We start from the raw sequence: 57408 nt of genomic DNA on the forward strand, positions 1-57408 counted from the left end.
CGCTCGAGGGGATCGGGGTGGATCCTGTGCGGATCGCCTCCGACAGCCAGGGGTTCACGGTATCGATGACGGACGAGGCGGATGCGGCTGCCGTGCTTTCAGCCCTCGTGGCGGGCGGCACGCGGGTGAGCTGGTTCGCGCCGGCCTCCGGCGAGCTCGAACGCACCCTGCAGGGCCTCGCGGGCTCGGGCGGAGGCATCCGATGAGCGGGGTGACGGCGGTGAAGACGCCTTCCGACGGCGGATTCGCGGGGGTCGGCGGGTTCTGGCGGGGTGTGGGGCTCATCCTGGGGCTCGAACTGCGGCAGCGGGTGCGCGGGGTGGCGTGGTACGTCATCCTGGGTGTGTTCTTCGCGCTCGTGGCCGTCGTGACGATCGGCGTGTGGGTGGTCACGGGCAGCTGGGGAACCTCCGGAGGCCCGCTGTTCTCCTCCGTCGTGTACTTCGTGCTGCTGCTCGCGAGCCTCATCTCACCCGCCCTCTCAGGCAACGCCATCAACGGCGAGCGCGAGAGCGGCACCCTCGCGACGCTCCAGGTCACCTCGGTGAGCACGGGGCAGATCGTGGTGGGCAAGTGGCTCGCGGCCTGGATCGCGTCGCTCGCCCTGCTCGTGGTGACCGTGCCGTTCCTGGCGATCGCCGTGGCGATCGGGGAGGTGTCGGCGCTCACCGTGGTGTCGTCGCTCGCCATCCTCACCGCCGAGCTCGGTGTGCTGGCGGCGCTCGGGGTGGGGTTCTCCGGGATCATCCGCAAGCCGCTGTTCTCGGTGGTCGTGACGTACCTCACGGTCGCCGCGCTCAGCCTCGGCACACTCATCGCCTTCGGGCTCGCCGGATCGGTGACGCAGGTCACCGTGACGCAGACCACCGTGAGCCCCGCCTACGACGAGGATGGCGACGGGCCCTCCGGCTGCGAGCCGCCGGAGACCACCACCTTCACGATCCCGCGCTTCGACCCGTACTGGGGGCTGCTCGCGGTGAATCCGTACGTGGTCGTGGCGGATGCCTCGTACGGCGACTTCGACGACTCCGGATACCCCGAGAACCTGTTCGGGTACGTGGCGCTGGGGGTGCGGCAGGTGCAGATCGCGCCCGAGACCGAGGTGTTCAACGACTTCTGCCGCGGGGACGCCGCGGGCTACCAGGGCACCGGCCCCACCCCGGAGGAGCTGCTGCGCTCGGGAGTGCCGAGCTGGTTCATCGGCCTGGCGCTGCAGTCGGGGCTCGGAGCCCTGGCGCTCCTGGGTGCGTGGCGTGCCACCCGAACTCCGGCGGGTTCCCTCGCCGCGGGTAGCCGGATCGCTTAGGTGCTTATTTGCTGCGCCGGTCCCTGCCCGGCGCAGGCGACATGTTCGCGTGCGGTCGCTGGCGCGGCCGCGCGCTCACCTTGGGTCGTCGGGTACGGCCTGTTGCGTGGTTGGGGCTTCTGGGGTTTCGGCATCCGTGATGGTCGTTCGGAGGGTGCGGAGGGCGCCTCTTAGAGCGCGTTCTGCGTCTAGGCCGTTGGACTTGGCTGCTGCGACTATCGAAAGGAGCTGGGTACCCAGTTCGGCTTCGTTCTGAGCGGGCTCGAGGGGCTGAGTGGGCATCGCCGGCACCTCCACTCCCACCTTGCGGGCTCGGCCCAGGAGCTTGTCGGCGAGGGCGAGGGACGGCATGCCGAGCGGGATGCCGTCGAGCACGCTCGTGCGGGTGGGCTTCTCGGCGGCCTTGAAGGCGTCCCAGGCGTTCTCCACGTCGCCGGCGGTCTCGAGATCGAGGTCGCCGAACACGTGCGGATGGCGGCCCACCATCTTGGCCGTCATGTGCGCGGCCACATCCTCGATCGTGAACTCCTCGCCGGGCGTGTGAGCGGCCAGGTCGGCATGGAAGATCACCTGGTAGAGCACGTCGCCGAGCTCCTCGATCATCTCCTCGCGCGACCCGGACTCGATCGCCTCGATGAGCTCGTGCGTCTCCTCGGTGAGGTACTGCACGAGGCTCGCATGCGTCTGCTCGGCATCCCACGGACACCCGCCGGGCGCCCGCAGCACAGCCGTCACCGCCACGAGCCGCTCGAGCTCACTCCCCGCCTCCGGAACCTCAGCCATGCCGCCAGTGTATTTCGCGGCGCGTCACCCGCCGCACGGGATGGACTCCTCCACCGCCGATGACAGCGAGGCCCGCCCGCCGAGCAGCGTCATCCGCTTGACTCCCTGAGTGCGGAGCGCATCACTCACCACGCCGGGGAGGCAGTCGGGGCGGGACACGTAGAGCGGAGCACCGAGGCGACCGGCCCACGCAGCTCCGGCCAGCGCATCCGGGAAGTTGTAGCCCGTCACGACGAAGGCCCGTTCGCTCGACCCGTACGCATCGAGGTTGATCGCGGCCGCAGCGCTGATGCGATCGGCTCCCCAGAGTCGCGTGGTCGGAGCGATCTGCGCCAGCGCCTGCTCGATCCCGGTCGACACGGAGGCGGGCCCGCCGGCGATCTTGATCTGCGTGGCACCCAACTTCTGGAGCTGCTGGACGGTTGCCGCGTCGAGGGTGGGGGCTGATCCTTGGACGAGGAGGACAGGGGCACCCGCGTGCCCAGCGGCACCCCCGGCTGCCAGCGCGTCGGGGAAGTTGGCTCCCGTGGCGATGTAGACCAGGCCGGATCCGCCGTTCTCGCTCGAGAACGTGTCGACGGCGAGGGCACGGGAGACCGCATAGCGGTCAGCTCCCCCGATCCGATGCACGCTCGCGCCCAGGGCAGAGATCTGGGCCGCGACGCTCTCCGAGACCGAGTCGACTCCGCCGACGATGTAGACGTCATCCGGACTGAGCCGCGCGATCTCCTCCGCGACCCCGCGAGGAAGCGTGTCGCGCTGCGTCAGGAGGAGCGGACCATCCCGGTGGACAGCCGCCGGTGCTGCGGACAGCGCGTCCGGATAGTTCGCGCCCGTCACGACGAACGCTGTGTCGGCCCCGTCGGGGAATGCGCGGTACGAGATGGAGGCCGACACGGAGTATCGATCCGGACCCTCTACACGATCGACGGTCGGCGAGGTCGACGGGACGAGCGTGAGGTACGCCTGCACCGAGTGGGTTCCGCCGGGTCTCCCCGTGCCCGATGAGGGCAGATTGACCTGGAGGGTGAGGGGCCGGGACGTCATGCCGTCCGGGAAGTACGGGCTCAACGGGGCCGAGGGGATGCGGACCGTCACCGTCGAACCATCGGGCGACGCGGTACCCGGCGAAGTGCCGAAGAAGGCGGACCCGCCGGGCGCGAAGAGGCTCGCGGAGATCGGCCCGGGAGCGGTCCAGTCGCCATCCGGCCCTCGTGTCCAGGTGCCTGGGGGCGAGGAGATCGTGACGGTCCGGCCGGGAGCCACGGGGACGTTCTCCGGGGTCGAGCCGAACATGGTCGAGCGCCCGTAGACGCTCGCGGTGGATTTGGTGAGGGGGATGGCGGCCGAGGTGCCGGTCAGGTCGTCACGGATGCGGAGGATCGCGTTCAAGGTCACGGGCACGGAGACGGAGGCTCCGGTCGAGTACCCGTTGGTCACGCTCAGTTCGACTTCGCTGAAACCCCGCAACGATTGCGGCACGGATGCGGTGAAGCTGCCTCCGGTGACATCCACGGACCCGGTCGTCAGGATCTGAGCGGAATCGCGGGTGCGGAGGGAGTAGTCCCACGAGCTGCTGTAGAAGCTGCTGAGTTCCGTGGGGAGGGTCACCTGGAGGGTCGACGTGTCGTCGGCCACGACGAAGCCGCCGACATTCGGCTCCATGAACGATCCCCACGACCCCCCGATCGAATCCAGCATGGGTGTGGATCCCTGGGTCACGCTCGCCGAGGGATCGGCGGCAGCCGACGCTTCGGGGAGTGCGGAACCGGCTGATGCCGCCACCGCACCCATGCTCTGGGCTCCGACCACGGCCAGCAGGCCGGCCACCATCGCGGTGGCCGCCCGGAGGCCCCTCCGCGCGCTCGATCGACGGGCTGGGTTCGACATGCGGTCTCCGATGGGTCAAGGAGCGCCTCGGTACCCTGATCGACACCCGTTGCTCAGGAGATTTATACCACGGGCGATCAACGGCTCACTGCCGGACTCGAGATCGACGCCGGTCGGCTCAGACCGCGGGGGCGGGGGTCGCGGTCGGGAGGGGGACTATGGCGTCGAGGAAGGAGGCTACCCAGGCGATGAGGGCGGCGTCGGCGAGGGGGGTGCCGTCGACGACCGGCAGGGGCACCGAGATGGCCGAGGTCTGGGCGAAGTGCTTGGCCCCCGGGTAGAGGCGCTTGAGGCGCACCTGGATCGAGTCGGGCAGGTCGGCCGGCGCCACACGCAGGTTCGACCCCATGGTGACGACCTCGCTGAGCGACGACTTCTGGGCGCGACGCCGCAGCCGGGAGACGGCCACAAGGGTGGAGACCTCGGCCGGTGGCTGCCCGTACCGGTCGGTGAGCTCCTCGATGACCCGGTCGATCGCGTCGTCCGAGGCCGCCGGTGCCGCTGCGGCCGAGAGCTTCTGGTAGGCCTCGAGGCGCAGTCGCTCGCTGTCGACGTAGTCCTCCGGGATGTGCGCATCCACCGGCAGCTCGAGCCGCAGTTCGGTCTGGCCCTCCGCCACGTCTCCGCGGAACGTCGACACCGCCTCGCCGATCATCCGCAGATACAGGTCGAAGCCCACACCCGCGATGTGACCGGCCTGCTCGCCGCCGAGCAGGTTGCCGGCACCACGGATCTCGAGGTCCTTCAGGGCCACCTGGATGCCCGAGCCGAGCTCGTTGTTGGCCGCGAGCGTCGACAAGCGATCGTTGGCGGTCTCCGAGAGCGGCTTGTGCTCGTCGAACAGCAGGTACGCGTACGCCCGCTCGCGCCCACGCCCCACGCGCCCGCGCAACTGGTGCAGCTGCGAGAGCCCGTACTTGTCGGCCCGATCCACGATGAGCGTGTTCGCGTTGGCGATATCGATACCGGTCTCGATGATGGTCGTCGAGACGAGCACGTCGAACTTGCGCTCCCAGAAGTCCACGATCACCTGTTCGAGCGCCGTCTCGCTCATCTGCCCGTGCGCCACAGCGATGCGCGCCTCGGGAACGAGCTCGGCAAGCTGCGCGGCCACGCGGTTGATCGACGAGACGCGGTTGTGCACGAAGAACACCTGGCCCTCGCGCAGCAGCTCGCGCCGAATGGCGGCCCCCACCTGCTTGTCGGAGTACGGCCCCACGAAGGTGAGGATGGGGTGCCTGTCCTCCGGCGGCGTCGCGAGCGTCGACATCTCGCGGATGCCGGTGACCGCCATCTCGAGCGTGCGCGGGATGGGGGTGGCGCTCATGGCGAGGATGTCGACGTTGGTCTTGAGCTTCTTCAGCTGATCTTTGTGCTCCACACCGAAGCGCTGCTCCTCGTCGATGATGAGCAGCCCGAGATCCTTGAACGCGATGTTGTCGCTCAGGATGCGGTGCGTGGCGATCACGACATCCACGGTGCCGTCGAGCAGCCCCGCGATCGTCTCCTTGATCTCCTTGTCGGTCTGGAACCGGCTGAGCGCCTTGAGGTGCACGGGGAACCCGGCGAAGCGCTCCTGGAACGTCTCAATGTGCTGACGCACGAGCAGCGTGGTCGGCACGAGCATGGCCACCTGCTTGCCGTCCTGAACCGCCTTGAACGCGGCACGGATGGCGATCTCGGTCTTGCCGAAGCCCACATCCCCGCTCAGCAGGCGGTCCATGGGGATGGGCCGCTCCATGTCGGCCTTCACCTCGTCGATGACGGTGAGCTGGTCGGGCGTCTCCTGGAACGGGAACGCCTCCTCGAGCTCGTGCTGCCACGGGGTGTCGGGGCCGAAGGCGTGGCCCTTCGACGCCATGCGGGCGGAGTAGAGCTTGACGAGCTCCACGGCGATGTCGCGCACGGCCTTGCGGGCCTTGCTCTTGGCACCGGCCCAATCGCTGCCGCCCATCTTGCTGAGCGCGGGGGCCTCGCCGCCGACGTAGCGGGAGAGCAGGTCGAGCTGATCGGTGGGCACGTAGAGCTTGTCGCCCGGGTAGCCGCGCTTGCTCGGCGCGTACTCGATCACGAGGTACTCGCGTGTGGTCTTGATGGCGTTGCGACCGCCGCTCGACACCTCGCGCTGGGTGAGCTCGAGGAACTTGCCGATGCCGTGGGTCTGGTGCACCACGAAGTCGCCGGTCTTGAGCTGCAGCGGGTCGACCACATTCTTGCGGCGGCTCGCGAGCTTCTTGACCTGGCGGGTGTCGTAGCCCACGGTGCGGCCGAAGAACTCGGTCTCGCCGATGAGGGCGAGCTTGAGCTCGGGCAGTTCGAAGCCGTGCTCCACGGCGGCGCGCATGACGTACGCGATGCGGGGCTCGGCATCCTCCGGGAAGTCGTCGACCTGGCGGGCGGGGATCTCGAGCTCGCCGAGCACGTCGGCGGCGCGCTCCACGAGTCCCTGGCCCTTCGCGGCGACCACCAGGGTCCAGTCGTCGGCGAGGCGCTCGGCCACGTGGGCGAGCGCGCCGTCGGCGTTGCCGGAGAAGCTCGGCACCGCGTCGGCCTTGAGGCGCAGCGTGAGGTGCTCCTCGAGCTCGCGGTGCTCGGGCAGCACCTCGTCGTCGTCGGGGCCCTGCTGGAACTCGCTGAGGGTCCACCAGGCTCGGTCGACTCCGGATGCCGCCCGCAGGTCGTTGAGGGTGATGAACTCGCCCGCGGCGAGGTCGATGGGGGCGGCAGCGCCGGCCGTGGCCGCGACCCAGGCGGCCGAGAGGAACTCGCGGTTGGTCTCGGCGAGGTTGATGGCTCGCGTGGCGACGCGCTCGGGAGAGACGACGGCCACGGCGGATGCGCGGGGCAGGTAGTGCGCCACGGTCACGAGCCGGTCGACGAGCGCGGGGGCGAGCGATTCCATGCCCTCCACGGGGATGCCGGCGGCGATCTTCTCGAGCATCTGCGTGAGACCGGGGAACTCGTGCAGCATCTCGCGCGCGCGCTGGCGCACGGCGTCGCCGAGGAGGAGCTCGCGGCTCGGCGGGAGGGTGACCACGCCGATCTCGCCGGATCCGCCCTCGTCGTCGGGCAGGGAGCGCTGGTCGGCCACCGAGAAGGCGCGGATCTCCTCTACCTCGTCGCCGAAGAAGTCAATGCGGTAGGGGTGCTCGGCGATGGGCGGGAAGACGTCGAGGATGCCGCCGCGGAGGGCGTACTCGCCGCGGCGGGTCACCATGTCGACGCGGGAGTAGGCGAGCTCGACGAGCTGCAGCGAGAGCTTCGAGAGGTCGAAGCCGCGGGCGCCGCGGGAGAGGCGGATGGGCTCGAGGTCGGCGAGGTTGTCGGCGAGCGGCTGCAGGGCGGCGCGCACGGAGGCGACGACGATCATGGGCTCGGGGGTCTCGCCGGCGTCGGTGGCGCGCTGCCACTCCACGAGGCGGCGGAGGGCGTCGATGCGCTTGCCCACGATCTCGGCGCTCGGGCTGAGGCGCTCGTGCGGCAGGGTCTCCCAGGCGGGGAACTCCACGATCTCGGCGCCCGGAAGGAAGCTGGCGAGCGACTCGCGCAGCTTCTCGGACTCGCGGCCCGTAGCGGTGACCACGAGCATCGACGCGGGCAGGCCGCGCTCGACCCGCCGCGCCATCATGGCCGCGAGGAACGGCGCCCGCAGCCCCTCGGGCAGCGAGAAATCGCCATCGCGCCCGGCGTTGCCCAGGGCTCTCTCGACGGTGGAGGCGCGCGAAAGCGCAGTAACAAGGCCCTGAAGCATCACTGAGCTAGTTTACGCCGCGGGCTGTGCTGGTTGCCCCGCGGCCCGTGGCCTTCGGCCGCGTGCTGCGGGGTGCGCGCCGGTCCCTGCCCGGCGCGCGGCGACATGTTCGCGTGCGGTCGCTTCGCGGCCGCGCGCTCACCCTGGGTCATCGAGTACGGCCCGTCGCGTTCGCGTCCGGCCCCACCCAGTGGTGAAGGAGGACAGCAGAAACTCCCACCCCGCAGAAGATCTGCTGCCGAGGAGACCACGCAACGGGCCGTACTCGACGACCCGAGGCGATACGGGTGCCGCGGGACGCCGCGAAGCGACGGCACGCGACACCCGCATCGCATGTCGCCCGCGCCGCAGAGGCGGCGGCGCGGCAACAAACACAGCTAGGAGTTCGTGTGAACCTTGAGCTGAGCCGCGGTCAAACCGTCGGTCGCAATGAGTTCCACCGCATCCGCTGCATCCACGATCAGGTTCGGCAGCGTCTCGCGCTCGGCCGACGTGAAGTTCTGCAGCACGTAGTCGGCGGCCTGCATGCGGCCTGGGGGGCGGCCGATGCCGGCGCGCACGCGCACGAAGTCGGCGCTGCCGGTGGCGGCGATGATGTCGCGCAGACCGTTGTGGCCGCCGTGCCCGCCGCCCTGCTTGAGCTTGAGGGTGTCGAACGGGATGTCGAGCTCGTCGTGCACCACGATGAGCTGCTCGGGCGGAAGCCCGTAGAACTTCAGCAGCCCGTTCACGGGCCCGCCGGACACGTTCATGTACGTGTTGGGGTTCGCCACGATGAAACGCGGACCGCCGGGCGCGGTGCGACCCTCGGCGATCCGCGCGTTGGCCTTGTGCGCCTTGAAACCGGCGCGCATCCGGTCGGCCAGCTCGGCCGTGACCATCTGGCCGATGTTGTGACGGTTGCCCGCGTAGGTGGGCCCGGGATTGCCGAGGCCCACCACGAGCCAGAGATCCGACGCGCTCATGTCGTTGCTGTCTCTCTCCGTCAGGTCATCCGCTCGGCCCCCCGGTGCGCTGGAGCGCCCGAGGAGCCGGCGGAGGATGCCCAAGGGGCTGTACTACTCGGCGTTCTCGTCGGAGGACTCGTCGGACGACGCACCCTCGGCGCTCTCGGTGGCCTCGCCCTCCTCGGGCTCCTCCTCCGGGACGGTGATGCCCACGATGAGCATCTCCGGGTCGCTGATGAGCGAGGCGCCGTCGGGCAGCGTGAGCTCGGAGGCGTGCACGAGCGTGCCCTCTTCGAAGCCCTCGATGGAGTGCGTGACGCGCTCGGGGATGTTCGTGGCCTCGACCTCGAGCAGCACCGTGTTGGAGTCCTGCGTGGCGATGGTGCCGGGGTACGACTCGCCCTCGAGGTGCACGGGGACCTCGACCTGGACCTTCTCACCCTTGCGGATGACGATGAGGTCGATGTGCTCGATGATCTGGAGCACGGGGTCCTTCTGCACGTCCTTCACGAGCGCGAGCGCCTCGGTGCCCTCGATGTCGAGCTCGAGCACCTGGTTGGCCTTGCGCAGGATGAGTGCGGTCTGGTGGCCGGGCAGCGTGATGTGCACGGGCTCGGTGCCGTGGCCGTAGATGACGGCGGGGATCTTGTTGGCGGCACGGATGCGGCGGGCGAAGCCCTTGCCGAACTGGGTGCGGGTCTCGGCGGAGACCTTGTTGCTGTCGTTGGCCATGGTGAAGCTCTCAATCTGTCGGATGCTCGGTGTGCGTGATGCACTGCGAGCCGCTGGGCCCGCCTCGTGATGTGTTTTCAACTCGACCGCGTGAAGCGAGAGGAAAGACGTGTTAAGGCCCAGTCCACCGCGTCGATAACGGATGCTCGCTGGCGCGTGCGCATCCCTCGCCGAAGTTCAGTCACCTACTGTACCCCATCCGCTCATCTGCGCCGGGTGGGCTCTACTACGCTGGGGAGGTCCACGTCTACAAGGAGCATCGCGTATGTCAGAAGCGTCGGGAACCGCCAACATCGGAGTCGTCGGGATGGCGGTGATGGGCTCGAACCTCGCCCGCAACCTCGCCAGTCGTGAGGGCAACACGGTGGCGGTGTACAACCGCTCGCCCGAACGCACGCGCAAGCTCGTGGGCGAGCACCCCGAGGCCGGTTTCGTGGCCTCCGAGTCGGTCGACGACTTCGTGGCCTCGCTCGCCAAGCCGCGCACCGCGATCATCATGGTGCAGGCAGGCGCCGGCACCGATGCCGTCATCTCCGAGCTGGCCGCTCGCTTCGAGCCGGGCGACATCATCGTCGACGGCGGCAACGCCAACTTCCACGACACCATCCGCCGGGAGAAGGACATCGCATCCACGGGCATCCACTTCGTGGGCGCCGGCATCTCGGGCGGCGAAGAGGGCGCGCTCAACGGCCCGTCCATCATGCCCGGCGGCACCGCGGAGGCGTACGAGACCCTCGGCCCGATCCTCTCCTCCATCGCCGCGGTCGCCGAGGGCGAACCGTGCGTCACCCACATCGGCACGGATGGCGCGGGCCACTTCGTGAAGATGGTGCACAACGGCATCGAGTACGCCGACATGCAGCTCATCGCCGAGGCCTACGACCTGCTGCGCACCGTGACCGGCCGCTCCCCCGCCGAGATCGCCTCGGTGTTCGAGACCTGGAACTCGGGCGACCTCGAGTCGTACCTGATCGAGATCACCGCCGAGGTGCTGCGCCAGGTCGACGCCTCCACCGGCAAGCCGTTCATCGACGTCGTGCTCGACCAGGCAGGTGCCAAGGGCACCGGATCCTGGACCGTGCAGAACGCGCTCGACCTGGGTGTGCCCGTCGGCGGCATCGCCGAGGCCGTGTTCGCGCGCTCGCTGTCGTCGAAGCCCGAGCAGCGCGCCGCGGTGCAGGCGACGATCACCTCGCGGCCGTCGGTCGTGGAGGTGGACGTCGACTCGTTCGCCGACGACATCCGCGCCGCCCTGTACGCCTCGAAGGTCGTCGCCTACGCGCAGGGCTTCGACGAGATCATCGCCGGGGCCGCCCAGTACGGCTGGAACGTGGACAAGGGGGCCGTGGCCAAGATCTGGCGCGCGGGCTGCATCATCCGCGCCCAGTTCCTCAACCGGATCGTGGAGGCGTACGAGAAGAACCCGTCGCTCTCGACCCTGCTCGAGGACCCGTACTTCGCCTCGGCCGTGGCCTCCGGCGAGGAGGCCTGGCGGCGTGTGGTCTCGACTGCTGCGCTCTCGGGCGTGCCCGTTCCCGGCTTCGGCGCGGCGCTGTCGTACTACGACTCGCTCGCCTCGGTGCGACTGCCGGCCGCCCTCGTGCAGGGCCAGCGCGACTTCTTCGGAGCGCACACCTACAAGCGTGTCGACCGCGAGGGCACGTTCCACACGCTGTGGTCGGGCGACCGCACGGAGATCGAGAGCGCACCCAGCACCCACTAGTTGGGCGCGCCGCCGCTTCTGCGGCGCGCCGCGACATGCGGTGCCGCTGTCGGGTCACGTCGCTTCGCGGCGCGCCCCGGCAGCGGTACCGCCGCGGGTCATCGAGTACGGCCTGTTGCGTTGGTGACACTGCCGGAGTCAGGGGCTGGTGAGGGGTTTCCAGAAGTAGGAGAAGTCGTCTGTGGGGGATGACAGGAGGCGTTGGGTGTAGACGACTCCTATGAGGTCGCGGGTGGGGTCGACGTAGGCGCTCGTGCCTGTGCCGCCTGACCAGCCCCAGCGGCCTCGGGAGCGCCAAGGCTCGGACGTGCGAGCTTCGGCTGCGGCCACCGGTGTCAACTGGCCGATGAGATCGACTCCGGTGTGGCGGCCCCAGCCGTAGCCGTCGTCTCCCATGGCGGTGAGGCCCTCGCGCTGGGTGGGGGTGAGGTGGTCGGTGGTGAGGTCGTCGCGTTGGGCGGCCGTGAGCAGTTCGGCGTCGGCGATCGACGCGAGGAAGCGGAGCGTGTCGGGGACGGTGGAGATCAGGCCACCGGCGAAGGAGGCGAAGGGCTGCGGGCGCTCGAAGGCTTCCACCAGGGGTCGGAATTCGGAGAGCGCTCCCCCGTCGTCGGTGACGTACGGGGTGGGGAGAGCTGTCGGGTCGGTGTGGAACGCGGTGCCGGCCAGGTCTAGCGGGGCCGCGATGCGGTTGCTGAGGAGCTCGTCGACGGTCTGGCCTGTTGCACGGGCGAGCAGGATCGACAGTACGTTCGCGGCGGTGTCGTAGCTGAAGCGGGAGCCCGGTTGCGTGGCGAGCGGGAGGACGGCGAGTCGGGCGGCGAACTCGTCGGGCGTGAGCTGGGGCGGGACCGGACCGGAGGCGACGCCCGCCTCCGCCATCGCCGCAACGAGCGGGGTGTCGTCGAACGGGGTGGCGAAGCCCGCCGTCAGGCTCACGAGGTCGCCGACGGTGATGGGGCCTTCGCTGGCGACCGTGTCGTCGAGTGCCCCATCCGGAGCTCTCAGCACCCGCGGATCGGCGAGCTCGGGCAGCCATCGCGCGATCGGATCGCCGAGCGCGAACACCCCCTCCTCGAGCAGCAGCTCGACGAGCGCTCCGGAGAACATCTTGCCCACCGACGCGATGCGGAACGGTGTCTCGGCGCGCATGGGTGCCGCTCCCTGCTCGAACGACACCCGCCCGACGGCCATGACCTCCGTGCGCCCCCGCAGCCGGAACCCCGCCACCACCCCGGGCACATACCCCTCCGCCACGACACGCTCGAGCGACCGCCGAACCTCGTCCACCTCGTGCATGGCCCCACCCTCTCGCTGCTGGTTGCCCGCTACCCGCTCGTCGTCACGCGTTGGCCCACGACCGCGGAGACGCCGTCCTGGCGCATGGAGACGCCGTAGAGGGCATCCGCTATCTCCATGGTGCGCTTCTGGTGGGTGATGACGATGAGCTGGCTCGTGGTCCGCAGGTCCTCGAAGATGGTGAGGAGGCGGCCGAGGTTGGCGTCGTCGAGGGCGGCCTCGACCTCGTCCATGATGTAGAACGGGCTGGGGCGGGCCTTGAAGATCGCGATCAGCAGGGCGACCGCCGCGAGCGAGCGCTCACCGCCCGAGAGCAGCGACAGGCGCTCGATCTTCTTGCCCGCGGGCTTGACGCTCACCTCGATGCCGGTCGTGAGCAGGTTCGTGGGGTCCGTCAGCTGGATCGACCCCGTGCCGCCCGGGAACAGCACCGGGAAGACCTGCGCGAAGGCCTCCTGCGTGTCGAGGAAGGCGCTTTCGAAGATGGTCTGCATGCGCTCGTCGATCTCGTCGATGATCGTGAGCAGATCCTTGCGCGTGTTCGTGAGGTCGGTGAGCTGCTCGCTGAGGAAGCGGTGGCGCTGCTCGAGCGCGTCGAACTCCTCGAGGGCGAGGGGGTTCACGCGGCCGAGCTCGGCCAGCTTGCGCTCGGCGCGGGCGAGACGCTGCTTCTGCTCGGCGCGCACGAAGGGGCGGCCGGTGGGGGCGGGCGGAGCCGCCGGATCGCGGGATGCGCCGGCTGGATCGGGATCGGTCGTGTCGCGGTCGGCTGTGGCGGGCTCTGCATCCCCACCGCGCGGGTCGGGGTCGGCGGATGCCGCGGCGAGGTCGGCGGTCGCGGCCTCCACGGCCTCGGCGCTCGTGTCGATGAGGGGCACGGCGTCGTCATCCGGGATGAGCTGCTCGGGGCCGTACTCCGCCACGAGCACGTCCTCCACGAGGCCGAGCTCCGAGGCGGCGCGCTCGAGCAGGCTCGAGAGGTGCAGCTTCTTCTCGTAGATCTGCAGCTCGAGCCCGTGCACGTTCTCGGTGATCGCCTGCAGCCGCTCGCGCAGCGCGGCCTCGTCGCGGCGGAGCGCCACGAGCTCCTCGTTCTGCTCGGCGCGCTCGGCCTCGCGCTGGGCGAGTCTCTGCTTCGCCTCGGCCACCGAGCGGTCGACCGAGTCGAGCACGGGAGGCAGCGACTCGGTCACGTCGGTCGCCGCCGCGATCTGACGGCGACGGATGACGGCCCGTCGCGCCGCCGCATCGGCCGCGGCCCGGTCGGCCTCTAGCTGCTTCTCGAGCGCCACCGTGCGGGCCTGCTCGGCGCGCACCCGCTCGCGGGCCGTCTCGACGCCGAGTCGCGTCTCGACCTCGCGATCCCGAGCCGCCTCGAGCTCGACGAGCAGCCCCTCACGCGAACTCACATCGAGGATCGGCCGGGGCCGCTCGCGCACGGCTTCGAGCTCGGCCCTCGCCTTCTCGGCGGCCTGCTCGGCGAGCTGCACCGCATCCTGAGCCAGCTGGGCGGCCTTCTGCAGGCGGTCGAGCTCGCCGGATCCGGCCTCCACCTGGGCCTTGAGGCGACTGAGCCGCTCGGTGCGGGCGGCGAGCACGGCGTCGAACTCGCGGAGGGCCGTGAGGGCGGCCTGCGACTGCTCCTTGGCGACCTGCACGATGCCACGCTGCTCGGCGAGGGCGAAACGGGCGCTCGCGATGGCGGTGTTGCGTTCTTCGAGGGCGACGGCGGCGGTGTCGCGCTCGGCCACGAGCTCGATGCGCGAACGCGTGGCCCCCGAGCCGCCGCGCAGCACGAACCGCGTGAGCACCTCACCCGCCCGCGTCACGATCGTGAGCGAGCTGGACGCGACCTGCCCGCGCGGGCCCGCGGAGTCGGAGGTGGACGGGCCACCTGTCGCGGGCGATGCGTCAGAGGCGAGGCCGGATGCTTCGGTTGCCGAGGGGCGGGAATCGATCGACGCCCAGGCGGCACGGGCAGCCTCCAGGTCGTCGGCGATCGCGATCGAGGCGAGGAGGCCGAGCACGCCGCGGGGGCCGGAGACGACCGTCGTGGCACCGACGACACCGGGAATGCCCTCGAAGGGCGACGCCGCGGCACCACCGGCAGCGCCCGGCGCACCAGCGTGGTCGGAGGGCCCGGCATCGGCGATCACGAGTTCGACTCGGCCCATGTCGTCGGCCGCTGCGGCCGAGGCGGCGGCCACGGCGGAGTCGAGGTCGTCGGCGAGCACCGCATCCGCGAGGGTGCCGAGGGCCGCCGCCACCGCGGCCTCGAAACCCGGTGAGACGCGCACGTGATCGGCCACGAGCCCCCGCACCCCGGGCAGGCGGGCGGCCACAAGGTCGGCCGATCCGTCTTTCTGGTCGAGGGCCATGGTGAGGGCGCTCGTGCGGGCGGCCAGCGCATCCCGCTCGCGTTCGTGGGCGTGCAGCTCGTCGCGGAGACGCTCGATCTCGGCCTCGGCCTCGAACACCTGGGCCTGCGCGAACTCGTAGCCCTCGTCGAGATCGGTGGCGTCGAGGTGCTCGACCTCCTCGGCCTCGGCGAGCGCGAGCTCCTGCTCGGCGCTCTCGCGCCGGCCGGCCGCGGCGTCGAGTGCGTTCTGCTGCCGCAGCACCTCGCCGCGCACCGTGGCGAGCCGCGTGTTGGCCGACTCGAGCTGACCCGTGAGCTTCGACAGCTCGAGGTCGTGCTTGGAGACGAGAGACGACTGGTAGGCGATCTGCTCGTCGAGGGCGTCGAGCGATCCGCGGGCCTTCCTGGTGCCCTGCTGCGCGGCCTCCCACGCCGCCTGCGCCCCCGTGACCTCGGCGAGCAGCCGCTGCACCTCATCGCGCGAGTCGGCGACCATGCCGGGCGTCACGCTGGGGCCCGCATCCGGAACCCCCTCCTCGCTGCCGAGCAGCGCGAGCCGCTGGTGCGCGAGGTTGTTGAGGTTGCGCAGGCGCTCCTGCACCGACTCGAGGGCGAAGCTCGTGCGGCGCGCGAGATCGACGGCGTCGCCCACCTGCGCCTGCTCGATGCGGGCGACCCGCAGCTGGTTCTGCTCCAAGCGCTCCTGCAGCACAAGGCGCTCGGTGTGCCGCTCGCTCTCGCTGCGCGCCGCGGCATCGAGGGCGGTGCGGAGCTCGACCACCTCGTCGGCGAGCAGCCGCGCCTTCGCGTCGCGCACGATCGCGGCGATCGACTGCGCCTCCTTGGCGATCTCGGCCTGGCGCCCGAGCGGCTTCAACTGCCGGCGGATCTCGCCCGCGAGGTCGCTCAGCCGCGTGAGGTTGGCCTGCATGGCCTCGAGCTTGCGCGCCGTCTTCTCCTTGCGGCGACGGTGCTTGAGGATGCCGGCCGCCTCCTCGATGAAGCCGCGACGGCCCTCGGGGGTCGCGTGCAGCACCGCATCCAGCTGCCCCTGGCCCACGATCACGTGCATCTCTCGCCCGAGGCCGGAGTCGGAGAGCAGCTCCTGCACGTCGAGCAGGCGGCAGCTGTCGCCGTTGATGGCGTACTCGCTGCCGCCGTTGCGGAACAGCGTGCGGCGGATCGTGACCTCGGAGTACTCGATGGGCAGCGCGCCGTCGGTGTTGTCGATCGTGAGGGTGACCTCGGCGCGACCGAGCGGGCCCTTGGTGGAGGTGCCGGCGAAGATGACGTCCTCCATCTTGCCGCCGCGGAGCGTCTTGGCGCCCTGCTCCCCCATCACCCAGGCGAGCGCATCGACCACGTTCGACTTGCCGGAGCCGTTCGGCCCGACCACACACGTGACCCCCGTCTCGAAGGCGAAGGTGGTGGGGTTGGCGAAGCTCTTGAATCCCTTCAGGGTCAAGCTCTTCAGGTACACGGGGGCCCTTCGTCTGCGCGCCACCACCGCGCGCTCGCGGGGTTCTGACAACGGTACCGGTATGCCCGGGCAAGTACGCTGGAACGATGAGCCTGCCCGCACTCGTGTCGCCCGGTCCGGAACTGACGCGAGAGGAGCTGCAGCGCTACGCCCGCCAGATCGCCCTGCCGCAGATCGGGGTGGAGGGGCAGCGGCGGCTCAAGGAGTCGCGTGTGCTCGTGCTCGGCGCGGGTGGCCTCGGATCGCCTGTGCTGCAGTACCTCGCCGGTGCTGGCGTGGGGGTCATTGGCATCGTGGACCACGACGAGGTGGAGGTGTCGAACCTGCATCGCCAGGTCGTGCATCCGCTGGCCTCGGCCCGCGGCTCGGTGCGGAAGGTCGCGTCGGCGGCCGCGGCGCTGCGGGCGCTCAACCCGCTCGTGGAGATCGTGGAGCACGACGAGGAGATCACGCCCTCGAACGTGCTCGAGCTGGTGTCGGAGTACGACGTGGTGATCGACGGCACCGACACCTTCGAGGTCGGGCACATCGTGGATGCGGCGTGCGCGCTCGTGGGGAAGCCGATCGTGTGGGGGTCTGTGCTGCGGTTCGACGGGCAGGTGACGGTGTTCTGGGCGACGGCACCCGACGGGTTGGGGCGGACGCTGTCGGATCTGTTCCCGCCCTCTGCATCGTCGGTGCCGGATGAGACGTGTGCTCTCGCGGGTGTGGTGGGGCCGGCGTGCGGGGCCGTGGGGTCGCTCATGGCGATCGAGGCGCTGAAGCTGCTCGTGGGGTTCGGCTCGCCGCTCCTCGGGCGGCTGCTGGTGCTGGATGCGCTGGATTCGACGTGGAGCGAGGTGCCGTTCTCGCACGTGGAGCGGCGGCCGGGGCGGTCGTCGGCCGCTCGGGGGGCGTCGAACATCGGGGAGCCGTACAGCTACTCGAAGCAGGGGGCCGGCGGGGCGGGCGGGCCGGCGACGCGGTCGTTCGGGGCGTCGGCGTCGTCCGCGTCCGCGGCTCCTGAGGAGGCTGCGACGGAGCAGTCCGTCTCGGTGACGGAGCTCAAGGAGCTGCTCGAGGCACGTTCGCGCGACGAGGCCGACTTCGTGCTCGTGGATGTGCGGGAGATCTACGAGCACCAGGTGGCGGCCATCGAGGGGGCCGAGCTGGTGCCGCTCGGGCAGATCCTGAGCGATGCGGCGCGGGAGATCCTGCCGCCGCAGGAGCGCGTGATCGTGCACTGCCACCACGACGGGCGGTCGCGGCACGCGGCCGAGCTGCTGCGGGCGAACGGGTGGGAGGACGTGGTGTTCGTGCGCGGGGGCATCGACGCGTGGTCGACCGAGGTCGACCCGTCGGTCACGCGCTACTGACGCGCATCCCCACTCGCACCGCGCTTCCACCCGCCTCGCCGCGCCCCCACGCGCGTAGGCCTGCGCCCACCCGCGCACGCCTGCGCCCACCCGCGCACGCACCCACTCGCGCCACCGCCGCCGCGCACGTGAGTCGCGCCGAAGTGTCGCTAAACGGGCGCTGAAGGGGCTTTTGGGGACACTTGGGCGCGACTCACCGGGGCGTGAAGGTGGGCGGGGGCACCCGGGGGCGCTCAGCCGCCGGCGAAGGGCGGGAGGAGGTCGAGGGTGTCGCCGTCGGCGAGCACGATGGTGCGGTCGTCGGTGGAGGTGCGGTTGTGGATGAACGTGCAGCGGGAGAGGATGCGCTCTGTCGTCGCTGCGTCGGGGCTCTCGGCGGCGAGGGTGCGCAGGAGGTCGGCGATCGTGGTGCCGGCGGGGCGCTCGTCGTCGGCGCGGCCGAGAGCGGCCTTGGCGGCGGCGAAGTAGCGGAGGTGAACGCTCATCAGCCGCCGATCGCGCTCATGGTGCGTTCGGGCTGGGCGAAGCCGACGGCGTTCATCTCGTGGCCGGCGGGCTTGCCCCACATGGCGGTGCGCCAGAGGTCGGCGACCACCTGATCCGAGGCGCCGGCGCGCATCGGGCCGAGCAGGTCGGTCTCGTCGTGGGAGAAGAGGCAGCTGCGCACACCGCCCTCGGCGGTGAGGCGGGTGCGGCGGCAGTCGGAGCAGAACGGCTCGCTCACGGAGGCGATGATGCCGACGAGGCCGAGCATCCGGCCGTCCGTGGTGGTGGCGAGGTCTGCGATGGCGGCGGGACCGTCGCTGGTGGCGGTGGGACCGTCGCTGGTGGCGGTGGGCCCGTCGGTGGCGGTGGCGGTGGGGTCTGCGGCGGCGGTGGCGGCTGTGCGGTCGCGCACCTGGAAGAGTTCGGCGGGGGCGCCATCGCGCGGGGCGTCGTGGGGGGTGAGCACGTAGCGGGTGCTGAGGCGCTCGCGGATCTGGGCGGCCGTGATCATGGTGTCGCGCTCCCAGGTGCGATCCGCATCCAGAGCCATCTGCTCGATGAAGCGCAGCTGATGGCCGCCGGCCAGCGCCCACTCGAGGAGCTCGACCGCCTGGTCGTCGTTGACTCCAGGCATGAGCACGGTGTTGATCTTGGTCTGCACGAGGCCGGCGGCGCTCACGGCGTCGATGCCGGCGAGCACGCGGCTCAGGAAGGGGCGGCGGGTGATGGCGGCGAAGGTCTCGGGGTGCACGGAGTCGAGGGAGACGTTGATGCGGTCGAGGCCGGCGTCGGCGAGCGCCTGGGCGCGGGAGGCGAGGCCGATGGCGTTGGTGGTGAGCGAGATCTCGGGGCGGGGGTCGAGGGCGGCGACGTCGCGCACGATGTCGACGAGGTCCTTGCGCAGAAGGGGCTCGCCGCCGGTGAAGCGGATCTGCCGCACACCGAACTCGGTGACGGCGATGCGGGCGAGGCGGGTGATCTCGTCGCGGGTGAGGAGGGCGGGGGGCGGCAGGAACGGGAGGCCCTCGGCGGGCATGCAGTAGGTGCAGCGGAGGTTGCAGCGGTCGGTGAGCGAGATGCGGAGGTCGGTGGCGGTGCGGCCGAAGCGGTCGAGGAGGGCCGAGGCCGCGGGGCCCGAGGGGCGGTCGGCGGGGAGGGCGGCGTGGCGGCCGACGTGGGTCTCTGCGTGGGTGGTGCCGGGCGCTGCACCTGGCTCGGCGCCGGGGGTGAGGCCGGTGGTGCCGCCGGGCGCGGCGGTGCGCGCGGTCGGGATGCCGAGGGCGACGCTCATGCCGAAAGCCTACGCGTCTTTCCGGGGCGGCCTGCCGTGGCGGGGCGCGATGAGTTTCGGCAGATCTCAGCGACACCGACCCCGTAGAGGCCGTCGCTGCCTCGCATATCCACCGTTGCTCTGGGTTCCCGGCCGCGTTCTGGGGTGCTCGGCGGGGGTACGACCCGAGTAAGTACTGAAATGCGAGGGACCGACCCGATATACGGGGTCGGTCCCTCGCATTTCTGTACTTACCGAACAGCTCTCTCCCATTGGGGCCGCCGAGGGCCCGCGGATGGCCGGCCACGCCCGCCATGCGGCAGCGCGCCCGCGATGCGGCAGACTGGGACGATGCGCACGATCGACGATCATCGACGCGAGATCACCGCGCTGCTCGCGCCCCTCGCGGGCGGCCTCGGGAGCGAGACGCTGCCGGTGTCGGGCGAAGCGCTCGCCGCCGATCCGGCGCGGTACCGGCATCGGGTGCTCGCGCACGACGTGGTCTCGCCGTCGAGCCTGCCCTCGTTCGACAACTCGCAGATGGACGGGTACGCCGTGCGCTCCGCCGACCTCGCCTCGGCTTCGCCGGACGCCCCGGTGTCGCTGCCGGTGGCCGCGCGGGTGGCGGCGGGCGATGCGTTCGGTGTGCACTCCCCCGGCACCGCGACGCCGATCATGACGGGCGCGGCCGTGCCTGCCGGTGCGGATGCGGTGGTGCAGATCGAGCGCGCCGTGCCCCCGACCTTCCCGCCCGCCGTCTCGGCATCCCTGGCCGGTCCGACCGACCCCACCGGCGAGGCGGACGGATCCGCGGGTGGCGGTCCAGTCGGCGAGTCGGACGGATTCGCGGGTGGTGGGGCGACCTCGGGGGCGGCCGGCGGCCGGGTGGTGGTGCGGGTGGCGTTCGTGGCGCCTGTGGAGGCCGGGACGTTCGTGCGGGCTGCCGGGAGCGACATCCGCGCGGGCGAGGTGCTGCTGCGGGCGGGCACGGTGCTGGGGCCGCCGCAGTTCGGGGTGATCGCGGGCACGGGGGCGACCGAGGTGCAGGTGCGGCGTCGCGTGCGGGTGCTGCTGGTGTCGACGGGGCATGAGATCCGCGAGGCGGGCACCGAGCTCGCTCCCGGTCAGATCTTCGATGCGAACACGGTGGCGCTGACCGCCGCGCTGCTCGAGATCGGGTGCACGGTCCTGCCCCGCCCGTGCCGTTCCGATGACGCGGCCGACCTGCTCGACCTCCTCCGCCGCGAGGCCGGCGGTGTCGACCTAGTCGTGACGGTGGGCGGTGTGAGCGCCGGTGCGCGCGAGGTGGTGCGGGATGCACTCGGTCCGCTCGGCGTGGAGTTCATGAAGGTGGCGATGCAGCCGGGAGGCCCCCAGGGCTTCGGCCGCATCCAGCTCGCGGCCGGCACCGCGAGCGATGCCGCCACTGCGAGCAACGCCAGCACCGCTGGCACCGACAACGACGCGAGCATCTCGAGCGATACCGGCACCGCGAGTGAACTCGGCTCCGCGAACAACGCCGGCACAACGAGCGACACCGGCACCGGCACGACGGGCGATGCCGACAGCGCGAGCGATGCCGGGGGCGCGGGGGTGGCCCGTGGGCTGCCGGTCGTGTGTCTGCCGGGCAATCCTGTGAGTGCGCTCGTGTCGTTCGAGGCGTTCCTGCGGCCCGCGCTGCTCGCGACCCTCGGCGCGGCGCCCCTGCGGGAGACGCGGCGAGCGCCCTCCGCCGAGGCCTTCGACTCGCCGCCCCGGCAGCATCAGCTGCGCCGCGGCATCCTCGACGCCGACGGTCGTCTCAGCCTGCGCGGCGGGCCCTCCAGCCACCTCCTCCACTCCTATGCCGAATCGACCGTGCTCGTGCACGTCCCGGTCGGCACCACCCATGTCGCCGACGGCGACGACCTCGACTTCTGGAGGATCGATGGCTGACGGCCGCGAACTCACCCACGTCACCCCCGACGGCGCCGCCCACATGGTCGACGTCTCGGACAAGGCGGTCACCCGACGCGTCGCCTCCGCGCAAGCCGTGGTGCACACGCGGCCCGACGTGATCGCGCTCCTCGTGGCCGGCGAGCTCCCGAAGGGCGAGCCCCTCGCCGTGGCCCGCGTCGCCGGGATCATGGCGGCCAAGCAGACCTCCAACCTCATTCCGCTGTGCCATCCGCTGCCCATCGCCGGCGTCAGCATCGACTTCACGACCGATGAGTCGAGCGTGCGTGTGGTCGCCACCGTCAAGACCACGGGAGTGACGGGTGTCGAGATGGAGGCGCTGACCGCCGCCTCGGTGAGCGCGCTCACGGTCTACGACATGATCAAGGCGGTCGATCGGGGCGCCAGGATCACCGACATCGAGGTGCTCTCCAAGTCGGGCGGCGCGAGCGGCGACTGGAGCCGGGAGTGAGCGGCGAGCCTGAGGTGGGGCCAGGGGTGGGGCCGGGTGCATCGGCAGCGAATGGCGCCACGGATCCGTCGGCTGCCACTGCGAGCGGATCCCCGGGCGCGAACGGGCGTTCGGGCGCCTCCGCTCGCACCGCCCGCGTGATCGTGGCCTCGAACCGGGCCGCCGCGGGTGTCTACGACGACACCACGGGGCCCCTCATCGAGACGTGGTTCCGCGAGCGGGGGTGGCAGGCGCAGGTGGAGGTGGTTCCGGATGGCGAGCCGGTGGGCGCTGCCCTCCGAGCGGCCGTCGCGTCGGGCGCCACGGCGATCGTGACCACGGGAGGCACCGGCGTCTCCCCCACCGACCGCACGCCTGAGGAGACGCGGGCGGTGCTCGACGTGGAGATCCCGGGTGTGGCGGAGGAGATCCGTCGGGTGGGGCGGGCGCACACCCCTCTGGCCGTGCTCTCGCGCGGGCTCGCCGGGGTCGCGGGCGGGAGCGTCGTGGTGAACCTGCCCGGGTCGACCGGGGGCGTGCGTGATGGGTTGGGTGTGCTCGAGGGGTTGCTCGAGCACCTGGTGGATCAGATTCGAGGAGGCGACCATGTCCGCAACGACTGAGCCGGTGGGCGGGGAGTCGACCGACGGCTCGGTGGGCGGGGGGCCGACCGACGGCTCGGTGGGCGCGGAGTCGGCCGACGGCTCGGTGGTGCGGCTCGCCGTGGTGAGTTCGGAGGCGATCTCGGTGGAGGAGTGCATCGCGGCGGTGTCGCGCGCGCACGCCGGTGCGGTCGTGAGCTTCGCCGGAGTGGTGCGCAACCACGACGAGGGGAAGGGCGTCGAGGCGCTCTCGTACACCGCGCATCCGTCGGCGGGTGACGCCATCGAGGAGGCGGCCAGGCGCATCGCGGCGGCGCATCCGCAGACCGTCGTGGCGGTGGCACACCGGGTCGGCGATCTCGTGGTGGGCGACATCGCGCTCGCCTGCGCGGTCTCGAGTGCGCACCGGAGCGAGGCGTTCGCGGCGTGCTCCGCGCTCGTCGACCTGGTGAAGCAGACGGTGCCGATCTGGAAGGAGCAGAGCTTCGACGACGGGAGCACCGAGTGGGTGGCGTCGCTCGGCTGAGCGTTCCGCGACCTCTCGCCCGACCTCTCCTGCACAATCACGGTCGGCGGGCGGATTACCCCCAAAACGGGTCGTCGTTACATCTCGGACACATAGCTGCGGTCTACTGATACAGCAACTCGACCTCGAACGGAGATCGTCGTGGATCTGAACACCATTACCGCCATCCTGCCGGCCCGCCGGCGCGACGACCTCGCCGCTCTCGGAGCGACCGCGGCTCCCCTGGCGGGCGGCTCGTGGCTGTTCTCCGAGCCGCAGAACCACCTCACCACGCTCGTCGACCTCATGGCGTTCCGGTGGCCTTCGCTCACGATCCTCGGGGCCGAGGCGGGGGCGGATGAAGGGGCCCTCGAGGTGGCGTCGACCTGTCTGATCGCTGAGCTCGCTGGGCTTCCGGATGCGTACGGGTGGGCGGCGCATCCGCTGTTCAGGCAGTGCTGCGAGGCATTGCTCGGATCGTTCAAGGTGTGGAACGTGGCCACGGTGGGCGGCAACATCTGCGCGTCGCTGCCCGCAGGCCCCATGACGTCGCTGTTCTCCGGGCTCGATGCCGACGCCGTCATCTGGAGGGCCGACGGGAGCGATGAGCGCATGCCGGTGGCGAGCTTCGTGACAGGCAACATGACCAACATGCTGCAGCCGGGAGATGTGCTGCGGTCGCTCATCGTGCCGCGCTCGTCGCTCGCCGCCGTGACGGGGTACCGCAAGATCGCTCTGTCGCCGCTCGGGCGGTCGGGGGCCGTGATCATCGGGCGGCATGATCCGGATGGGTCGTTCACGCTGACGGTGTCGGGGGCCACTGTTCGTCCCGAGCAGGTGCGGTACGGGTCGCTGCCCTCGGCGTCGGCGCTGGCGGCGGATGTGGAGGCGATCGAGTCGTGGTTCACCGATCCGCACGGGGCGGCCGACTGGCGGAAGGCCGTGTCGACGCTGCTGGCGGTGGAGGTGCTGGACGAGGTGGCCGGAGCGGGTGCGGGGTCTGGTGCGGGTGCCGGTGCCGGTGCGGGCGCTGATTCCGGTGCTGGCACTGATTCTGGTGCGGGCGCTGATTCTGGTGCGGGTGCCGGCGATGGTGCGGGGGCTGGTTCTGGTGCTGGCGCTGGTGCTGATGATTCGGGTTCTGGCATGGGAGGGGTGCAGCGATGAGGTTCGTCATGAACGGAGAGCAGCTCGAGGCCGATCCGGCGCCCGGGCAGTGCTTGCGCACCTTCATCCGCGATCAGGGGCACTTCGAGGTCAAGAAGGGCTGTGACGCGGGCGATTGTGGCGCATGCTCGGTGATCGTCGACGGCATGGCCGTGCACTCGTGCGTGGTGCCGGCGTACCGGGTGGAGGACTCGGTGGTCACCACGGTGGCGGGGCTCGGCGAGCCCGGTGACCTGAGTGCGGTGCAGCAGAGCTTCGTGGAGAACGCGGGGTTCCAGTGCGGGTTCTGCACGGCGGGCATGGTCGTCACGGCCACCACGCTCAAGCCCGCAGATCTCGACGATCTGCCGCGGGCCATGAAGGGCAACCTGTGCCGGTGCACGGGGTACCGGTCGATCGAGGCGTCAATCCGTCAGGGCGTGTGCGCCTCGGCGGCGGGTTCCGCTGCGGGCTCCGGCGGCTGTGCAGAGCTCTGCGGATCGGCGCGCCACGGAGCCGCGCAGGCCTCCCCCGCGACGGTCGCGCCGGTCGCGCCGGTCGAGGCGGAGGCACCGGTCGAGGCGGAGGCAGCGGTTGCGCCGGTGGAGGCTCCGGCGAGCATCAGTGCGCCGAAGTCGGTGGGCACGTCGGTGGGGGCGCCCGCTGGGCCGCGGATCGTGAGCGGGCGGGAGCCGTACACGCTCGATGTGGCCATTCCTGGCGTCACGCACCTCAAGCTGCTGCAGAGCCCGCACGCGCACGCGCGCATCCTCGCCATGCGCACCGAGGCTGCCGCGGCGCTCCCCGGAGTGCACGCCGTGCTCACGGCGGCCGACTCCCCCGAGCGGCTCTACTCCACCGGGCGGCACCAGTTCCGCACCGACGACCCCGACGACACGCGACTGTTCGACACCGTCGTGCGCTTCCGCGGTCAGCGCATCGCTGCGGTCGTGGCCGACACGGTCGCCCTCGCCGAGGCCGCGTGCCGCCTCATCGAGGTCGACTACGAGGTGCTCCCCGCGGTCTTCGACCCTGAGGAGGCCCGCTCCCCGGGCGCGCCTCTGCTGCACGCCGACAAGACTCCGGGCGAATCCCGAGTGGCCGAGCCGGAGCGCAACGTCATCGCCACGGTGCACACCGAGATCGGGTCGGTCGAGCAGGGGTTCGCGGCCGCTGCGGCGAGGGTCTCGGGCACGTACGAGACCCACCGGGTGTCGCACGCCTCGCTCGAGACGCATGGCTCGGTGGGGTGGATCGACGAGGAGCAGCGCCTCGTCATCCGCACGAGTTCGCAGGTGCCGTTCCTGGTGCGCGACGAGATCGCGCACATCTTCGAGCTCGACCCGGCGGCGGTGCGGGTCTTCACGGCCCGGGTGGGCGGCGGCTTCGGCGGCAAGCAGGAGATCCTCACCGAGGATGTCGTGGCCGCGGCCGTGCTCGCCACGGGCCGGCCCGTGCAGTTCGAGTTCACGCGCACCGACCAGTTCACGCTGGCCCCCTGCCGCCACCCCATGCGGGTCTCGGTCGAGGTGGCGGCCGACGCCGAGGGCAGGCTCACCGCTCTCGCCGTCGACGTGCTGAGCGACACGGGCGCCTACGGCAACCACGGCCCCGGCGTCATGTTCCACAGCGTGGGCGAGACCGTGAGCCTCTACAACGCACCGAACAAGAAGGTGGATGCGGAGGTCGTCTACACGAACAACATCCCCTCGGGCGCCTTCCGCGGGTACGGCCTCGGGCAGGTGGTGTTCGGCGTGGAGCAGGCGATGGACGAGCTCGCGCGGGAGCTGGGCATCGATCCGTTCGAGTTCCGGCGCATCAACATGGTGCGGCCGGGCGATCAACTGGTCGCAGCGCACGTCGAGGGCGACGACCTGGTCTTCGGCAGCTACGGTCTCGACCAGTGCCTCGACCTCACCGAGCAGGCCCTCGCCCGCGGCAACGGAGTCGAGACGCCCACGGGCCCCGGGTGGTCGATCGGCACGGGCATGGCCTCCACCATGATCGCCACGATGCCTCCCCGCGGCCACTTCTCCGAGGTGAGCATCACACTTGACGCCGACGGCGGGTACTCGGCGGGCATCGGCACCTCCGAGTTCGGCAACGGCACCACCACGGTGCACACGCAGATCGCCTCGAGCGCCCTGGCCACGACCCCCGACCGCATCCGTCTGCGCCAGTCGGACACGGATGCGGCGGTGTTCGACACCGGCGCGTTCGGCTCCGCCGGCACGGTGGTGGCGGGCAAGGCGCTGCACGCGGCGTGCGAGGCGCTCAAGGGCGCCATCCTGCGCACGGCCTCGGAGATCGCCGGCGAGTGGAGTCAGGGGCACCTCGAGGCCGATGGTGTGCGGATCGGCGACACCTTCGTGCCGCTGGCTGCGATCGCGGAGGCGGCCGGCGGATCGCTCACCGGCACGGGCAGCGAAGACGGCTCGAAGCGGTCGTTGGCGTTCAATGTGCACGCGTTCCGGGTGGGCGTGAACCGGGAGACCGGGGAGGTGCGCATCCTGCAGTCGGTGCACGCTGCAGACGCGGGGTTCGTGATCAACCCCGAGCAGCTGCGGGGGCAAGTGGAGGGCGGGGTGGCGCAGGCCATCGGATCGGCGCTGTACGAGGAGATGATCCTCGACGAGGGCCTCGTGAAGACGCAGGTCTTCCGCAGCTACCACGTGCCGCAGATGGTCGACGTGCCCGAGACCGAGGTGATGTTCGCGGCGACGGATGACTCGGTGGGCCCCTACGGCGCCAAGTCGATGAGCGAGGCCCCCTACAACCCCGTGGCCGCGGCCCTCGCGAACGCGGTGCGCGACGCTACGGGCACCCGCCCGCACGAGCTCCCCCTCTCTCGAGACCGCATCTGGAGGATGCTCCGCGCCTGACGCCTCGCCCCCGCCCTAGCCCCACCCGCTCCGGCTGTTCGGTGGCAGGTGCGCGATCGCGGGGTGATATTCCGGGGGTGCCGCGGCTCCGATCAGCGGATGGGCGCGCGGAGGGCCGCGCGGGCGGCCGTGGCCACCGTGGCGGCGACGAGGTCGAGGGTGGGCGTGCGGAGCTGCCACTGCTGCCAGAAGAGGGGCACGTCGAGGTGCGCCGTCGGGTCGAGGTCGACGAGGTCCAGGCCGGGGGCGTCGCGCTGGGCATCGGGAACCATCCCCCAGCCGTACCCGGCCGCCACCGCCCGCACGAAGTCGACCGAGGCAGGCACGAAGTGCCGCGGCGGAGTGAGCGGGGCTGTGCGCTCGGCGCCAGCGGCGGTCGCGGCGCCCACGTCGGCCGCGGCGCCAGCGGCGGTTGCGGCCTCCTCTGCGGTCGCGGCGTCGGCGGCGGTCGCGCGGAGTCGCAGGTAGTCGTCCTGCAGTTCGTCCCGCCGATCGAACACCACCACGGGAGCCCACCGCAGCGATTCCACCGCCACCCGTCGCGCGCCCCCGCCGCGGCCAGCAGCGCCGTCACCCTCACCATCGATCGCACGGCGTCCACCGGCCACACCCCCACCACCGGGCGCACCGCGTCCACTGGCAGCACTCCCACCACCGGGCGCACCCCCACCACCGCTCACAGCGTCGCCGTGGGCTGAGGGTCCGGCAAGCGCTAGTTCGGGGAACCAGCGGGCGGCGAAGGCGCGTGAGGCGACCGGGCGGTAGCGCATGACTCCGAGGGGCGTCGAGGTGCAGCCCTGCACGGGCTCGGCGACTGCCGAGACCGCCGCCATCACCGTGCCGTCGCGGAGGAGGGAGGTGGTGTGGCTCTCGTCCTCGCGGTGGAACTCGAAGTCGATCGTGCCCGCCAGGCCCGCCAGCGCGGGCAGCAGCCAGGTGGCTAACGAGTCCGCGTTGACCGCGAGCGGAACCCGCACGCGCGGCCGGGCACGGCCGGATCCCGCATCCGCCGCGGACTCATCTGGGCGGCCTCCCGAGACCTCGAGCTCGCGCGCGACATCGCCCGTGAGGGTGTCGAGCTGCCTCGCCAGGCGCAGCAGCACCTGGCCCGACTCCGTGGCTCGGATCGGCTTGCTGCGCGTGAGCAGCACCCGCCCGACCGAGCTCTCGAGCGCCCGGATGCGCTGACTGACCGCCGACGGCGTGATCCGCAGCCGCCTCGCCGCCGCCTCGAACGTGCCCTCGCCGACGGCGGCATTGAGTGCCGCGAGCTGTGCGTGATCCAGTTCCATGAAGCCACGCTAATGGATGCGTAGAAACATTAGCTGGACTGGTTTCCTACCTCGGCTTACGTTGCAAGGGTGATCCTCTCTGCCGCGCAGCTCGCCCCGCTCGATCCCCTGGCCGCCCTCGCCGGTCTCGGGTTCGGCCTCTCGCTCATCGTCGCCATCGGCGCCCAGAACGCCTTCGTGCTGCGCCAGGGGCTGCTGCGCCGCCACGTGCTGGCGGTCGTCGCGGTGTGCGCGATCTCCGACGTCATCCTCATCGCCCTCGGCATCGGTGGCATCGGCGTGCTCGTCGAGCGCGCGCCCGCCCTGCTCATCGCCGCCCGCATCGGCGGCGCCGCCTTCCTCGTCGTCTACGGCCTCCTCGCCGCCCGCCGCGCCTTCCGCCCCACCGCCGTCCTCACCCCCGACGCCCCCGCCCCCGCACATGCCGGCACCCCCGCCGACGCCGGCACTCCCGCCGACGCCGACGCCCCCGCACGGGCCGGCACCCCCGCCGCTACCGCCCCCACCGCCGACGCTTCCATTGCCACCGTTCCAACCGCGGCCCCCACTACGTACGCAAGAGATCTGCACGGTGCTCAGCCCCATGCCACCGCCACCGGAGCCAAAGGCCTGCGGGCCCGGCTGCAGGCGGGCGGTCTCGCGGCCGCCATCCTCACCGCGCTCGCCCTCACCTGGCTCAACCCGCACGTGTACCTCGACACCGTGGTGCTCCTCGGGTCGGTCGCGAGCACCCACGGCGACTCCCGCTGGATCTTCGGCATCGGCGCCGCCGTGGCGAGCGTGCTGTGGTTCACCGCCCTCGGCTACGGCGCGCGCCTGCTTCGCCCGGTCTTCGCCAAGCCCATCGCCTGGCGCATCCTCGACGGCATCATCGCCCTCATGATGCTCGGGATCGCCGCCTCGCTCCTCCTGGGCCTCTGAGGGAAGGCCTGTCTCCGGCATCGGGCAGCCCGCGGCTCGCACTCGATCCCTCGCTGCCGGGCATCGGCGAGTGCCACGACTCCTCGTCGCGCCCCGCGCAACTCCGCGGTGGCTTCACCCTCCGCGCGGCTCCGGGCCGGGCCCGAGTCCACCTCACGCCTCGCGCAGCACCCCGACGGCCGCGGCCACTCCCCGCGCCACCGAATCCGCATCCACCCGCACCAGTGCGCCGTCGCGCACCACAGCCGCCCCACCCACGAGCAGCAGCGCCAACGGCGGCGGCGCCCCCAGCGTGAGCGCGGCCACGGGGTCGGCGATCCCGGCGTGCTCCACGCCATCCACCTTCCACAGCGCCACATCCGCGAGCTTGCCCACCTCGAGCGACCCCAGCTCGGCCGACCGCCCGAGCACCCGCGCGCCGCCCATCGTCGCCATGCGCAGAGCATCCCGCCCGCTCACCGCACCGGCCCCTCCCCGCAGCCGACCCGCGAGCACCGCCATCCGCACCTCGGCATCGAGCCGGCCCGACTCGTTCGACGCCGATCCGTCGACGCCGAGCCCCACCGGCACCCCCGCCGCGAGCAGCTGCGGCACGGGCGCGATGCCCGCCGCCAGTCGCGCGTTCGAGGAGGGGCAGTGCGCAACCCCCGTTCCCGTGGCGGCGAACCGCCCGATCGCGTCGTCGTCGAGGTGCACGCAGTGCGCCATCCACACGTCGTCGCCGAGCCAGCCGAGGTCGTCGAGGTACTGAGTGGGGGTGCGGCCGAAGCGCTCGAGGCAGAACGCATCCTCCTCCACCGTCTCCGAACCGTGCGTGTGCAAACGCACCGCACCCGGCAGCGAACGGGCGAGCACCGCGGATTCGCGCAGCAGATCGGCGGTCACCGAGAACGGCGAGCACGGCGCGAGGGCGATCTTGACCGTGGCGGCGCGCGACGGATCGTGGAACCGCTCCACCGCCTCCGCACTCGCCGCGAGAGCCGCGGCCGTCGTCTCGACCGCGAAGTCGGGCGGGAGGCCGCCCTGGGAGCGCCCGAGATCCATCGACCCGCGCGTGGCGTGCAGGCGCACCCCCACCTGGGACGCCGCGTCGACGATCGACCCGAGGATGTCGCCCGAGCCGCGCGGGAACACGTAGTGGTGGTCACCCATGGTCGTGCACCCCGAGAGCGCCCCCACGGCGAGCCCACCGAGAGCTCCCGGGCCCACGGTGTCGGCGGTGATGCGCGCCCACGTGGGGTAGAGCGCTGTGAGCCAGTCGAACAGGATCGCGTCCTGCGCGACACCGCGCGTGAGCCACTGGTAGAGGTGGTGATGGGTGTTGATGAGCCCGGGTGTGAGCAGGTGCCCGGTGCCGTCGATGCGGGTGACGGATGCGCTCGGCTCGAGAGACCACGACGGCGCCGCCCCGGGGCCCACTGCTACGATCGCGTCGCCCTCGATCACCACGTGTCCGGACTCGTATTCCGTTCCGGCTCTGTCCACCGTCGCGATGTACGCGTTCTCGATGACGGTGCGGGAGGTGTCGGGTGTCACGCAGGCGATCCTTTCGATTCATGAGTTGTCGGAACCGGAGCGGACGGGCGGTGGATCGGGCCCTCGGTGTCACGCAGCGGAGACCCGGCGGCACCGTTCCGCACGGCGATGACCTCGGCCAGGATGGCGATCGCCGTCTCCTCGGGGGTCGACCCGCCGAGGTCGAGGCCGATGGGCGAGTGCAGGGAGGCGAGGGCGGCGTCGTCGAGGCCCCTCTCGCGGAGGGCGGCGAGGCGGCGTTCGTGGGTGGTGCGCGACCCCATGGCGCCCACGAAGGCCACCGGCAGCGCGAGGGCTGCTTCGATGAGCGGGATGTCGAACTTGTCGTCGTGGGTGAGGATGCAGATGACCGTGCGCTCGTCGACCTCGGTGGCCGCGAGGTAGTCGGTGGGCCAGCGGGTGACGACCTGAGCGTTCGGGAAGCGATCGGGCGTGGCGAACACCGGACGCGCGTCGCACACCGTCACTCGGTAGCCGAGAAGGGCGGCCGCGTTCGAGAGCGCCACCGAGAAGTCGACGGCCCCGAACACGATCATCCGCGGAGGCGCCGCCGCCACGACCAGCGCGGCCTCCCGCAGCACGCCCTCGCACTCGACGTCCCGCCGCTCGGTGCGCCCGCGATGCAGCGCCGCCCGGAGCTCGCCGAGCACCCGCCGATCCCCCTCGGGCACACCCTCGGCCCGATCGGTCTCCCCGTGCGCCACCACCACCCGCATCCCGCCCTGCGCCACCCCGGGCGAAGTGGCGGAAGTCGAGGTGGGGGTGGGGACGTCGGATGCGGCGGGGGTGGCTTCGGGCGCGGCGCCGGTGGGGAGGAGGATCGCGAGGGCGGCCGGGAGGGTGTCGCGGGCACGGGCCAGCTCCGCGAGGAGCGCAGGGGGTGCGGCGTTGCGGGCTCCGGGGAGGCCGAGCTCCTGCACGGCGACCGTGATGCGACCGCCGCAGGTCAGGCCCACCGCGAACGCATCGGCATCCGTGAACCCGAACGCGCAGATCTCGCCATCCCCCGTCGACAGCACGCGTTCGCACGCCTCGTAGACGGCGCCTTCGACGCATCCGCCCGAGATGCTGCCGATCACGCGCCCGGTGTCGTCGACCGCCATCGAGGTGCCGAGGGCACGGGGCGCACTGCCGTCGACCGAGACCACCGTGGCCACGGCCAGCCGGCGCCCGGCCGCGAGCGACTCCAGCAGTGCGGCTGCGAGTTCGAGCATCGGGCCCTCCGTTCGACATCAGCCTGACACATGAGCGTGTTAGAAATTCCGCATGCTCATCATCCAGGACGCTCTGCGGATCGTGATCGACTCCACCACCGAACGAGGCCCGGGCGACTTCACCGTGGGCACGACGGTACCCGCTCCCGGTTCCCCCGCGGTGCCCGACGCGGCGAGCGCGACCAGCACGGCCAGCGGGACCGGCGGGACAAGCGCCGCCAGCGGGACCAGCGCGACCGGCGCAGCCAGCGCAGATGCACCCGAGTACCTCGACGCCTCCGGATGCATCGTGACCCCCGGCCTCGTCAACGCCCACCACCACCTGCTGCAGACCGCCTTCCGCACCCTGCCCGGCACGCGCGGTGTGCCGATGCACGTGTGGCTGCCCACCATGGCCGCCGCCTACGCCGCCGTGGGCATCGACCCCGAACTCGCCGCCGCTGCAGCACGAGCGGGCGTGGCCGAGGGGCTGCTGAGCGGAGTCACCACCGTGGCCGACCACCACCTCACCTGGCCGTCGAGCACCGGCCCCGAGCTCTCCGTCGCCATCGCGCGCGCCACCGCCGCGGCCGCCCGCGAGCTCGGCGGCCGCCTCGCCTTCGTGCGCGGATCCGCCCGCGACGACCCCGAGGCCGCCGCCCTCTCGGCCGACGCCATCGCCCAGGCCCTCCTCGGTGACACCCCCAGTGGTGACACCTCCAGCGGCGGCACCCCCAGCGGAGTCTCGGCCGACGGCCTCGTCCAGCTCGCGGTGGGCCCCGCCGGGGTGCACAGCGACAGCGAGGAGACCTTCCGCCTGCTCGGCGAGGTAGCGGCGAGACGCGGACTGCGCCGCCGCACCCAGGCCAACGAGCAGGTCGACGTGGCCATCGCCCTCGAGAAGTACGGCCGCCGCCCCATCGACCTCCTCGACGAGTGGGGCTGGCTCGCCGACGACGTGACCCTCGCCCACCTCTGCGCCGTGACCCCCGACGAGATCGCGCTGCTCGCCTCCCGCGGCGTCACCGCCACGCACGCCCCCGGCTGCGACCTGCCGATGGGCTGGGGCATCGCGCCGGTCGCCGCTCTCCGCGAGGCCGGCATCGCGGTGGGACTCGGCACGAGCGGCGGCGGCAGCAACGATGCGGGGCACCTGCTGGCGGATGCCCGGCTGGCCCTGCAGGTCGCGCCGCTCGTGGGGCCCGCGATCCCGGCCCGAGAGGTGCTCGCGATGGCCATGGAGGGATCGGCCACGGGCCTCGGCCGCCCCGAACTCGGCCACCTGCGACCGGGGGCTGCCGCCGACCTCTGCGTGTGGGATGTCTCGGGCGTGGCGGATGCGGGCGTCGCCGATCCGGTCGCCGGCCTGCTCTGGGCGTCGCCAGGCCGCCGCCCGAAGCACGTGGTGGTGGCAGGCCGCGTGGTGGTGCGCGACTACCAGCTCGTGGAGCACGACGAACGCACCCTCGCGGCCGACCTCACCACCCTCCTCGCCACCCGCCGAGCCCGCTGACCCGCGCGCCGGCACACGGGAACCGGCTCAGAGCTCTAGGACGAGGCGGGGGCAGGCGGCGCGCGAGACGCAGATCATCATCGTCTCGTTCGCGTCCTGCTCCTCGGGCGTGAGCACCGAGTCCCGGTGATCGACCTCGCCCGACACCACGGGCGTCTCGCACGTGCCGCACGTGCCCTCGCGACACGACGAGAGCACGAGCACCCCGGCCTCCTCCACCACGTCGAGGATGCTGCGATCGGGCGGCACCGTCACGGTCGTTCCGGTGAGCTCGAGCTCCACCTCGAACGACTCGTGCCGCACGGGCTCGGCCACCTCCCGCGCCTCGAAGCGCTCGAGGTGCAGCGTGCCTGCAGGCCACTCCACCGAGGCGGCGAGCGCCTCGAGCTCCGTGAGCATGCGCGCCGGCCCGCAGCAGTAGACGAGCGTTCCGGGCGGCACGTCGAGCGCCGAGAGGTCGATCCGTCGCCCCTCCTGGCCGGTGTGCACAGACACGCGCTCACCGAACTCGGCCACGAGCTCGTCGACGAACGGCATGCGCTCGAGCGCGCGCCCCGCGTACTCCAACCGGAACGGCGCACCGGCCTGAGCCACCGCGCGCATCATCGACAGGAGCGGCGTGATGCCGATGCCACCGGCCACGAACAGGTACGACGCGCCAGGCGCGGGCGGCACGAGCTCGAAGTGGTTCTGGGGCGCGCGCACCCGCAGCACGGTGCCCGGCGAGACGTGCGTGTGCACGTGCTCCGATCCGCCGCGCCCGTCGGGCTCGCGCAGCACAGCCACGAGGTACCGCGACGGATCCGCGGGGTCACCGCACAGCGAGTACTGCCGCGACACCCCCGGCTGCACCTGCACGTCGAGGTGGGCACCGGGCGACCAGGCCGGCAGCGCCGACCCGTCGGGCGCCCTCAGGTCGAGCAGCAGCACGTCGATCGCCACGACCCGCGCGTCGTGCACGACAACATCAAACTCCCCGAGCAGAGCGCCGGCACCACCCGCAGCACCCCCGCTCACGACCCGGCCCTCCGCTCCTTCACGATCAGCAGGTGGTACTCCTCCGCGTCGAGCGACCACCACCGGTGCAGCGTGCCCCCCGCGTAGTGGATCGAGTCGCCCCGCTCGAGCTCGAACTCCCCCTCGTCGGCCAGGTCCACGAGCACCGATCCGCTCACCACATGAAGGAACTCGTCCTCCTCGTGCGTGTAGAACTCCCCGGGCTCGCGATTCGACCCCCGGAACTCCATCGGCACGAACCCCACATCCCCGTGCACGAGGATGCGCGCCTCCCCACCGCCGAACGGCCCCTGCGGCCCCTCCAGCCGCCGCACCATCGACACCCGCCCGGTGCCCGAGGGCGGCACGAGGTCGTCGGTCGCCGCGGCGATGAGCTCGATCTGGCTCGAGCCGAGCGCTCGCGCGATGCGCTCGAGCGACACCATGCTCGGCCGCGCCTGCCCCCGTTCGAGCTGGCTGAGGAACGGATGCGAGAGCCCGGCGAGCCGCGCGAGCTCCACGAGCGTGAGCCCGCGCGCTTGCCGGAACGAGCGGATGCGCGCACCGAGGCGCTCGGTCTGCTCGTCGAGGGCGAGGCTTCCGGATGGGATGGTGCGCCCCTTTCGGGCGGGTCGCGCACAGCGGGGTGCGGATCGGCGGTGGTCGAGACGGCAACGGTCAAGACAGACAGTAACCACGAAGAGGGCTCGGTGCGAAATCGGCTCGGCACGCAATTTACATGGCGAAATCTTTGCGTTACGCGATGGAAACGAGCCGTCCGTAGCGTGGCCCGTGTTGAAGCCATCAACATCCGAGCCACCACACTCCGAGCCATCACGCTTCGAGCCATCACCACCCGACCGAGCAGGGAGCCCCACCTCGATGACGTCGCTCCCCCGCCCCCTCCGCACCCTCACAGGTGCGACGCTCGCCGATGGCCGCCGTGTCGACGTCGAGATCACGGGCGACACGGTCACCGCGGTCTCGCCGGCAGGAACGGCCGGGCAGCACGGCCCCGACTCCCTCGACCTCGACGGCTTCCTCCTCCTCCCGGCCCCGGCCGACCCCCACGCCCACCTCGACAAAGCCCTCTCGTGGGATCCGATCCAGCCCCCGCTCGGCGACCTCGGCCTCGCCATCGAGTCGTGGAAGCGCTACGCCGCCACCATGACCACCGAGGAGATCGCCGACCGCGCCCGCCGCCAGGCCCTCGCGATGCTGCAGAACGGCACCACGGCCATCCGCTGCCACGTCGACCTGCTGCAGGGCGACGACCCGATGCGCGGCGTGCGCGCCCTCAGCCGGGTGCGGGATGAGCTGAGCGGGCTCCTCGACCTCGAGCTCGTGGCCCTCGCCGGCCCCACCATGCCCGACGAGCAGGTGCTCGAGGCGCTCGACCTCGGCGTGGACCTCGTGGGCGGCGCCCCCCACCTCGCCGATGACCCCGATGGAGACCTGCGCCGCCTCCTCGCCCTCGCCGAGCAGCGCGGAGTGGGTGTCGACCTGCACACCGACGAGAGCCTGCACGGCCCGGACACCCTGCTCACCCTCGCCGGGCTCGTGCGCGACTGGCCGCGGAGCCGCCCCGTCACCGCGGGGCACTGCGTGCGCCTCGGCATGCTCGCCCCGGCCGACCGCGACGAGGTCATCCGCGAGATCGTGCGGAGCGACATCGGCATCGTGGCCCTCCCCATCACCAACCTCTACCTGCAGGGCTGGGGAGACCCCGTGGGCACCCCGCGCGGCCTCACCGCCGTGCGCGAGCTGCTCGACGCCGGCGCCCGACTCGGCGCGGGCGCCGACAACGTGCGCGATCCCTTCAACCCCGTGGGCCGCAGCGACGCCCTCGAGACCGTCTCGCTGCTCGTGACCGCCGGCCACCTCACGCTCCACGAGGCGTACTCGGCCGTGAGCACCGGGGCCCGCGATGTGATGGGCCTCCCCGAGGCCGGCGTCGCCGTCGGTGCCAAGGCCGAACTCCTCGCCGTGCGCGGCTCCGACCTCGCCGAGGTGGTGGCGAATGCCTCCGCCGACCGCTTCGTGGTGCACGCCGGCCGCCTCGTGGCCGAGAGCCGCGTGGTCAAGAGCATCGCCGCCCCCACCCTGTCCCCCACCCGAACCCTCCACGAAACGAGGTGAGAAGCTCCGTGTCCATCGCAGCTCCCCCCGTCGCCCCAGCGACGACCACCGACCAGCTGTTGCACTTCGAGGACGTCGCGATGACGTTCCCGAACGGCACCACCGCGCTCTCCGGCGTCTCGCTCACCGTGAACCGCGGCGAGTTCGTGACCGTCGTCGGCCCCTCCGGCTGCGGCAAGTCCACGCTCCTCCGCATCGCCTCCGGCCTGACGCCCGCCACCGAGGGCGTCACCCAGGTCGACACCTCGCGCATCGGCTACGTGTTCCAGGATGCGACCCTGCTGCCCTGGCGAGACGTGCAGTCGAACGTGGAGCTGCTCGCCGAGCTCAACGGTGTGCCGAAGGCCAAGCGCCGCTCGACCGCCAAGGAGGCCATCGACCTCGTGGGCCTCACCGGATTCGAGAAGCACCTGCCGCGCACCCTCTCTGGCGGCATGAAGATGCGCACGAGCCTCGCCAGGAGCCTCACCCTCGACCCCGAGCTGTTCCTCTTCGACGAGCCGTTCGGCGCCCTCGACGAGATCACCCGCGAGCGCCTCAACGACGAGCTCATCAAGCTCTTCACCGAGCAGCAGTTCGCCGGGCTCTTCATCACGCACTCCGTCTCGGAGGCCGTCTACCTCTCCACGAAGGTCGTGGTCATGTCGGGACGTCCGGGAAAGATCGTCGACACCTTCCCCGTGGAGTTCCCCTTCCCCCGCGACCCCGAGATCCGCTTCACCGCCGAGTTCGCCGAGCTCTGCGGTCAGGTATCGCACGCCCTCCGCGAAGGCCACCACTAGGAGCATGACCGTGACCACCTCCACTCCCCCCGCGCCGGCGAAGGCCCGCACACCTCTGCAGCCCGCCACCGTGCGCACGGCCAGCAGGAAGAGCACCGTATGGGTGCCGCCGCTCCTCGTGGCCCTCGGCATCATCGCGCTCTGGTACCTCGTCTCGTACGTCTTCCTCGACGAGCAGCGCCGCTTCCTGCTGCCTCCCCCGCACGAGATCTTCACCGAGGCCTTCTTCCAGCCCGATGTCTTCAGCGACATCATGGTCGCCCTCGGGCGCACCGCCGTGGTGGCGCTCGTGGGGCTCGCCATCGCCATCGTGATCGGCGTGGTGTGGGCCGTCGCCATGTCGCAGGCGCGCTGGATCGAGCGCTCCCTGTTCCCCTACGCCGTCATCCTGCAGTGCATCCCGATCCTCGCCCTAGTGCCTCTCATCGGCTTCTGGTTCGGCTTCGACTACCCCGCCCGCATCATCGTGTGCATCATGATCGCGCTGTTCCCCATGGTGTCGAACACGCTGTTCGGGCTGCAGTCGGTCGACAAGGGCCAGCGCGAGCTGTTCCAGCTGCAGAAGGCCGGCCGCTGGACCGTGCTCACCAAGCTCGAGTTCCCCGCAGCGCTCCCGGCGATCTTCGCGGGCATGCGCATCTCGGCGGGCCTCGCGGTGGTGGGCGCCATCGTGGGCGACTACTTCTTCCGCCGCGGTGAGCCCGGCCTCGGATCGCTCATCTCGAACTACCAGTCGCGCGTGCAGTCGGCCGAGCTCTTCGCGGCCATCATCACGGCCTCGCTCTTCGGCGTCGTGATCTTCGCGCTCTTCGGCTGGCTCGGCAAGCGCGTCGTCGGCAAGTGGTACGACTTCAGCGCCAACTGACCAGCAGCCCCCGACCGTCCCACAGCACCACAGCACCCGCACCGCATCCCTGCACCACCTCACCCCTCCCCAAGGAGTAGACATGCGCACATCCCGCACCCGGCTCGTCCTGGCCGCAGGCCTCGTGGCCACCACCGCCGTCGCCCTGAGCGCCTGCAGCACCGGCTCAGGAGCCACAGAGTCCACCGCCTCCGCCGACCTCGAGGTCGGTTCCATCGACCTGGCCGCGGCCGGCTGCCCCGCCACGGTCGTCATCCAGACCGACTGGAACCCCGAGGCCGAGCACGGCCACCTCTACCAGATGCTCGGCGAGGACTACACGATCGACGCCGACAACAAGCTCGTCTCCGGCCCCCTCATGGCCTCGGGCGAGTACACCGGCGTCGACGTCGAGATCCGCTCCGGCGGCCCCGCCATCGGCTTCCAGACGGTCTCGAGCCAGATGTACACCGACCCCGACATCATGCTCGGCTACGTCTCCACCGACGAGTCGGTGCAGCTCTCGGCCGACATGCCCACCACCTCGGTGTTCGCGCCCCTCGACATCAGCCCGCTCATGATCATGTGGGACCCGGAGACCTACCCCGAGGCCGAGACGGTGGAGGACATCGTGGCCGGTGGCGCCGTGATCCGCTACTTCGGCGGGTCGGCGTACATGGAGTACCTCCTCTCGGCCGGCATCGTGCCGACCGAGCAGGCCGACGGATCCTACGACGGCACCCCCGCGAGCTTCGTGGCCTCGGGCGGCAAGGACGCCCAGCAGGGCTTCGCCTCCGCCGAGCCCTACATCTACGAGAACGAGGTGACCGAGTGGGAGAAGCCGGTGGCCTACCAGCTCATCAACGACACGGGCTACCCCTTCTACATGTCGTCGATGGCCGTGCGCACCGATGACCTCGAGGCGAACAGCGAGTGCCTCGCGGCCCTCGTGCCCGTGCTGCAGCAGGCCGAGGTCGACTACTTCGCCGACCCCGCCACCACGAACTCGCTCATCCTCGACCTGGTCGAGCAGTTCGACACCGGATGGGTCTACTCGCAGGGCGTCGCCGACTACTCGGTGAAGACCATGATCGACGAGGGGATCGTGGGCAACGGCCCGAACGACACCATCGGCGACTTCGAGGACGCCCGTGTGGCCGAGCTGTTCGACAAGATCGTGCCGGTCTTCGAGGATCTCGGCACCGCACCCGCCGAGGGACTCACCGCGGAGGACATCTACACGAACGAGTTCATCGACACCTCGATCGGCCTCGAGTAGCAGCATCCGCAGCACCAGCACCAGAACCAGCGGTCGCCGCACCGCATCGGAACCGAAGGATCCACGCATGACCGCTTCACCCGAACAGATCATCGCCCTGGCCGAGGAGCTCACCGGGCTCCTCGGCCCCCGGGGGGTCACCACCGAGCTGCGCGGGCGCGAGAAGGCGTCGGTCGACGGGGCCAGGATGTCACCCATCCTCGCCGAGCAGCTGCCCCTCGGGCTCGCCGACCTCGTCGCCTTCCCCGCCAGCGCGGAGCAGATCGCCGAGACGGTCGCCGCGGCCGTGCGCCACGGCGTGGGGATCACCCCGAGGGGCAAGGGCACCGGCAACTACGGCCAGGCCATCCCGCTCGAGGGCGGGCTGGTGCTCGACATGTCGAAGGCCAGGGCCGTGGTGGAGGTCGGTGACGGCTGGCTCACGGCCGAGGCCGGCACCCCCATGGTCATCATCGAGCAGGCCGCGCGCGACGCCGGTCAGCAGATCCTCATGTACCCCTCCACGGCGCAGTCCTCGCTCGGCGGGTTCCTCTCGGGCGGATCGGGAGGCACCGGCTCCATCAGGCACGGCTCGAACATGAGCGGCGACTACGTGAAGGCGCTCGATGTGGTGCACGCCTCGCCCACGGCCGAGCTCGTGCACGTGGAGGGGGATGCTGCGCAGCCGTACGTGCACACCTACGGCACGGCGGGCATCATCGCGCGCGCCACGATCGCCCTCGAGCCCATGCAGGACTGGGTGGGCTTCTACGCGAGCTTCCCCACCTTCGAGCAGGCGACCGGAGTCATCCGCCAGATCGGCTGGCTCGAGCCCACACCGCGGCTCGTGTCGGCCGACCTGCCGACCATCGCCGATGCCCTGCCCGACGACCCCGCCATCCCCAAGGGGCGCGCGTCGCTCCGCGGGATCCTCGACCGCTCCACCCTCGAGGCCGCCACCGTGCTCGTGGAGGGCGCGGGCGGCACCGTGGAGGAGCTGCGCGAGGGGCCGCAGGCCACCGTGAAGATCTCGATGCTCTCGTACAACCACCCCATCGAGTGGCTGCAGAAGTCGAGCGACGAGCCGTACTTCCACGTGGAGGTCTCCGGCGCCGCCCTCGTGGAGCGCCTCGACGAGGTGCACCAGGTGTACCCCGGCGCGATGCTGCACATCGAGGCCCAGCGCGACCACCCCATCGGCATGCTCGCCGCCCCCTACGTGAGCCCCGAGGCCGTGTACCTCGGCTACGAACGGCTCGAGGCCATCGGCGTGGGCTACCACAGCCCGCACCAGTGGTTCGTGGACCACGAGGTCGAGCGCACCCGCTCGCTCGCCGCGCAGACCGACCCCGAGGGGCTGCTCAACCCGGGCAAGCTGCCGGCGCGCGAGACCGTGCCCCCGGTGCCCACCGGGGTGAAGCCCGTATGAGCCGCAAGCTCGCCGAGCTCTCGGGCACCGCGGCCGGCCTCGCGCTCTCGGCCGACTCGATCGTGGTGCTGCCCCTCGGCGCCATCGAGCACCACGGGCCGCACCTGCCGCTCATGACCGACCACCTCATCGCCGACAGCGTGGCCAACGCCTCCGTCGAGGCGGCCGCCACCGCGGGTCTCGACATCTGGATCCTGCCCACGATCGCCTACACCAAGTCGGATGAGCACCACTGGGCGGCCGGCACGATGTGGATCAGCTGGGACACCCTCATGCGCACCATCGTGGAGCTCGGCTCGGCGATCGCGGCGACGGGGGCCACGAAGCTCGTGTTCTTCAACGGGCACGGCGGCAACCTCGCCCTGCTGCAGGTGGCCAGCCGCGAACTGCGGCGGCGCTTCGGGCTGCAGACCTTCCTCATGGGGGCCACCGTGCCCGCAGGGGCCCACGACGGCCCCGAGGAGCTCGGTCTCGGCATCCACGCCGGCCACGCCGAGACCTCGCTCGTGCTGCACCTGCGGCCCGACCTCGTGGATCTCTCGCTCGCCGAGCGCAGCGTGCCGGAGCACCTCGACGGCTACGAGCACATCGGCTTCAAGAAGCGCGTGACCTTCGGCTGGCTCTCGAACGACTTCGGCACCAACGGCACGCTCGGCGACCCCACCGGCGCGAGCGCCGAGTACGGCCGCGAGCTGTTCGACCTGTCGGTGGCCGAGGCGGTGGCGGCCTTCGCGGAGGTCGCACGCTTCGACGCCGCGGGAGGGTCGGCGTGAGCGGGGTCGTCAGCGGCGCGGCCGGGGTGCTGCCCGGTGCGGGCGCTCCGCATCCGGTGACCCTCAGCCCGTCGGGCCTCGCCGAGGCCGCCGAGCTGCCCGCCGATCCATTCGCCCTCCTCACCGACTGGCTGCCCGCGAACGACGATCCGGCCAGACCGCTCATGACACTCGGCACGGTGGCTCCCGATGGGTTCCCGGATGCGCGCACCGTGCTGCTCAGCGAGTTCGACGAGCGCGGCTTCTACCTGCACACCGACTCGCGCTCGCGCAAGGTGGGCGACCTCGCCACGACGCCGCGGGCCTCGCTCACACTCGTGTGGCCGGGGCGGCAGCTCGTGGTGCAAGGAGTGGTGGCGCAGGCACCGGCCGACGAGGAGCGGGCCGCGTACGCGCGCCGCTCCCGCTACCTGCAGCTGCTCGCCTGGCTCAACACCGACGAGTTCGCGGCGCTGCCGCTCGAGGAGCGGCTCGCGAGCTGGGCCGCCTTTGACGCGGCGCACCCCTCAGGCGGCCTGGAGGCGCCGAGCACGTGGATGGGGTTCGTGGTGCAGCCCGTGCGACTGACGTTCTGGGAGGGGCGGCCCGAGACGGCCGGCATCCGCACCGAGTTCCGGCGGGAGTCGCTCGGCGCTGCCTGGAGCAGCAGCACCCTGGCGGGTTGAGCTGCTCCCGCCCTTCTAGGCCTTTGCGGCGGCGGCCGCGGCTGCCGCGGCCGCTATCGCCTCGGTGAGCACCGTGAGGAGTCGCGGCGAGTCCATCGCCGGCAGCACCACCTCGATGAGCACGGCCTTGTCGGTGGCCGAGCGGGCCAGCGCCAGGGCGTCGAGCAGCTCGTCCTCGGTGGAGACCTTGGCGGTCAGCACCCGGTCGCCCGCCCCGAAGGCCGCGGGGATGAGGGTCCAGTCCCAGGGCGCGATGTCCTGGTAGACCGCCTCGGGGCTCTGGATCCGGCGCTCCACGGTGTAGCCGTCGTTGTTGAGCAGGAACATCACCGGGGTGTAGCCGCGATGCAGCACGGTCGAGAGCTCCTGCACGGTGAGCTGCGCCGCTCCGTCGCCCACGAAGAGCACAGCGCGGTGCGAGGGCGCCGCCACGCACGCGCCGAGGGTGGCGGGCACGGTGTAGCCGATCGACGACCACACGGGCTGGCCGAGCAGCGCCGAGTCATCGGGCAGCACGAGGTCGAGGGCGCCGTAGAAGGAGGTGCCGGCGTCGGCGATCACGGTGGTGCCCGGCTCGAGCCAGTCCTGCACGGCGGCCCAGAAGTACTCCTGGCCGAGCGCCTTGCCCGGGGTCGGTGCGGCGGCACTCGCGAGGTCGGGGTGTCCGACGGGCCGCACGGGGGCACGGCCCGAACCCGCAGGGTTCGCATCCGCTGTGCTGCCGAGCACCTCGTGCAGCACCCGCAGCGAGTCCTCGAGCCGCACGCCGTAGAACGTCGTGTCGGCGATGCGGGCCGAGGTGAGGCCGAGCTCGACCGCTCTCTCCTCGTCGAAGCGCTGGGTGAAGAAGCCCGTGAGGAAGTCGCTCATCACGGTGCCGGCGAGCACGAGTAGGGGGGCGTCGTCGACGGCGGCGCGCGCCTCGTCGATGCGGGTGAACGCGCCCATGTAGGTGCCGAGGGAGGCGGGGTGCGATTCGTCGAGCACGGCCTTCGACATGTTCTGCGAGGCGACGTACACCCCGTCGTGGTCGGCGATCTCGCGCACGAGCGGTTCGAGCGAGCGGCGGTGCACCTGGGGGCCCACGAGCAACGTCACCTGCGGTTCGGCCGCCACCACCTCGGCGAGCGTCGTGGCGAACCGGGCGAGCTCGCCCGCGTCGGAACGGGCCGGGGAGAGGGCGGTGCGCAGGTTGGCGGCGTGCACGGGGGCGATCGCCACGTCGGCGGGGATGCCGAGGTACACGGGCTTCGACTCGCGGAGGGCCGTCATGAGGGCGGCGTCGATGTCCCGGGTGGCGGTGGCGGTGCGCACGATCGTGGCCGAGGCGGTGACCTCGCGGTAGGCGCGGTAGAAGTGCTCGTAGTCGCCGTCGATGAGGGTGTGGTGCAGGTGCAGGCCCGCGGCCTTGGCGGCAGTGGAGGGCATGCCGGTGATCTGCACCACGGGCACGTCTTCGGAGAAGCTGCCCGCCACCCCGTTGATGGCCGAGAGCTCGCCCACGCCGAAGGTGGTGACGAGGGCGCCGATGCCGCGGCGGAGCCTCGCGTAGCCGTCGGCGGCGTAGGCCGCGTTGAGCTCGTTGGTGGAGCCGACCCAGGTGAAGCCCTCGACCGTCGTCATCTGATCGAGAAGACTGAGGTTGAAGTCGCCGGGCAGTCCGAAGACGTGATCGGCGCCGAGCTGCACGAGGCGGGTGGCGAGGTACTGGCCGACGGTGACGGTGGTCACGGGAGTCTGGTCGCTCATCCCCCCAGCATCCCAGACCCTCCCCCGCCGGCGCTCCCCTTGCCGCCCGCGCCGCCTGTGCGGGCGAGCACGGCCTGCTGCCAGCCGGCCTCCCGAGCGGGTGCCTTCGCCCCTGCGACGACAGAGGCGGAGTCGGATGCGGAGGAGGGATCGTCGCTGAGGGCGTCGCGCACGATCTGGCGGGGGTCGTACTGCCTCGGATCGAGCTTCTTCCAGTCGACATCGTCGAACTCGGGGCCCACCTCCTCCGCCACGCGTGCCTTGGCCGACTCGGTGAAGCCGCGCACCGCCCTCACGAGGTCGCGCAGCTTCTCCGCGTAGTGCGGCAGCCGCTCGGGGCCGATCAGGAACGCCGCCAGCACGGCGATCACGACGAGCTTCTCGGCAGTCAGGCCGAACACAGGATCCTCCTCTCTTCGAGACGCCCCACGGCGGCGGAGCGTCGGGCGACTGCACGGTCGTGCAGCACGGCGATCAGGGCTGCTGCGGCGAAGAGCAGCGTCATGGGGAGGGCGAGCAGGAACATCGAGGCCACGTCGGCGGCCGGTGTGGCGAGCGCGCTGAAGAGCACGATGCCGAGGATGACGATGCGCCAGCTCGCCACCACCCGAGATCCCGGCAGCACTCCCGCGAGGTTGAGCAGCACCACGAAGACGGGCAGCACGAAGGCCACGCCCACCGCGAGCACGAGCTTCAGCACGAAGTCCACGTAGTACGAGGCCACGAGCACCGTGCTGTCCTCCTCCGGTGCGAAGCCGGCGAGCAGCTCCACCACGTGCGGGAACATCAGGAAGCCGGCCACGCATCCGGCCGCGAAGAGCGGCACCGCCGCGGCGAGGAAGCCGAGCGTGAAGCGGCGCTCCCGGCGGGTGAGGGCGGGCACCAGGAAGGCGAAGAGCTGGTGGAGCCACACCGGGCTGGAGAGCACGATGCCGGCGGCGAACGCGATGCGCAGCTTGAGCTCGAACGCGGCGCTCACGCTGTCGTAGTTGAGGCTCGCGGTGCGGCTCTCGGCGAGCGCCTCGATCGGGGCGCGCAGCAGCTCGAGCAGCTGGTCGGAGACGAGGTAGCCCACCACCACGCCGAGCGCGAGACCCAGGGCGACCCTGAAGAGCCTCCGCCGGGCCTCGCGCAGGTGGTCGGCGATGGTCATCCGGCTCTCGCAGCGTCAGCGGGGTGGGCGGGGTCGGGGTGGGTATGGGCGGGGTCGACGGTCTCCTCCTGCCGGTCGGAGGCGTCGGGGTCCTTCGCCTCGGACTTGAGGATCCTGGCGGACTGGCCGAGGCTCCGCGCGAGGGCGGGGAGCTTGGCGGCGCCGAAGAAGAGGAGCACGACGGCGAGGAGGATGAGCGCGTGCCATCCGGTGAGGTTCTGGAGCATTCCCATGGGAGGGTGCCTGCTTTCTGAGGTGTGGTCGGAGGGGGATGCGGGCTACTGGCCGGGAGCGCCGTCGGGGGGCGTGCCGCCGCCGCCGGAGGGCGGGGTGCCGCCACCGCCACTGCCGCCGGAGGGGGCCGCCCCCGCGGTGGGGGTGGTCGTGGTGTCGACGCTCACGGTGAGGGAGACCTGGTAGCCCGAGGTGGCGTCTCCTGTGACGGTCGCGAGCTGCAGGGCTCCGCCGTCGTCGCCGAAGACGTTGTCGGAGTCGAGGCTCACCTGGGCGAGGTTCGCACTCGATCCGTCGTACTCGGCGAGGGCGTAGACGGTCTCGCTCGTCTCCTGCGGCAGCGCCACCTGCGAGGTCGCGATGGCGTTGGCCGAGTCGCTGATGTCGGCCACCGAGGGGTACACCTCGAAGTGGATGTGCGGCCAGCGGCCGGTGTAGCACGCGGGGTAGATCGAGCTGAACGACACCGTGCCGCTGCTGTCGGCCACCTGCACACCGCGCAGGTAGGTCTCGTTCTCGATGCCGTCGGAGTACATCGAGTACCCGCCGGCGGCATCGCAGTGCCAGACGTAGACGGCGACGTCCTGGAAGGGGGCGTCACCGTTCGCCCGGTCGAGGATCGTGAGCGAGAGCGCCATGGGCACTCCGGCGGCCGTGGTGCCTCCGCCGATCGACGAGCGGATGTCGCTGCGCACGATGCCCGAATCCGCGAGCGCGTCGGGGCCGTTCGATCCGTCGCCCGGGTAGGGCCCGGCGGTCTCATCGGGGATCTCGCCGCTCGCGGTCGCGGTGCCCGTCGAGCCGGAGCCGGGGGTCGCCGTGGCCATCGCCGTCGCGCCGGTGCCGGTGCCTGCGGAGGTGCCGCTGGTGCAGGCCGCGAGCGCCACGGCCCCCACGCCGAGGCCGAACACGCTCAGCACGGTGCGCCGGCTCACGAGCGTGCGGATGTCGAAGGCGACGCCCTGGTCCACCACCTCCTCGTCGGCGCGATCGAGCAGCCGGCCTTCGTAGGCCGGGCCGTCCGGGGTGGTCTGGGGTTCGGGGATCCTGCTCATGGCGTCCTCACTGGGGTCTCGGTGGCCATCGGGTCGTCGATGGGATGACCCCAGCGTGAACGTCCTGCCAGGCAGGCTCCGATGAGGTGCCTATGAGCCCTCTATGACCCCGTCACCCCGCACGGAGGAGCCCAGACGCCGGCACCGAGGAGCCCCGGTGGTTCTACCGACCCAGCCCGAGCCGGTCTGCCACCTCTCCCGCCCCCTCGGCGAAGGCGACCTCCGCGCCGTCGGCGGGGCCGCCCGAGAGGTTCACGCCAGCGACACCGTCGAGCGCGAGCAGTCGCTCGCTCAGCTCGGTCGCCGCGTCGATGCCGGCCTGCCGCGAGTCTGCGGCGTCGAGGATGCGGTCGAGGTACCCCTCCGGCAGCACGAGCGTGGTGAACGACCGCAGCAGCTCGGCGCTCCCGCGGTCGAGCACGAGCGGCACGCACGCGATGAACGCCGGCGACACCCCCGCGGCCAGGCTTTCGCGGATGAACCGGGCCACCGGCTCCACCCCTCCGGCGTGGTTGACGAAGCACACCTCCGCGCCCGCCCGCACCTTCTCGGCAAGCCGCGCCGCCCGGCGATCGACGGGAGGCGTGCAGGGCGACTCCCCCACCGAGACGAGGTGTCCAGCGCGCCTCGCGAGCGCGGCGAGCTCGGTGGAGTCGAGGTCGAAGACCGGCAGGGCGTCCGGCCGGGATCCCGTGAGCGTGTGGTCGCCCGTCACGCAGTGCACGGCCGAGGCGCCCGCCTCGGCGAGGCCGGCGAGCTCGCCCTCGAGGGCCACGCGGTTGCGGTCGCGGCAGTTGAGCCCTGTCCAGACGGCGAGCCCCGCGGAGCGCAGGAGGTGGGCGCGGTAGGCGGGCGGATGCTGCACCCGGCTGGGCCCGGAATCGCCCGCGAGCACGGCGTCGACCCGCCCGGCGAGCACGACGGCGCACTCCTCGAGCGAGCGCCGGTCGAGCGCCCGCGCCGGGAAGTCGGCCACCACGATCTGCCGCGAGGCGAGCAGGCCGCGCATCCGCTCGCCCTCGGTAGCCTCCGGCGCGTTCGAGACCGCAGAGCCCTCCCACCGCACCGTCGGCGTGCCGAGGAAGACGCACGCGAACTCCCCCACCTCGCACCGCCCGTCGAACTCCACGCCACCGCACGGCCCGTGCACCATGTGCTTCGGGCAGGCGACGGCCGGCGCGCTCATGCGGCCATGGTAGCCACGGCGTGTGTCGGCCGCGTTTCGGATCCGTGACCCCGGCAGGTCGTTTAGGCTCGCTGCATGTCGACCACCTACGACCTCGTCATCCGTGCCGATTCCGTGCTCCTCGATGGCGAATGGCGCCCCGCCGTCGTCGCCGTGCGCGACGGGCTCGTGGCCGCCCTCGCCGAGCTCGACGAGGAGGTGCCGGGCAACACCGTCGTGACCCTGCCGGCCGGGCAGGTGCTCGTGCCGGGCATCGTCGACACGCACGTGCACGTCAACGAGCCGGGCCGCACCGAGTGGGAGGGCTTCGCGACCGCCACGAGGGCTGCGTCCGCCGGAGGGGTCACCACCCTGGTCGACATGCCGCTCAACAGCATCCCGCCCACCACCACGGTGGAGGGCCTCGACGCCAAGCGGGCCGCCGCCGGCCCCCAGGTGGCGGTCGACGTGGGCTTCTGGGGCGGGGCTGTGCCGAGCAACCTCGGCACCCTCGAACAGCTCTGGAACGCGGGCGTCTTCGGCTTCAAGGCCTTCCTCTCGCCGTCAGGCGTCGACGAGTTCCCGCACCTCTCCGGCTCCGAGCTGCGCGCCGCCCTCGAGGAGATCGCCGGCTTCGGCGGCCTCCTCATCGTGCACGCCGAGGATCCCGACGTGCTCGAGCGCTCGGCCCCGGCCCCCGCCTCGAGCTCCGCCGAAGCCCCGACGCCCGCGGCCGGCCCCGCCACCGCGCACGCCACCGACGAGCACGACCCCCGCGACTACCTCGCGTTCGTGGCCTCCCGCCCCGACCTCGCCGAGGAGGATGCGATCGCGCACGTCATCGCGGGCGTCAGGGCCACGGGCGCGCGCGCCCACATCCTGCACCTCTCGAGCGCACGCGCCCTCGACCAGATCCGCGCCGCCAAGGCCGAGGGTCTTCCCCTCACGGTCGAGACGTGCCCGCACTACCTCGCCTTCGCCGCCGAGCACATCCCGGCCGGCGCCACGCAGTTCAAGTGCTGCCCGCCCATCCGCGACGAGGGCAACCGCGACCTGCTGTGGGAGGCGCTGCTCGACGGCACGATCGACCTCATCGCCTCGGACCACTCGCCCTCCACGGCCGAGCTCAAGTTCGCCGGCGACGGCTCGTTCCAGGAGGCCTGGGGCGGCATCTCGGGCCTGCAGCTGAGCTTCCCCGCCGTCTGGACCGCCGCTCGCGAGCGCGGCATCGCGCTCGAGCGAGTGCTGGGCTGGATGAGCGGGGCCACGGCCGCGCTCGTGGGGCTCACCGACCGCGGCGGCATCGCGGTGGGCTCGCGCGCCGACCTCGTGGCCTTCGCCCCCGAGGAGTCGTTCACCGTGCACGCCGACGCCCTGGAGCACCGCAACAAGGTCTCCGCCTACGACGAGCGCACGCTCCACGGGGTCGTGCACACCACGTGGCTCGCGGGCGAGGTGGCGCACCGGTTGGGCGCCGACGCCCCCACGGCTCCCGCCGGGCACCTGCTCACGCGGCCGCAGCGCGAGCCCGATGCGGATGCGGTGAGTTCCAGCCGCTGAGCCCCCACGTAAATTGGGCGTAAATTCCGGCGCCGGGGCACCGCATCCGCCGTTCTCACCCTGACACCGCCGTCAGACTGGGAGTGCGCGCCCCACGCCGCGCAGTGAGCAGGGAACCATGTCGATCGTCCTCGGACCGAACCAGTACGGCAAAGCGGAGAACCACATCGTGCGCGTCTGCCGCGACAGCCCGCGGCACGAGATCTACGACATCAACGTCTCCACGGCCCTCCGCGGTGCCTTCGATGGCGCGCACCTCGTGGGCGACCAGAGCGCCGTGCTCCCCACCGACACGCAGAAGCAGACCGCGTACTCCTACGCCAAGGAGAAGGTGCTCAGCTCGATCGAGCGCTACGGCCTCGAGCTCGCCACGCACTTCGTCGACGACGTGCAGCCCGTCACGGGCGCGCGCATCGAGATCGAGCAGTTCGCCTGGGACCGGGTGCAGGTCGACGGCTCCGAGCACGACTTCACCTTCGTGCGCCGCGGCCAGGAGGTGCGCACGGCGGCCATCACGGTCGAGGGCACCGGCGAGTCGCAGCGCACCTGGGTGATCGGCGGGTTCAAGGATCTGGTGCTCTTGAAGACCACCGGATCCGAGTTCCACCACTTCCTCGAAGACGAGTACACCGTGCTCGAGCCCACGAGCGACCGCATCATGGCCACCTCGCTCGTGGCCAGGTGGCGCTTCGACGAGACCGTGGTCGGCGACATCGCCGTGTTCGACTGGGAGGGCGTGTACCTCGGTATCAAGCAGACGATGGTGGAGGTCTTCGCCACGCTGCACTCGCTCGCTCTGCAGCAGACGCTCTACGAGATGGGGCGGGCCGTGCTCGAGCGGTTCCCGTTCCTCGTCGAGATCCGCATGACGGCGCCCAACAAGCACCACTTCCTCTACGACCTGTCGCCGTTCGGGCAGACGAACGAGAACGAGGTGTTCTTCGCGGCCGACAAGCCGTACGGGCTCATCCAGGCCTCGGTGCTGCGCGATGACGCTCCCCCGGCGGGGTCGGCGTGGGAGGCCGCGGGCGGCTTCGCGTAGGGGTCAGCTGCCGCGGTAGGTGGAGTACGCGAACGGGCTGAGCAGCAGCGGCACGTGGTAGTGCGCCGCGGTGTCGGTGAGCTCGAAGACGATGTGCACCTCGGGGTAGAACGCCTTCACCTCCTGCTCGTGGAAGTACGTGGCGGTGTCGAAGGTCACGCGGTAGCGGCCGGCCGCGAGCGCGGTGGGGCCGAACTGCTCCACCCGGCCGTCGGCGTCGGTCTCGGCATGAGCGATCATGACCCAGTTGCCGACCTCGTCGTGCTCGAGGATGACGGGCACCCCGGCGGCCGGACGGCCGATGGTGGCGTCGAGCACGTGGGTGGTGACGTGGCTGCGCGCGGCGCTCATGCCGTCTCCTCTGGGGTGGGGCCTGGCGTGGCGGCGGATGCGGCAGAGCCGGGTGGCGTGCCGGGCGTGGGCGGGTAGAGCGCTGCGAGGCGGAGCATCGTGATGTCGTGCAGCTCGGAGGCGACCGTGGCGAGCTCGGTGACGTCGTCGAGCTCGAGCCGACGCGTGAGCTCGGCCAGGATCTCGGCGCGGCCACGACCGGCGGCCCGGATGAGGAAGACGCGGTCGAATCGCGCCTCGTAGGCACGGTTGCCGTCGGCGATGGCCGCGGCGAGCGACTCGTCAGAGGAGTCGGCGGCCGACTGCTCCGACCGGCTGAACGCCTGCGCGCGACCCTCGCCCTGCATCCGCTCGCCGATGCGCGGGTGGTGGGCGAGCGCCGCCTCCACCTCGGCAGGCGTGAGCGACGCGGCGACCCCGTCGGCCACGGCCAGCAGCTGCTCGTTCGAGGCGAAGGGTGCGGCGGCGGCCACCTCGTCGACGAAGCGCTCCACGCCGAGGCACGAGCGCAGCGCCTCGCGAAGATCGTCGTCGCCCACCTGCCGCACGTCGCCCGCATCCGTCATGCGCCCAGCTTACGATGGCGGCATGGCGCCCTCCCTCTCCCCCGTCGTGGGTGTTCTGCTGGCCGCGGGGGCGGGCACGCGGATGGGCCGACCGAAGGCGCTCGTGCGGGCGGCGGATGGCGAGCCGTGGCTGCTCCGCGGCGTGCGCACCCTGGCGGCGGGGGGCTGCATCACCGTGATCGTGGTGCTCGGCGCCGAGGCGGAAGCCGCCCAGCGCCTCCTCGAAGCACCCGCCTCCCCCACAGACCTCCCCGCTGCACCCGAAGGCACCACCGCCGAGCCCTCCACCCCACCCGCAGGCCTCACCACCGAGCCCTCCACCCCACCCGCAGGCCTCACCACCGCCGCGCCCACCCCACCCGCCGGACTCACCACCGCCGCGCCCACCCCACCCGCGGGCGTCACCACCGCGGCCTCCACCGCAGCCGCGGGCAGCGCCGCCGCGGGGGCCGCGGGCGTCGTCTGTGTCGTGGCTGAGGGGTGGGAGGAGGGGATCGCGGCGTCGCTGCGGGCCGGGCTCGGTGCCGCCCGGTCGGTGATCGCGGGCGATTACCGCGGCGGGGGCGCTGCTCTTGCGCCCTCCGCCGTGGTCATCACGCTCGTGGACCTGCCTGGGCTCGAGGCGGCGGCGGTGCGGCGGCTCGTGGAGGGAGCCGGGCCCACCACCTTGCGCCAGGCGTTCTATGGCGGGCGGCCCGGGCATCCGGTGGTCGTGGGCGTCGACCACCTCGACGCGCTGGCCGCCGCCGTCTCGGGCGACACCGGTGCCCGCCCCTATCTCATGGCCCACGGCGCCGAGCACGTCGACTGCACCGACCTCGGCGGCGGCGACGACGTAGACACCCCACCCCCGGCCTGAGCGTCCTCGACCGGCGCGCGGGCGGCCGTCACCGGGCCGCGCGGGCCGACCAGTCCTCGCCGAGGTCGACGCCGCGCCGGGGGGCGGGACGGCGCGGGGCAGGGCGGGGCTGGGCGGGGCAGCGCGGGGCTGGGCGGGGCGAGGCGGCGGCTGGGTATCCGCTCCGAGCGGGAAGGGCTCGCGGGCGGCTCCGGTTGGATCCCCCATGACCAGCACAGGACTCACCACCATCGGATTCATCGGCGCCGGCAACATCGGCGGCCAGCTCGCTCGCCTCGCGGTGGCCCACGGCTATCGCGTGGTCGTGAGCAACTCGCGCGGCCCCGAGACCCTCGCGGAGCTCGTCGACGAGCTCGGCCCCTCGGCGAGCGCAGGCACCTCGGCAGAGGCCGCCGCCGCCGGCGACCTCGTGGTGGTGACCGTGCCGCTCAAGAACTACCGGCAGGTGCCCGTCGAGCCGCTCGCCGGCAAGACCGTGATCGACACGAACAACTACTACTGGGAGCGCGACGGCCGCATTCCCGAGCTCGACGCGGGCGAGACCACCGTGAGCGGCATGCTGCAGGCGCACCTGTCCGAGTCGCACGTGGTGAAGGCGTTCAACAACATCACCGCCGCCGACCTCACCACCACGGGATCGCCCGCCGGCACCCCCGACCGCCGCGCTCTGACCCTCGCGGGAGACGACGCCGCCGCGAAGACCACGGTGGCCGCGCTGATCGAGGAGTTCGGCTTCGAGGCCGTCGACGCCGGATCGCTCGCCGACAGCTGGCGCTCCGAGCGCGACCGCCCCGCCTACGGCGTGCGCATGACGGCCGCCGAGGCCCGCGCCAAGCTCGCCGAAGCCACCCGCTGACCCCAGCTCGATCGCTGAACGGGGCCCGCACCCGACGCTGACCCTCCCGCCGCCCCACCGAGGTCGGCGGCGGCCGGGCACGGCTCGAGGGCAAAACAGCGCGGATTGAGGGCGGAGCAGCGCGGATTCAGGGGCGGAGCAGCGCGGATTCAGGGGCGGAGCAGCGCGGCTCGAGCGGGGCAGTGCGGCTCGAGGCAGATCAGTGCGGCTCGAGGCGGATCAGTGCGGCTCGGGGCGGATCAGTGCGGCTCGGATCGGATCAGTGCGGCTCGGATCGGAGCGGCTCCGCTCAGGGGGTCGACTCGAGCTCGCCCAGGGCGTCGTAGAGCGTGGTGATGGTGGCGATGCGCGTGCGGGTCTCGCGCGTGCGGGCCGCGAGCGCGTTGGCCGCGAGCACGTTGATGAGGCTCATGGCGCTCGCGTAGCTGTCGAGCGGTGAGACGCTGTCGATGGGGCACTCCACCCACACCGCCGCGAACTCCGCGTACCTCCTGGCCGAGACGTCGCCGATGAGCACAACGTGCACCCCCCGGGCCGCGATCCCCGCAATCATGCGCGCGAACCCCGCCGGCCGCCGCCGGAACCCGAACACCACGGCCACGTCGCGCGCATCCCGCTCGGCGAACTCCTCCGCGATCGTCTGCCCCGGCTGCGGCACGAGCAGCACGCCGTCGCGACCCTGCGTGAGCTGCTCGCGCAGGTGCAGCGCGAGCGCGTAGCCGTTCCGCAGCCCCACCACCGAGACCGTGCGCGAGCGCACGAGCAGCGACGTCACCTGCTCGAGCCGCTCCGGGCCCAGCGCGTCGAGGCAGCGGCGCAGGTTCTCGACCTCGCGCACGAGATGGGCCGACAGGTCGGCGGATGCTCCGGGCGTCACGCCCCCGACGGGCGCCCCCGAGGAGCGCAGCGAGCGCGCGTGCTCGCGCACCTCCTGCGCGTTCTCGAAGCCGAGCCGCCGGAACAGCCTCGACACGGTGGCCTTCGAGACGCCGCTCCGCTGGGCGAGCTCGGTGCCGGAGTACACCGCGAGGTCGCTCAGGTGATCCAGGATGAAGTCGGCCGCGCGCTGCTCCTGCGGCGACAGCTCGCCGTAGCTGCGGTCGATGCGCTGCCCGATGTTCATGGGCGCCGTGTCGGTCACGACGCGCCCCCGCCCGATCCGTCGCCGAGACCCGTATCCGGAAGCGCGCCCCGACTCGAATCCGCATCCGCATCCGCATCCGCATCCGCAGCGGCATCCGCATCCATCCCCGCGGCCAGCGCCAGCACCGCCGCCTCGAACGCGTCGATCGTGGCGGCCACGTCGGCCTCGGTCACGAACTCCTCCGGGTGGTGCGACACCCCGCCCTCGCAGCGCACGAAGAGCATGCCGATCTCGGTGATCGAGGCGATCGCCATGGCGTCGTGCCCCGCCTTCGAGAACAGCGACATCGGCCGCGCGTCACCGGTGGAGCGGATGCCCTCCGCCACCACCTCCCGCAGTCGCGCACTGCACACGGCCGCCGGAGCGGAGTGCGTCTCGACGCTCGACCAGGAGAGCCGCCGCTGCCCGCAGATGTCGCCGAGCAGGCCCTGGATGACGGTCCAGATGCGATCCCGCTCGCTGTCGTACTCGCCGCGCAGGTCGAGGCTGAACTCCACCTTGCCCGGGATGACGTTGACCGCATCCGGGAACACCTCGAGGTGCCCGACCGTGGCGATGAGCTGCGCCGAGCGCGCGATGCGCTCGATGGCGAGGATCGCATCCGCGGCCCCGGCCAACGCGTCGCGTCGCCGTTCGTAGGGGGTGCCGGAGTGGCCGGCCTTGCCCGTCACGGTGATGAGGAAGCGCCTCGCCCCCGCGATGGAGGAGACGATGCCGAGGGCTCGGTCGGCATCCTCGAGGTACGGACCCTGCTCGATGTGGGCCTCGAGGTAGCCCACGAACTCGTCGGGTCGTCTGGCGGCGTCGCCGACGCGCTCGGGATCGAGGCCCCACGCGGTGAAAGCGTCGCGCAGGCTCACGCCGTCCTCGCCCTCGAGCGCCCACCACGCCTCGTCCCAGCTGCCCGCGAAGGCCCGGCTGCCGAGCAGGGCGCGGCCGAAGCGGGTGCCCTCCTCGTCGGCGAACGCCACGACCTCGAGCGCGAACGGCAGTGCCCGCCCCGAAGAGCGGATGCGCTGCACCACGGCGATCGCCGTGAGCACCCCGAGGATTCCGTCGTACTTGCCCGCCGCCGGCACCGTGTCGAGGTGGCTGCCGAGCAGCAGCGCGGGGAGCCCGTCGACCGCGCCCTCGAGCCGGCCGCAGAGGTTGCCGGCGGCATCCTGCCAGGTGCGGAGGCCCGCCTCCTGCATCCACTGCTCGGCGATGACGTTGACCTCGGCGTGCTCCTTGGAGAGGTAGACGCGCTCGATCAGGCCGTCGGGCATCGAGCTGTGCGTGGCGAGCTCCTCGCAGCGGGCCAGCAGAGCGGCAGCGCCGGTCGCCTCGGCGACCGGGCGGAGCTCAGGCTCCGGATCACCGGTCGAGCGGTGGCCGGGCGCCGTTGCGGCCGTCACGCCTGCATCCCCGCATCCTGGTACACCTCGTAGGCGGCCCCCACGCCGCCGCCCCCGGTGACCGTCGCTCCCTGCCGGCGCAGCACCTGCTCGAGCGAGGCGAGCGTGGTGAGCACGGCATCCTTCCGCGCGTTGTAGCCCATCGTGCCGATGCGCCACACCTTGCCGTGCAGCGGCCCGAACGAGGTGCCGATCTCGATGCCGAAGTCGAGGAGCATCTCGCTCCGCACGGCATCGCCGTCGACCCCCTCGGGGATCTCGACCGCCACCACGTTGTTCATCTTGTGCTCGAGGTCGCCGAACACCGCGAGGCCGAGACCGCCGACCCCGGCGAGCATGGCGCTGCCGTGCAGCCGGTGCCGCTCCACGGCGTTCTCGATCCCCTCCTCCACCAGCAGGCGGGCGCACTCGCGGGCGCCGTAGAGCATGGTGGTGGCCTCGGTGTGGTGGTTGAGGCGCTTGGCGCCCCAGTAGTCGAAGATCATGGCGAGGTCGAAGTAGTTCGAGCGGATGCGCGCGGTCTGCCTGTCGGCGATCTCGTCGGCACTCGAGGCGATGCCGGCCTCGATGCTCTTGCGGCTGTTGATGACCTCGACGGCCTTGGGCGAGAAGGTGGCGGGGGCGGATCCGGAGGGCCCCGCGAGGCACTTCTGCAGGCCGGCGGTCACGGCGTCGAGGCCGAGCTCGTCGGCCGAGAAGGTGTTGCCGGCGAGGCTCGCCGTGACGTCGGTGTAGAACAGCACGCCGTGCTTCTCGCACAGCGCGCCGAGGCCCTCGAGCGGCTGGGCCACGGTGGTGCTCGTGTCGCCGTGCACCACGGCGAGCAGCTTGGGCTTGGTGGCCACGATGGCCTGCTCGATCTCGGACTCGGTGAAGACCGTGCCCCACTCGCGCTCGATCACGTGCACCTCGGCGCCCGCGCGCTCGGCGATCTCGCGCAGCAGGTGCCCGAAGCGGCCGAAGACCGGCACGAGCACGCGGTCGCCCGGGGCCACGAGCGAGAGGATCGCGGCCTCGATGCCGGCGCGCGAGGTGCCGTCGATGAGCAGGGTCTGCTCGTTCTCGGTGCGGAAGACCTCGCGGTAGAGCGCCATGGTCTCGTTCATGTAGGCGGTCATGGCGGGGTCGTACTGCCCCACGAGCTGCGCCGACATGGCGCGGAGCACCCGCGGATCGGCGTTGATGGGGCCGGGGCCCATCAGGAGACGCGGCGGCGGGTCGATGGGCAGGCTCAGCATCACGGGGCTCCTCGAAAACTCTGTTTCTCGACTCCCATCGTACGAAACGTGTGTTTCACCCGTGTTTCGCCGCGGCCCGGCCGCGGCTTCCGCTCGGCCTCGGCTCAGGCTGCGAGCTCTGCGGCGATCTCCGCGGCGAGGTCGATGAGGGCGAGGTCGCTGCCCCGGGGCCCCACGAAGCACAGGCCCACGGGCTCCGGCACGTGCAGGAGCGGCGCCGAGACGGCAGGGTAGCCGCCCGCGCCCGCCACGGAGGTCATGCGCAGGGTGGCCGCGCGCACGGCCTGGATGTCGTCGGCCGAGGCGGTCACGGCCGGCGCCGGCGAGGAGGCGGAGGGCAGCAGCAGGATCCGCCCCTCCAGCACACGGTCGAACCGCGCGCGAGCCTCGGCGAGCACGGCTCTGGCCGCCTCCTCGGCCTCCGCCGTCACCGTGGCGGCCACCTCGAAGCGCTCCGCGATGTCGGGGCCGAGCTCACCGGGGTGCGCCTCGATCCAGGAGCCGTGCTGACGCCAGGCCTCGGCACCCTGCACGGTGCGGAACGCCGTGAACACCGCATCCAGGTCGCCCAGGTCGACCTCCTCCACACCCGCCGCCGTGACGACCGGATCGGCCAGCAGCGAGACGAACGCCTTCTGCACGGCCGGCTCGCAGCTCACCACGATGTCCCGCGACACCGCGAACCGCCGCGCCAGCGTCCCCTCCACCGAAGCCCCCGCGTCCCCTGACGCCTCCGCTGACGAGGCCTCCGAGCCCCCTGACGCCGCCGCGGCCCCTGACGCCGCTGCGGCCCCTG

At 71.8% G+C, this 57408-nt stretch carries 49 protein-coding genes (2 of these 49 running past the window's edge); 23 read left to right on the top strand and 26 right to left on the bottom strand.

The window, feature by feature from the left end:
* Positions 1-206: the 3' portion of an ABC transporter ATP-binding protein gene (locus tag ACEXQC_RS05455; RefSeq protein WP_374819284.1), read on the top strand. The gene continues 760 nt to the left of window position 1, outside the view; the window shows 206 of its 966 coding nt (coding positions 761-966); its start codon lies beyond the left edge, outside the window; it ends in the stop codon at positions 204-206.
* On the top strand, positions 203-1306 hold the full coding sequence (locus ACEXQC_RS05460) for an ABC transporter permease (RefSeq protein WP_374819286.1): 1104 nt from the start codon (positions 203-205) through the stop codon (positions 1304-1306). The genes ACEXQC_RS05455 and ACEXQC_RS05460 overlap by 4 nt, the downstream gene beginning before the upstream one ends.
* A 75-nt stretch (positions 1307-1381) precedes the next feature.
* On the opposite strand, the gene ACEXQC_RS05465 is transcribed toward ACEXQC_RS05460, so the two are convergent.
* The 5 genes from ACEXQC_RS05465 to ACEXQC_RS05485 form a co-directional block, all read right to left on the bottom strand.
* The gene (locus ACEXQC_RS05465; RefSeq protein ID WP_374819288.1) at positions 1382-2089 is read right to left on the bottom strand and encodes a nucleoside triphosphate pyrophosphohydrolase; all 708 of its coding nucleotides are present in this window, start codon (positions 2087-2089) and stop codon (positions 1382-1384) included.
* A gap of 24 nt (positions 2090-2113) precedes the next feature.
* Positions 2114-3979 carry a cell wall-binding repeat-containing protein gene (locus ACEXQC_RS05470; protein WP_374819290.1) on the bottom strand — a complete coding sequence of 622 codons (1866 nt, stop codon included), beginning with the start codon at positions 3977-3979 and terminating at the stop codon, positions 2114-2116.
* A gap of 118 nt (positions 3980-4097) precedes the next feature.
* A complete protein-coding gene (gene mfd / locus ACEXQC_RS05475) occupies positions 4098-7733 on the bottom strand; it encodes a transcription-repair coupling factor (RefSeq protein ID WP_374819292.1) in 3636 nt (1211 codons plus the stop codon).
* 374 nt (positions 7734-8107) lie between these two features.
* Positions 8108-8695 carry an aminoacyl-tRNA hydrolase gene (gene pth, locus ACEXQC_RS05480; RefSeq protein ID WP_374819294.1) on the bottom strand — a complete coding sequence of 196 codons (588 nt, stop codon included), beginning with the start codon at positions 8693-8695 and terminating at the stop codon, positions 8108-8110.
* Between the two features lie 93 nt (positions 8696-8788).
* Positions 8789-9409, bottom strand: coding sequence for a 50S ribosomal protein L25/general stress protein Ctc (locus tag ACEXQC_RS05485; RefSeq protein WP_374819296.1), 621 nt, complete (start codon positions 9407-9409; stop codon positions 8789-8791).
* Between the two features lie 265 nt (positions 9410-9674).
* On the opposite strand from ACEXQC_RS05485, the gene gnd reads away from it, so the two are divergent.
* The gene (gene gnd, locus ACEXQC_RS05490) at positions 9675-11132 is read left to right on the top strand and encodes an NADP-dependent phosphogluconate dehydrogenase (protein WP_374819298.1); all 1458 of its coding nucleotides are present in this window, start codon (positions 9675-9677) and stop codon (positions 11130-11132) included.
* A gap of 138 nt (positions 11133-11270) precedes the next feature.
* On the opposite strand, the gene ACEXQC_RS05495 is transcribed toward gnd, so the two are convergent.
* Positions 11271-12431: a serine hydrolase domain-containing protein gene (locus ACEXQC_RS05495; RefSeq protein WP_374819300.1), complete on the bottom strand. Its 1161-nt coding sequence runs from the start codon at positions 12429-12431 to the stop codon at positions 11271-11273.
* A 29-nt stretch (positions 12432-12460) separates the two neighbouring features.
* Complete coding sequence (locus ACEXQC_RS05500; RefSeq protein WP_374819303.1) at positions 12461-16270, bottom strand: AAA family ATPase; 3810 nt, start codon at positions 16268-16270, stop codon at positions 12461-12463.
* An 86-nt stretch (positions 16271-16356) separates the two neighbouring features.
* Between ACEXQC_RS05500 and ACEXQC_RS05505 the strand changes: the two genes are divergently transcribed.
* Positions 16357-17625, top strand: coding sequence for a ThiF family adenylyltransferase (locus ACEXQC_RS05505; protein WP_374819305.1), 1269 nt, complete (start codon positions 16357-16359; stop codon positions 17623-17625).
* A gap of 233 nt (positions 17626-17858) precedes the next feature.
* Here the strand turns inward: ACEXQC_RS05505 and ACEXQC_RS05510 are convergent, their stop codons facing one another.
* Complete coding sequence (locus tag ACEXQC_RS05510; RefSeq protein ID WP_374819307.1) at positions 17859-18110, bottom strand: MoaD/ThiS family protein; 252 nt, start codon at positions 18108-18110, stop codon at positions 17859-17861.
* Complete coding sequence (locus ACEXQC_RS05515; protein ID WP_374819309.1) at positions 18110-19402, bottom strand: GTP 3',8-cyclase MoaA; 1293 nt, start codon at positions 19400-19402, stop codon at positions 18110-18112. The genes ACEXQC_RS05510 and ACEXQC_RS05515 overlap by 1 nt, the downstream gene beginning before the upstream one ends.
* A gap of 330 nt (positions 19403-19732) precedes the next feature.
* Here ACEXQC_RS05515 and ACEXQC_RS05520 point away from each other — a divergent pair, with 330 nt between their 5' ends.
* From ACEXQC_RS05520 to ACEXQC_RS05545, 6 genes are all read left to right on the top strand, one after another.
* Positions 19733-21316 carry a molybdopterin molybdotransferase MoeA gene (locus ACEXQC_RS05520; protein ID WP_374819311.1) on the top strand — a complete coding sequence of 528 codons (1584 nt, stop codon included), beginning with the start codon at positions 19733-19735 and terminating at the stop codon, positions 21314-21316.
* Complete coding sequence (moaC, locus tag ACEXQC_RS05525; protein ID WP_374819313.1) at positions 21309-21788, top strand: cyclic pyranopterin monophosphate synthase MoaC; 480 nt, start codon at positions 21309-21311, stop codon at positions 21786-21788. The genes ACEXQC_RS05520 and moaC overlap by 8 nt, the downstream gene beginning before the upstream one ends.
* Complete coding sequence (locus ACEXQC_RS05530) at positions 21785-22390, top strand: MogA/MoaB family molybdenum cofactor biosynthesis protein (protein ID WP_374819315.1); 606 nt, start codon at positions 21785-21787, stop codon at positions 22388-22390. Before moaC ends, ACEXQC_RS05530 begins: the two co-directional genes overlap by 4 nt.
* Entirely contained in the window at positions 22374-22895 is a 522-nt protein-coding gene (locus tag ACEXQC_RS05535; protein ID WP_374819317.1) for a molybdenum cofactor biosynthesis protein MoaE, read from the top strand. Before ACEXQC_RS05530 ends, ACEXQC_RS05535 begins: the two co-directional genes overlap by 17 nt.
* Before the next feature lie 141 nt (positions 22896-23036).
* On the top strand, positions 23037-24041 hold the full coding sequence (locus ACEXQC_RS05540) for an FAD binding domain-containing protein (protein WP_374819319.1): 1005 nt from the start codon (positions 23037-23039) through the stop codon (positions 24039-24041).
* A complete protein-coding gene (locus ACEXQC_RS05545; protein ID WP_374819321.1) occupies positions 24038-26902 on the top strand; it encodes a molybdopterin-dependent oxidoreductase in 2865 nt (954 codons plus the stop codon). Before ACEXQC_RS05540 ends, ACEXQC_RS05545 begins: the two co-directional genes overlap by 4 nt.
* Before the next feature lie 92 nt (positions 26903-26994).
* Here the strand turns inward: ACEXQC_RS05545 and ACEXQC_RS05550 are convergent, their stop codons facing one another.
* Positions 26995-28194, bottom strand: coding sequence for an ArgP/LysG family DNA-binding transcriptional regulator (locus ACEXQC_RS05550; RefSeq protein WP_374819323.1), 1200 nt, complete (start codon positions 28192-28194; stop codon positions 26995-26997).
* Positions 28195-28263: 69 nt separating this feature from the next.
* Here ACEXQC_RS05550 and ACEXQC_RS05555 point away from each other — a divergent pair, with 69 nt between their 5' ends.
* Positions 28264-29115 (top strand): LysE/ArgO family amino acid transporter, encoded by an 852-nt coding sequence (locus ACEXQC_RS05555; RefSeq protein WP_374819325.1) that lies wholly within the window; start codon positions 28264-28266, stop codon positions 29113-29115.
* Positions 29116-29268: 153 nt separating this feature from the next.
* Here the strand turns inward: ACEXQC_RS05555 and ACEXQC_RS05560 are convergent, their stop codons facing one another.
* On the bottom strand, positions 29269-30651 hold the full coding sequence (locus ACEXQC_RS05560; RefSeq protein ID WP_374819327.1) for an 8-oxoguanine deaminase: 1383 nt from the start codon (positions 30649-30651) through the stop codon (positions 29269-29271).
* Positions 30648-31865 carry an XdhC family protein gene (locus ACEXQC_RS05565; RefSeq protein WP_374819329.1) on the bottom strand — a complete coding sequence of 406 codons (1218 nt, stop codon included), beginning with the start codon at positions 31863-31865 and terminating at the stop codon, positions 30648-30650. The genes ACEXQC_RS05560 and ACEXQC_RS05565 overlap by 4 nt, the downstream gene beginning before the upstream one ends.
* A 52-nt stretch (positions 31866-31917) precedes the next feature.
* Here ACEXQC_RS05565 and ACEXQC_RS05570 point away from each other — a divergent pair, with 52 nt between their 5' ends.
* The gene (locus ACEXQC_RS05570) at positions 31918-33357 is read left to right on the top strand and encodes an amidohydrolase family protein (protein WP_374819331.1); all 1440 of its coding nucleotides are present in this window, start codon (positions 31918-31920) and stop codon (positions 33355-33357) included.
* A 27-nt stretch (positions 33358-33384) separates the two neighbouring features.
* On the opposite strand, the gene ACEXQC_RS05575 is transcribed toward ACEXQC_RS05570, so the two are convergent.
* Both ACEXQC_RS05575 and ACEXQC_RS05580 read right to left on the bottom strand, forming a co-directional pair.
* Entirely contained in the window at positions 33385-34374 is a 990-nt protein-coding gene (locus ACEXQC_RS05575; protein ID WP_374819333.1) for a PDR/VanB family oxidoreductase, read from the bottom strand.
* On the bottom strand, positions 34371-35051 hold the full coding sequence (locus ACEXQC_RS05580; protein ID WP_374819335.1) for a helix-turn-helix domain-containing protein: 681 nt from the start codon (positions 35049-35051) through the stop codon (positions 34371-34373). Before ACEXQC_RS05580 ends, ACEXQC_RS05575 begins: the two co-directional genes overlap by 4 nt.
* A gap of 184 nt (positions 35052-35235) precedes the next feature.
* Between ACEXQC_RS05580 and ACEXQC_RS05585 the strand changes: the two genes are divergently transcribed.
* From ACEXQC_RS05585 to ACEXQC_RS05615, 7 genes are all read left to right on the top strand, one after another.
* The gene (locus ACEXQC_RS05585) at positions 35236-36492 is read left to right on the top strand and encodes an amidohydrolase family protein (protein WP_374819337.1); all 1257 of its coding nucleotides are present in this window, start codon (positions 35236-35238) and stop codon (positions 36490-36492) included.
* Between the two features lie 8 nt (positions 36493-36500).
* Positions 36501-37274 carry an ABC transporter ATP-binding protein gene (locus tag ACEXQC_RS05590; RefSeq protein WP_374819339.1) on the top strand — a complete coding sequence of 258 codons (774 nt, stop codon included), beginning with the start codon at positions 36501-36503 and terminating at the stop codon, positions 37272-37274.
* 4 nt (positions 37275-37278) lie between these two features.
* Positions 37279-38139: an ABC transporter permease gene (locus ACEXQC_RS05595; protein ID WP_374819341.1), complete on the top strand. Its 861-nt coding sequence runs from the start codon at positions 37279-37281 to the stop codon at positions 38137-38139.
* An 82-nt stretch (positions 38140-38221) separates the two neighbouring features.
* Positions 38222-39397 carry a substrate-binding domain-containing protein gene (locus ACEXQC_RS05600; RefSeq protein WP_374819343.1) on the top strand — a complete coding sequence of 392 codons (1176 nt, stop codon included), beginning with the start codon at positions 38222-38224 and terminating at the stop codon, positions 39395-39397.
* 67 nt (positions 39398-39464) lie between these two features.
* On the top strand, positions 39465-40805 hold the full coding sequence (locus ACEXQC_RS05605) for an FAD-binding oxidoreductase (protein ID WP_374819344.1): 1341 nt from the start codon (positions 39465-39467) through the stop codon (positions 40803-40805).
* Positions 40802-41578 (top strand): creatininase family protein, encoded by a 777-nt coding sequence (locus ACEXQC_RS05610; RefSeq protein WP_374819345.1) that lies wholly within the window; start codon positions 40802-40804, stop codon positions 41576-41578. The genes ACEXQC_RS05605 and ACEXQC_RS05610 overlap by 4 nt, the downstream gene beginning before the upstream one ends.
* Complete coding sequence (locus tag ACEXQC_RS05615) at positions 41575-42243, top strand: pyridoxine/pyridoxamine 5'-phosphate oxidase (RefSeq protein WP_374819346.1); 669 nt, start codon at positions 41575-41577, stop codon at positions 42241-42243. The genes ACEXQC_RS05610 and ACEXQC_RS05615 overlap by 4 nt, the downstream gene beginning before the upstream one ends.
* A gap of 15 nt (positions 42244-42258) precedes the next feature.
* Here ACEXQC_RS05615 and ACEXQC_RS05620 read toward each other — a convergent pair whose 3' ends face one another.
* The 6 genes from ACEXQC_RS05620 to ACEXQC_RS05645 form a co-directional block, all read right to left on the bottom strand.
* A complete protein-coding gene (locus tag ACEXQC_RS05620) occupies positions 42259-43992 on the bottom strand; it encodes an alpha-keto acid decarboxylase family protein (protein ID WP_374819348.1) in 1734 nt (577 codons plus the stop codon).
* Positions 43989-44393: a twin-arginine translocase TatA/TatE family subunit gene (locus tag ACEXQC_RS05625; RefSeq protein WP_374819350.1), complete on the bottom strand. Its 405-nt coding sequence runs from the start codon at positions 44391-44393 to the stop codon at positions 43989-43991. The genes ACEXQC_RS05620 and ACEXQC_RS05625 overlap by 4 nt, the downstream gene beginning before the upstream one ends.
* A complete protein-coding gene (gene tatC, locus ACEXQC_RS05630; RefSeq protein ID WP_374819352.1) occupies positions 44381-45145 on the bottom strand; it encodes a twin-arginine translocase subunit TatC in 765 nt (254 codons plus the stop codon). The genes ACEXQC_RS05625 and tatC overlap by 13 nt, the downstream gene beginning before the upstream one ends.
* The gene (locus ACEXQC_RS05635; protein ID WP_374819354.1) at positions 45142-45378 is read right to left on the bottom strand and encodes a twin-arginine translocase TatA/TatE family subunit; all 237 of its coding nucleotides are present in this window, start codon (positions 45376-45378) and stop codon (positions 45142-45144) included. The genes tatC and ACEXQC_RS05635 overlap by 4 nt, the downstream gene beginning before the upstream one ends.
* 45 nt (positions 45379-45423) lie before the next feature.
* Positions 45424-46434, bottom strand: coding sequence for an intradiol ring-cleavage dioxygenase (locus ACEXQC_RS05640; protein ID WP_374819356.1), 1011 nt, complete (start codon positions 46432-46434; stop codon positions 45424-45426).
* Positions 46435-46597: 163 nt separating this feature from the next.
* Positions 46598-47620 carry a methylenetetrahydrofolate reductase C-terminal domain-containing protein gene (locus ACEXQC_RS05645; RefSeq protein ID WP_374819358.1) on the bottom strand — a complete coding sequence of 341 codons (1023 nt, stop codon included), beginning with the start codon at positions 47618-47620 and terminating at the stop codon, positions 46598-46600.
* Between the two features lie 75 nt (positions 47621-47695).
* Between ACEXQC_RS05645 and allB the strand changes: the two genes are divergently transcribed.
* Both allB and pucL read left to right on the top strand, forming a co-directional pair.
* Positions 47696-49159: an allantoinase AllB gene (allB, locus tag ACEXQC_RS05650; protein WP_374819360.1), complete on the top strand. Its 1464-nt coding sequence runs from the start codon at positions 47696-47698 to the stop codon at positions 49157-49159.
* A gap of 118 nt (positions 49160-49277) precedes the next feature.
* Positions 49278-50201, top strand: coding sequence for a factor-independent urate hydroxylase (pucL, locus tag ACEXQC_RS05655; RefSeq protein ID WP_374819362.1), 924 nt, complete (start codon positions 49278-49280; stop codon positions 50199-50201).
* 3 nt (positions 50202-50204) lie between these two features.
* Here the strand turns inward: pucL and uraH are convergent, their stop codons facing one another.
* On the bottom strand, positions 50205-50552 hold the full coding sequence (gene uraH / locus ACEXQC_RS05660) for a hydroxyisourate hydrolase (RefSeq protein ID WP_374819364.1): 348 nt from the start codon (positions 50550-50552) through the stop codon (positions 50205-50207).
* Entirely contained in the window at positions 50549-51118 is a 570-nt protein-coding gene (gene uraD, locus ACEXQC_RS05665) for a 2-oxo-4-hydroxy-4-carboxy-5-ureidoimidazoline decarboxylase (protein WP_374819366.1), read from the bottom strand. Before uraD ends, uraH begins: the two co-directional genes overlap by 4 nt.
* Before the next feature lie 22 nt (positions 51119-51140).
* Between uraD and ACEXQC_RS05670 the strand changes: the two genes are divergently transcribed.
* Both ACEXQC_RS05670 and ACEXQC_RS05675 read left to right on the top strand, forming a co-directional pair.
* Entirely contained in the window at positions 51141-51977 is an 837-nt protein-coding gene (locus ACEXQC_RS05670) for an NTP transferase domain-containing protein (RefSeq protein ID WP_374819368.1), read from the top strand.
* Between the two features lie 205 nt (positions 51978-52182).
* Positions 52183-52833, top strand: coding sequence for an NADPH-dependent F420 reductase (locus tag ACEXQC_RS05675; RefSeq protein WP_374819369.1), 651 nt, complete (start codon positions 52183-52185; stop codon positions 52831-52833).
* Between the two features lie 289 nt (positions 52834-53122).
* On the opposite strand, the gene ACEXQC_RS05680 is transcribed toward ACEXQC_RS05675, so the two are convergent.
* From ACEXQC_RS05680 to ACEXQC_RS05695, 4 genes are all read right to left on the bottom strand, one after another.
* Positions 53123-53974, bottom strand: a complete 852-nt coding sequence (locus ACEXQC_RS05680) for a MurR/RpiR family transcriptional regulator (protein ID WP_374819371.1) — start codon at positions 53972-53974, stop codon at positions 53123-53125.
* Positions 53971-55374 carry an allantoate amidohydrolase gene (locus ACEXQC_RS05685; protein WP_374819373.1) on the bottom strand — a complete coding sequence of 468 codons (1404 nt, stop codon included), beginning with the start codon at positions 55372-55374 and terminating at the stop codon, positions 53971-53973. The genes ACEXQC_RS05680 and ACEXQC_RS05685 overlap by 4 nt, the downstream gene beginning before the upstream one ends.
* Positions 55371-56612, bottom strand: a complete 1242-nt coding sequence (pucG, locus tag ACEXQC_RS05690; protein ID WP_374819375.1) for a (S)-ureidoglycine--glyoxylate transaminase — start codon at positions 56610-56612, stop codon at positions 55371-55373. Before pucG ends, ACEXQC_RS05685 begins: the two co-directional genes overlap by 4 nt.
* Positions 56613-56716: 104 nt before the next feature.
* On the bottom strand, positions 56717-57408 hold the final stretch of the coding sequence (locus ACEXQC_RS05695) for an AtzH-like domain-containing protein (RefSeq protein ID WP_374819377.1). Its footprint extends 1192 nt past the window's final position; the window shows 692 of its 1884 coding nt (coding positions 1193-1884); the start codon falls outside the window, past its right edge; its stop codon occupies positions 56717-56719.

It is taken from the genome of Herbiconiux liukaitaii, from assembly GCF_041927495.1.
GTDB lineage: Bacteria > Actinomycetota > Actinomycetes > Actinomycetales > Microbacteriaceae > Herbiconiux > Herbiconiux liukaitaii.

Bases quoted from the DNA above. Each gene is read 5' to 3' on its own strand.
- ACEXQC_RS05460 (WP_374819286.1), top strand. From the start codon at position 203: ATGAGCGGGGTGACGGCGGTGAAGACGCCTTCCGACGGCGGATTCGCG.
- ACEXQC_RS05465 (WP_374819288.1), bottom strand. From the start codon at position 2,089: ATGGCTGAGGTTCCGGAGGCGGGGAGTGAGCTCGAGCGGCTCGTGGCG.
- ACEXQC_RS05470 (WP_374819290.1), bottom strand. From the start codon at position 3,979: ATGTCGAACCCAGCCCGTCGATCGAGCGCGCGGAGGGGCCTCCGGGCG.
- pth (WP_374819294.1), bottom strand. From the start codon at position 8,695: ATGAGCGCGTCGGATCTCTGGCTCGTGGTGGGCCTCGGCAATCCCGGG.
- ACEXQC_RS05485 (WP_374819296.1), bottom strand. From the start codon at position 9,409: ATGGCCAACGACAGCAACAAGGTCTCCGCCGAGACCCGCACCCAGTTC.
- gnd (WP_374819298.1), top strand. From the start codon at position 9,675: ATGTCAGAAGCGTCGGGAACCGCCAACATCGGAGTCGTCGGGATGGCG.
- ACEXQC_RS05495 (WP_374819300.1), bottom strand. From the start codon at position 12,431: ATGCACGAGGTGGACGAGGTTCGGCGGTCGCTCGAGCGTGTCGTGGCG.
- ACEXQC_RS05505 (WP_374819305.1), top strand. From the start codon at position 16,357: ATGAGCCTGCCCGCACTCGTGTCGCCCGGTCCGGAACTGACGCGAGAG.
- ACEXQC_RS05510 (WP_374819307.1), bottom strand. From the start codon at position 18,110: ATGAGCGTTCACCTCCGCTACTTCGCCGCCGCCAAGGCCGCTCTCGGC.
- ACEXQC_RS05515 (WP_374819309.1), bottom strand. From the start codon at position 19,402: ATGAGCGTCGCCCTCGGCATCCCGACCGCGCGCACCGCCGCGCCCGGC.
- ACEXQC_RS05520 (WP_374819311.1), top strand. From the start codon at position 19,733: ATGCGCACGATCGACGATCATCGACGCGAGATCACCGCGCTGCTCGCG.
- moaC (WP_374819313.1), top strand. From the start codon at position 21,309: ATGGCTGACGGCCGCGAACTCACCCACGTCACCCCCGACGGCGCCGCC.
- ACEXQC_RS05535 (WP_374819317.1), top strand. From the start codon at position 22,374: ATGTCCGCAACGACTGAGCCGGTGGGCGGGGAGTCGACCGACGGCTCG.
- ACEXQC_RS05545 (WP_374819321.1), top strand. From the start codon at position 24,038: ATGAGGTTCGTCATGAACGGAGAGCAGCTCGAGGCCGATCCGGCGCCC.
- ACEXQC_RS05550 (WP_374819323.1), bottom strand. From the start codon at position 28,194: ATGGAACTGGATCACGCACAGCTCGCGGCACTCAATGCCGCCGTCGGC.
- ACEXQC_RS05565 (WP_374819329.1), bottom strand. From the start codon at position 31,865: ATGCTCGAACTCGCAGCCGCACTGCTGGAGTCGCTCGCGGCCGGGCGC.
- ACEXQC_RS05570 (WP_374819331.1), top strand. From the start codon at position 31,918: ATGCTCATCATCCAGGACGCTCTGCGGATCGTGATCGACTCCACCACC.
- ACEXQC_RS05585 (WP_374819337.1), top strand. From the start codon at position 35,236: ATGACGTCGCTCCCCCGCCCCCTCCGCACCCTCACAGGTGCGACGCTC.
- ACEXQC_RS05595 (WP_374819341.1), top strand. From the start codon at position 37,279: ATGACCGTGACCACCTCCACTCCCCCCGCGCCGGCGAAGGCCCGCACA.
- ACEXQC_RS05600 (WP_374819343.1), top strand. From the start codon at position 38,222: ATGCGCACATCCCGCACCCGGCTCGTCCTGGCCGCAGGCCTCGTGGCC.
- ACEXQC_RS05605 (WP_374819344.1), top strand. From the start codon at position 39,465: ATGACCGCTTCACCCGAACAGATCATCGCCCTGGCCGAGGAGCTCACC.
- ACEXQC_RS05610 (WP_374819345.1), top strand. From the start codon at position 40,802: ATGAGCCGCAAGCTCGCCGAGCTCTCGGGCACCGCGGCCGGCCTCGCG.
- ACEXQC_RS05620 (WP_374819348.1), bottom strand. From the start codon at position 43,992: ATGAGCGACCAGACTCCCGTGACCACCGTCACCGTCGGCCAGTACCTC.
- tatC (WP_374819352.1), bottom strand. From the start codon at position 45,145: ATGACCATCGCCGACCACCTGCGCGAGGCCCGGCGGAGGCTCTTCAGG.
- ACEXQC_RS05635 (WP_374819354.1), bottom strand. From the start codon at position 45,378: ATGGGAATGCTCCAGAACCTCACCGGATGGCACGCGCTCATCCTCCTC.
- ACEXQC_RS05640 (WP_374819356.1), bottom strand. From the start codon at position 46,434: ATGAGCAGGATCCCCGAACCCCAGACCACCCCGGACGGCCCGGCCTAC.
- ACEXQC_RS05645 (WP_374819358.1), bottom strand. From the start codon at position 47,620: ATGAGCGCGCCGGCCGTCGCCTGCCCGAAGCACATGGTGCACGGGCCG.
- allB (WP_374819360.1), top strand. From the start codon at position 47,696: ATGTCGACCACCTACGACCTCGTCATCCGTGCCGATTCCGTGCTCCTC.
- pucL (WP_374819362.1), top strand. From the start codon at position 49,278: ATGTCGATCGTCCTCGGACCGAACCAGTACGGCAAAGCGGAGAACCAC.
- uraH (WP_374819364.1), bottom strand. From the start codon at position 50,552: ATGAGCGCCGCGCGCAGCCACGTCACCACCCACGTGCTCGACGCCACC.
- uraD (WP_374819366.1), bottom strand. From the start codon at position 51,118: ATGACGGATGCGGGCGACGTGCGGCAGGTGGGCGACGACGATCTTCGC.
- ACEXQC_RS05670 (WP_374819368.1), top strand. From the start codon at position 51,141: ATGGCGCCCTCCCTCTCCCCCGTCGTGGGTGTTCTGCTGGCCGCGGGG.
- ACEXQC_RS05675 (WP_374819369.1), top strand. From the start codon at position 52,183: ATGACCAGCACAGGACTCACCACCATCGGATTCATCGGCGCCGGCAAC.
- pucG (WP_374819375.1), bottom strand. From the start codon at position 56,612: ATGCTGAGCCTGCCCATCGACCCGCCGCCGCGTCTCCTGATGGGCCCC.